The following is a 55,551-nucleotide window of genomic DNA, read 5'->3' as shown; positions in this document are numbered from 1 at the left end:
CAGCTGGTGCGCGCCCTGCATCGAGGAAATGCCCGAGCTGGGCCGCTTCGCCGGAACCCAGGGCGACAGCGGCGTGCAGGTGCTGGGCCTGGCGCTGGACACCCCGGACGACGTGCGTGGTTTCCTGCAGCGGGTGCCGGTGGACTACCCGATCGTGATCGAGACCCCGGGCCCGCGCGATGCCAGCGTACAGCTGGGCAATGCGCAGGGCCTGCTGCCCTACAGCGTGCTGTTCGATGCACAGGGGCGGATGGTCAAGGCGAAGCTGGGGCCGTTCGCCCGCGGCGAGATCGACGGCTGGGTGAAGTGAGGGTTCAGCAGGGTTGCACCCTGCACCCGCGGTAGTGCCGGCCGCTGGCCGGCAACCTCAACAGCAAGAGCGGGCTTTCCGTGGGATGGCGGGGCGGTGTCGGAGTGCGGGGACGCTGCAAGTACGTCTCTGTAAGCTTGGCAGCCGCATCCATGCGGCTGACACCCCGCACTCCGACACCGCCCCACCTCTAACAGATTCCGGCGGCTGTTGGGGATGAATCTCCATCGAAATCAAATATTTCGACAATTGAACGAACAGCATCCACGCATGGCGTGGATCTACGGCAGGTCGCGAGAATCTGTCGAAGGCGGGGTGGGTCCGGTTGCGGGGGCGTGAGCGCCATGGATGGCGCGACCGAGCCTACAGGGACGTATTTACGGCGTCCCCCGCAACCGGACCCACCCCGCCATCCCACGGATAGCCCGCTTTTGACGTTGACGTTGACGTTGCCTCGGCAGGTGCCGGGCGCAGCCCGGCCGATACCCCCCGCTTGACCGCAGCCAGGGGGCCACGGAAAATTCCGCGACTAATTCTCATTTGCTGTTACGCAGGATGCGGGCGGCAGCCTTCCAGGCCCTCCTCCTTCGATGTTCAAGAACATCCTGTTCCAAGTGCACTGGCTGCTGGGCATTACCGCCGGTGCCATCCTGGCCGTGATGGGCCTCAGTGGTGCCGTGCTGTCCTTCGAGGACGAACTGCTGCGTGCGGCCAACCCCGGTTTTGCGGCCATCGCCGAACACCACGCCGACAGCCAGCTTCCGCTCGCGCTCAGCGAGCTGGTGCCGCGGCTGCAGGCCGGCAGCGAACGCCCGTTGCAACGCCTGCGCGTCGACGCCACCGGGCAGCGGCCATCGGTCGCGCGCTTTGCCGGCGGCAAGCAGCACTGGGTGTATTTCGGCCCGTACAGCGGTGAGCGCTTCAGTGCCCTGCGCGGCCAGGCGTTCTTCGATTTCGTCGAAGACCTGCATCGCCATCTCGCTGCCGGCGAACGCGGCAAGTGGATCACCGGCAGCTGTGCGATCGCGCTGCTGTTCTTCACCCTGTCCGGGCTCTACCTGCGCTGGCCACGGCGCTGGTGGCACTGGCGCAGCTGGCTGGCGGTGGAGTGGAAACGCAGCGGCCGCGGTTTCCTGTGGAGCCTGCATTCGGTGGTCGGCACCTGGGTGCTGTTGATCTACCTGATGAGCGCATTGACTGGGCTGTGGTGGTCGTTCGACTGGTACCGCAGCGCTGCCAACAGCGTGTTGGGCGTCGCGCCGGCGGCCAAGCACACGGTGGCCATCGATGCGCCGCTGGACCTGCAACGCGTCGAAGCCACGTTGTATGCGTTGCCTGGCGTGCGCAGCGGTTTCATCGACCTGCGCTTGCCGGAAAAACCGGGCCAGGCGCTGAACGTGCGGGTGATGGCCGGTGATCCAGCGCAGCGTGGTGGTCACCACGATCGCGCCCACGATCTGCTGCAGCTGGACCCGGCCAGTGGCGCGGTGCTCGATTCCCGCCCCTACGATCGCCAGGGCGCTGGCGGCCAGCTGGCCACCAGCGTGTTCGCGCTGCACTCGGGCAGCTACTTCGGCCTGCCCGGGCGCGTGGTGGTGATGCTCAGCAGCCTGGGCATGAGCCTGTTCTTCATCACCGGCTGGATGCTGTACCTGGATCGCCGACGCAGCCAACGCGCGGCACGCGGGCTGCGCCAGTCGCTGCCGATGCCGGCCGCCACCGAAGGCCATGGCGCACCGTGGCTGGTAGTGCATGCCAGCCAGAGCGGCCTGGCCGAACAGCTCGCATGGCGTGCGGCCGCGCAGCTGCAGGCGGCCGGTTACGCGGTACAGGTGCTGCCGTTGTCGCGCATCGATGCCGCGAAGCTGCAGGCCACCTCGCAGGCCCTGCTCGTGTTGAGCACCTTCGGCGACGGTGAACCGCCGGATGCGGCCCGGCGCGCAGCACGCCTGTTGCTCGCGCAGGCACCGGACCTGTCGGGACTGCAGTTCGGCCTGCTCGCGCTGGGGGATCGCCAGTATCCGCACTACTGCGGCTTCGGCCGCCAGGTCGATGGCTGGCTGACCGGCAACGGTGCACGCGCACTGTTCGCGCGTATCGACGTCGATGCCGCCTCGGTGCCGGCCCTGCGCCAGTGGCAGCTGCAGCTGGGCGCACTGACCGGCATCGCCACCGATGACAGTGTGCTGCCGCCGGCGACGCGGATGCACGACTGGCGCCTGCTCGGCCGCGACCGCCTCAACCCGGGCAGCGTCGGCGGCGCGATCTGGCGTATCCGTCTTGCCGCCCCGGCCGATGTGCAGTGGCAGGCCGGTGACATCCTGCATATCGCGCCCCGCCACAATGCGCGGCATGCGGGTGCAGTGCTGAAAGCGCATGGACTGGATCCGCTGCAGCCGCTGCTGGTTGACGGCGCGCCACGCACGCTGCTGGCGCTGGCCAGCGAACGCGAGCTGCCGGAGGCCGATGCCGCGTTGCCCGTGCAGGATGCCTGCCTGTGGCTGTCCGGGCTGCCGATGCTGCCCGGCCGCGAGTACTCGATCGCCTCCGCCGCGAACGACGGCGAGGTGGAGCTGGTGGTCAGGCTGGTGCATGATGCCGCCGGTCGCGTCGGGCTGGGCTCGGGCTGGTTGTCGCTGCATGCGCCGATCGGCGCCAGCGTCGTGGCCCGCGTGCATCGCAATCCCGGTTTCCATCGCGTGCCTGCCGCGCCGATGGTGCTGGTCGGCAACGGCACCGGCATCGCCGGCCTGCGCAGCCTGCTGCGCGAGTCCGCGCATGCAGGCGAGCACGGGCACTGGCTGCTGTTTGGCGAGCGCCAGCGCGCGCACGACCTGCTGTTTGCCGACGAGATCGAGGCCTGGCAGGCGCAGGGCCATCTGGCGCGGGTGGACCTGGCGTTCTCGCGCGATGGCGGAGGTGGCTATGTGCAGGATCGCCTGCACGCCGCCGCCGATGTGCTGCGCGACTGGATGCAGCGTGGCGCGGTGATCCACGTCTGCGGCTCGCTGCAGGGCATGGCCGAAGGCGTGGACCAGGTGCTGCGCGCCGCACTGGGCGATGACGCGGTGGAAACGCTGCTGGAGAACGGGCGCTACCGCCGCGACGTGTACTGAGTCACAGGAGGAGTGCCGGCCCAGCGGCCGGCACTACCGGGGCAGGATCAGGCCGCGGCGCGGGCCTGCCGCGCCGGCTGCAGGCGGAAGGCTCCCACCGCTTCGGCCAGGGCATGCACCTGCGCCTGCATCTGCGCAGTCGAGGCACCGGCCTCTTCCACCAGGCTGGCATTGCGCTGGGTACTGGCTTCCATCTGCACGATGGTCTGGTTCACCTGTGCGATGCCGGCATGCTGCTCCTGCGATGCGCTGCGGATGCCCGCCAGCAGGTCCGCCAGCTGCTGCACGCTGCCGACGATCTCGCCCATCGTGGTGCCGGCCTGCTCGGCCTGCTGGTTGCCCTGCTCGACACGCGCCACCGAATCCTCGATCAATCCCTTGATCTGCTTGGCCGCCTCGGCACTGCGCTGGGCCAGCAGGCGCACTTCCGCAGCCACCACCGCAAAGCTGCGGCCCTGTTCGCCGGCACGTGCCGCTTCCACCGCTGCGTTCAGTGCAAGGATGTTGGTCTGGAAGGCGATGCCATCGATCAGCTGGGTGATGTCACCGATCCGCCGCGAGGCTTCGCTGATGCCGTGCATGGTCGCCACCACCTGGCCCACGGCGTCGCCGCCGCGCTGGGCCACCGCTGCCGCACCCTTGACCAGCGCATCGGCGCGACCGGCTGCGTCGGCATTGCGGCCCACGGTGTCGGTCAGCTCATGCATCGACGCTGCGGTTTCTTCCAGGTTGGCCGCCTGCTGCTCGGTACGCTGCGACAGGTCGTGGTGGCCAGCGACGATCTCGCCAACGCCGGTATCCAGGCTGGAGGTGGCCTGCTGGATGCGGGTGACGATGCGGCACAGCTGCGCGACGGTGGCGTTGGCATCGTCGCGCATGCGCGCGAACACGCCCTGCAGGTCGCCGTCCATGCGCACGCTGAGGTCGCCGCGTGCCAGCGCGGCCAACAGCGCCTGCAGGTCGCCGAGATTGGTTTCAAAGGTCGCCAGCAGGCGGTTGATGCTGGTCGACAGCGTGCGCACGAAGCCCTGCTTGCCGTCCAGTACGATGCGACCGTGCAGGTCACCGTGTGCGGCGGCGTCGACCAGTGCGGCCACTTCGGTTTCGAGCAGGGTTTCCAGTGCGCGGCTGCGCCATTCCACCGCCACACCGAGGAACTGTCCCTCGTCGGTGATGGGGTTGGCGATCAGCTGGTAGCGAACACCGTCGTGGCCGATCTCGCGTTCTTCGCGCTGGCGCACGCCGGCCAGGCTGGCCAGCGCCGGATGCAGGCGCACCGCATCGCTGCCCACGAGCGCGTCAACCTGCAGGTCCAGCTGCAGCAGCAGCGCCGGGTTGGCGTAGGCCACCAGACCTTCCGCATCGATCACCATCAGGCCGGTCTGTGCGCTGTCCAGCGCCTGGCGCACGCGGGTATTGCCGCGCGCCACCGCGCGCTCGGTCTCGATGCGCGCACGCAGGCGCTGCTGCATGTCGACCAGGCGCTGGGCGAGCTGGCCGATCTCATCATTGGCGTTGTATACGCGCAGCGTGGTGTCCAGGCGGTCGTCGGCGATATCGCTGGCGAAGCGCAGGGTGTCCTGGATCGGCTGGCGCACCGCGCGCAGGACCAGCACCAGGCTGGTGATCAGCACGCCCGCGACCAGCAGCAGGGTCAGCGCGAACAGCACGCTCATGGTGCGCGTGCCGGTCTGCTGGCGCGCCTGGGCCTCGGCCAGCGCCGCCACCTGGGCCTGCTGGAAGGCGGCCAGTGCCGGTGCCACGCCGGCGGCGGTGTCCAGCAGCGACTGCGCCTCCACATCCAGGCCGACGCGGGCGGCGGTGTAACCCAGCAAGGCGACCTGATAGGCCTCCATGCCGCTGCGCAGGGCATCCTGCACATCGGTGGACAGGCCGGCCAGCGCGAGGTCGAACGGCAGCTTCTCTTCGCTGGCGCGGTCGGCATGGGCAGAGTCACCGTCGAGCAGCAGCAATGCTTCCTGCCGCCGCATCTTCTGCAGGGACAGCGCCAGCAAGGGGCGCTGCAGCGCATCGACCTGCGCCTGCAGGGTGTCGGCGGCCTGCTGCAGCTGCGCGGCAAGGCCGGCATCACCCCGGCCCATCTCGTCGACCCGTTCGAACAGGGCCGCAACGCCCTGGGAGAATGCGTCCGCGGCTTCGGTCAGCACCTGCAGGGCCTTGCGCCGGCCGGCATCCATCGGTATCGCGCGCAGCGCCTGCAGGTCGGCCTGCAGTGCTTTCTGCGTGGACAGCAACTGGTTGCGGTCAGCATCGTCGAAACTGCGCGCATACTGGGTCTGCAGGCGCCGGGCTTCGGCCACACGCGTGGCCAGGCTGGCCGCCAGGTCGCTGCCGCGCTGGTAACTGGCCTGATTGCGTGCGGCCTGTGCACTGGCGTGGCCGGTCCAGGCGTAGACCGCGGCGATCGCCACCAGGCCCAGGCCACAAACCCAGAGGGTTGCCTTGAGCTTGTTGGCTACGCTGAGCCGGTGCGGCTGCAGCCACAGCAGCAGGCTCGACGACAGCACGCTCGACGACAGCACGCCGGGCGACGACGCGCGCAGGCGGGCCAGATGCGTGCGCAGGGACCGGAGGTGGGGAACGACGGCCGACATGACAGACTCCAGGCGGAAGGACGCACCTGTATCGGCTGGATTCCCGGCAACTTTAGGCCCGTTTTCGTGCCACTGCGACGCTCGCGGGCGGACGCGGCCTTTGTACCGGGCACAGGCGACGGGGGCATGACACCGGCGCTGCGCTTGACCTCAACCCCGGTTGGGGGCGCACAGTGGATGTCCCTCCCGTGCCCGGTGCGCGCATGACGACGCTCGATATCCCCCGCTACCTGCAGCGCCTGCAGCTGGATGCACCTCCCCCGCTGACCCTGGCCGGCCTGACCCTGCTGCAGCAACGGCATAACGCGCTGCTGCCGTTCGAGACCCTGAGCTGCCTGCTGCGTGACGCGGTACCGATCGACCTGGACAGCGTGCAGCGCAAGCTGCTCGACGAGCGCCGGGGCGGTTACTGCTTCGAACTCAATGGCGGCCTGCTGGCGCTGCTGCAGGCGCTGGGCTTCGATGCCCAGCCGCTGAGCGCGCGCGTGCTGCTGGCGGCACAGGATGGCGAGCTGACCGCACGGACCCATCTGCTGCTGCGCGTGCATGTGGAGGGCGAGGACTGGCTGGTCGATGCTGGCTTCGGCAGCCTGACCCCGACCGTGCCGCTGCGCCTGCACGACACCGCACCGCAGGCCACGCCGCACGAGCGCTACCTGCTGCAGCGGCTGGGCGATGACGGCAATTTCGTGCTGTCAGCCGAATCCAGCGATGGCTGGCGGGCGATGTACCGCTTCGACCTGCAGGCGCCTGCGCCGATCGACAACGTGGTGGGCAACTGGTACGTGTGCACCCACCCCGACTCCGGTTTCCCGGGCCAGCTGCGCGCGTCGCTGACCGGGCCGGACTGGCGCCGCACCATCGGCAGTGGCAACTACACCGAGTACCGCCCGGGGCAGGCGCCTGACAAGCGTCCGCTGCATGACGTAGGCGACGTGCGCGAAGTGCTGCAGCAGCGCTTCGGCGTGCAGCTGCCGGACGACCCGCGGCTGGACCCGGCGATCAATGACTGGCTGCAGCGCTCGCGCGCCACGATCTTGTAGGGCCGAGCCCATGCTCGGCTGGCGCCTTTGTAGAGTCGAGCCATGCTCGACTGGCGCGTTCCCAGCACCCAAAGCAGTCGAGCATGGCTCGACGCTACAGAATCGCACGCGCCTGCAGCGCGATGCGGTTGCCTTCGCTGTCGCGGATTTCGGCCACGCGCCAGTCGCCGGCATCGGCCGGGCCGAAGCGCAGTTCGGCGCCGGCCTGCAGCGCACGGTCGAGGCTGGCCTCAAGATCATCGACACCGATATAGAGGCGCGCGCCCTGTTCGGAGGGCTGATAGTCCGCCCCGTGCACCAGCGACAGGCTGGCACCCGTCGCGTCATCCGAGAACGGCAGGTAGGCCATGTGGCAGTCATGCAGCAGGATCGGTTCGTCCACCACCACCTGCAGCCATTGCTGATAGAAGGCGATGGCACGGGCCAGGTCACTGGCGGGGATCTCGACATGCAGGATCGGGTTCACGGGCTTTCCTCGCGCGGCGCAGTCAGATGATGCGCAGGGTAATCGCCTTCAGTACCGCGCGGGTACGATCGCGGGTGCCAAGCTTGTCGAGAATGGCGGAAACATAGTTCTTCACCGTGCCTTCGGCCAGGAACAGGCTGCGCGCGATCTCCTTGTTGCTGTAGCCGCCGGCCAGCAAGCGCAGGATCGCCACTTCGCGTTCACCGAAGGTGTCAGTCGGCGGCGCTTCATCGTGGAAGCGGTAGCGCGCGCGCACAGGCTCGGTGCTGACCGGCATCAGCAGCGTCTCGCCGGCGGCGACGCGCCCGATCGCCTCATACAGGTCGGCCGGCGCGGCGTCCTTCAGCAGGAAGCCCTGTGCTCCCGTTTCGCTTGCCCGCAGCAGCAGGTCGCTCTCGTCGAAGGTAGTCAGCAGCAGCAGCGGCGTGGTATCGCCACGTGCGCGCAGCTGGCGAAGCGCTTCGATGCCATCCAGGCCCGGCATGCGGATATCACTGAGCACCACGTCCACCGGCTGCGCGAGCAGCGCATCGAGTAGTGCCTGACCGTCTTCGGCCTCCAGCACCACCTCCACGCCCAAGCCCTGCAGCAGCGCACGCAGGCCGGCGCGGACCAGCGCCTGGTCGTCGGCCAGGGCAACGCGGATCGCGGCGACACTCATGCCGGCACCCATGCGGTCAGCAGCATGCCGCCCTGTGCGGTACGCGCCAGTTCCAGTCGGCCATGCACCGTGGCCAGGCGCTCACGCATGCCGGCAATGCCGTTGCCTTCGCGGATGCGTTCAGCACGCTGGCCGTCATCATGGATATCGATGCGCAACCGGGAATCTTCTTCGTTGATCGTCAGCCATACGGTGTCTGCGTTGCCATGCCGGGCCGCATTGGTCAGCGCTTCCTGCACCAGCCGCAGCACGGTCTCGGCCATCAGCGGATCGGTCACGCGCACGCCCTCGCCGATCCGCAGTTGCAGCTTCGGCCGTGGGAAGGGCGCGGCCAGCGCGTGCAGCGCGGTGGCCAGATCGAGGCCACGATCATCGCGCATCGACTGCACCACCTGGCGGATGTCGGCCAGCAGTTCGCCCGACAGCTGCTCGGCCAGGACCAGGCCGTCGCGCCCGGCCAGCGCCGGGTCTACAGCCAGCGCGCGCAGGTTCAACCGCATCGCGGTGAGCTTGTGGCCCGCCACGTCGTGCAGCTCGCGCGCCAGGCGCAGGCGCTCGGCATCGCGGGCGCTGTCGGCCAGCAATGCACGTGTGGCCAGAAGATCCGCATTGACCCGGGCCAGGTCATCGCGGGCCAGTGCCGTGCTGCGTGCGTAGTGTGCGGTCAGTGCAGCGAACGCCTGGAAACCGCCGTACAGCAGCACCACCAGCGCCGGCTGGCTGAAACCACTCTGGCGTAGGACCCCATACATCGCCAGGTTGGCCAGCAATGCGACACCCAGCACGAAGCGCGGCGGCCAGTGCTCGGCCAGCTGCGCGACCAGCACCACCAGCAGCACGGGGGCAGTGCCGGTACGCGGCTGCAACGCAACCAGGGCAACCGCCAGCAGCGCCTGCAGCACGGCAGCGACGGCGCGCACGCGCGACGGCATCGACGCCCAGCCGTGCAGCACGAACAGCAACAGGAACCCAGCAAGCAACAGCAGGCTGGGGCCGGCCTCGCTGCGCTGCACGGCGAATGACAGGCCGACCGCCAGCACGGTCACCAGACCGGCAAGGCTGAGCGGACGCAACAGGTGGCGGAGCAGGCTGGGCATGGCCAGATGCTGACGGCCGCGCCTGCCGTCGGCAATGGGTCCAGCGCAGAAAGTGACTTCTGGCACGTCGAATCGATGACCACTGGCCCTGAAACCGGCCCCACGCCCCGCGCAGACTGGCCCCACACCGCAGCACACCGCCCACTTCCGGAGCCACTGCCATGATCCGTACCGCCCTGCTCAGCACCGCCCTGACCGCCCTGGCCCTGGCCGGCGGCGCCCACGCCGCCGATCTGGCCGTGACCGTACACGATGTCCGCGTGCAGACCGGCACGCTGCGCGTTGCCCTGGTCGACAACGCCACCGCCTGGGACGGCAAGGCTGCGCCCGTGCAGGCGCAGCAGGCCAGGCCCAGCGGCGACAGTGCCCACTTCGTGTTCAAGAACGTGGCGGCCGGCAGCTACGCGGTGCTGCTCACCCACGACGAGAACGACAACGGCAAGCTCGACACCAACCTGGTCGGCATGCCGGTGGAAGGCTACGGCTTCAGCAACAACCCGCAGGTGATGCGCAAGCCGACCTTCGACGAAGCGCGCGTCGACGTGCCGGCCGCCGGTGCCGCCATCGACATCACCCTGCGCTGATTCCCGCATCCAGACCCGAGGCCATCATGGACCGTCGCCGCTTCCTTCGTACCCTGCTCAGCAGCAGTGCCTGCCTGACGCTTGGCGCCACCGCCCTGCGCAGCGCCCCCGCCTTCGCCGGCGACCCCGCGCACTTCGCGCAGGGCCTGCAGGAGCACCCGTGGCTGCTCGGCTGGCGCAGCGTCAGCAGCGAAAGCCTCGGCCCGGCCACCGTGCAGCTGCAGGGCCGGCTGCCGGCCGGGCTGGCCGGTACGCTGTACCGCAATGGCCCGGCCTGGACCGAGCGCGATGGCTTCCGCTATGACCACTGGTTCGACGGCGACGGCATGGTGCATGGCTGGCGTTTCAACGGCGATGGCAGCCTGACCCATCACGGGCGCATGGTGGCCACGCCGAAGTTCAGCCGTGAGCAGAAGGCCGGCCGTTTCCAGTACCCCGCTGCGGGCACCAGCGTCCCCGGTGCACTGGCGGTGCGCAACAACGACGATGCCAACGTCGCCAACACCTCGGTGACGATGATCAACGGCCGCCTGTTCGCGCTGTGCGAATCCGGTTCGGCGTTCGAGGTGGACCCCGATTCGCTGCAGACCCTTGGCCCGGTCACCTGGCGCCCGGACCTGGCCGCGCTGCCGTTCTCCGCCCATCCCCTGCCCGACCGCGATGGCAGCGTGTGGAACTTCGGCTCGATCAGCCTGATGGGGGGCCACGGCCTGCTGGTCTGGCACATCGGCAAGGACGGCCAGCTGCGCAGCGCCAACGTGATCGAAACGCCCGAGCATGGCTATCTGCATGCCTTCGCCATGACCGAACAGCATCTGGTTTTCGTGCTGATGCCGTTCGACTTCACCGGAACCGGCGGCAGCTTCTTCGAACGCATGCAGTTCGCACCGCAGCGCGCGGCGCGCATCGCGGTGGTGACCAAGGATGCGCCGGACAAGGCGCAATGGTTCGAGGCGCCGTTCGCGGCGATCTACCACTTCGGCGATGCCTTCACCCGCGATGGGAGCATCGTGCTGCGCGCAGTGCGCCATGACGACATCAACGAGGCGCGCTCACCGATGAAGGAGGCGATGGCCGGTGATGGCGCACATGCGGCCAACAGTGGTGCCAGCCTGGTCGAGCTGCACCTGGACCTGCGCCGTGGCCAGGCGCGCTGGGAATCACTGGGCATCAGCGCAGTGGAGTTTCCGCTGTTCGATCCGCGCTCGGCCAGCACCCGTGGCGCACGACTTTACGCACCCACCATCGATGGCCCGGCCAACGCGCCCTACTTCAACGCCGTGGCCGCATTCGACATCGAACGGGGAAGCCGCCAGCTATGGCACTACGGGCCGGACATCATGGCCGAGGAACACGTATTCGTGCCGCGGCCGGGCAGCCGCAACGCCGACGACGGCTGGCTGATCGGCACGCTGCTCGATCCGGTGAGCACGCGCAGTGGCCTGGCCGTACTCGATGCGCGCCACCTGGACGATGGCCCGATCGCACAGGCGTGGCTGCCCTACGCGGTGCCACTGGGCTTCCATGGCACGTTCGCCGCGCGCGGCTGAGTGCACGCCGCGCGGACACCGGCGCTGGCATGCTGGGGTTCCCCTTGCTGCGGAGCCCGGCATGTCCCTGGCAGACCATCGAAACGCGCTGGCACCGCAGGGATTCCTGCGCGTGGCGATCAACCTGGGCAATCCGGTGCTGGCACAGGGAGACGCGCGTTCGCCGCGTGGCCCCTCGCTGGAACTGGCCACCGCATTGGCGCAACGGATGGGGGTGCAGGCCCGCTTCACCTGTCACGATGCGGCAGCCTCGGTGGTTGCTGCGGCTGCCGAAGACGCTTGGGATCTGGCCTTCCTGGCGATCGATCCGGCGCGGGCGGACCGCATCGCCTTCAGCGCGTCGTACGTGGAAATCGAAGGCACCTACCTGGTGCGTGCGGACAGCCCGGCGCAGCAGGTGGCCGACCTCGACCGCGACGGCCTGCGCATCGCGGTCGGCCAGGGCGCGGCCTACGACCTGTTCCTCAGCCGCGAGCTGCGCCACGCCAGGATCGAACGCGCCGACACCTCTGCGGCCGCCATTGACCTGTTCGACCAACAGCAGCTGGATGCTGTCGCCGGCGTGCGCCAGCCACTGGAAGCCTGGGCGCGGTCGCATCCCGGCCACCGCGTGCTGGCCGATCGCTTCACCGCGATCCAGCAGGCGGTCGCGGCGCCGGCGTCGCGCCCGGCCGATGCGTTGCGGGCGCTCTTCAACGAGGTGGAAGCGATCAAAGCCGGGCCGCTGCTGGTTGAAGCGTTCGCGCGCGCCGGGCAGGCGGTCACGCTGGTGCGGTGACTGTAGAGTCGAGCCTGCTCGACTGCCTGTACGCGAAGACAGTCGAGCAAGCTCGACTCTACAGCTGCGGGTTCAAGCACGGCTCGACGCCACAGATGCGGTGGTCGAGCGGCCACGACGTTACAGATGTGCGTCTGCCATGTGCCGCACGTGTTCGGCGGCCTGCGCGTGCAGCCAGTCGCGGAAGGCGAGGAAGCCGCGATGGCGGGCCGAGCGCTGCGGGTACACCAGCCAATGCGGCCACGCCGTCTTCAGGCGCTGGCTGGACAGCGCGACCAGCTGGCCGGATTCCAGCAACAGGCGCGCCCGCGTCACCCGTCCCAGCGCCACGCCCACCCCGTCCAGCGCCGCACGGTGGTGGGCCTCCGAATCATCCAGTACCGCCACGAAGCGCGGCGGCGGGCTCTGCCCGCTCAACGCGAACCACGCGCCCCACGCGCCATCGGGATCACCGAGCAGCGGCCACTGCGTCAGCGGCACGCGGTCGATGCCACCCATGCGTTCGATCAGCGCCGGGCTGGCCATCGGCAGCAGCCACTCGTCGAACAGCGGTTCCACCACCAGCCCCGGCCATTGCCCGCTGCCCAACCGCAACGCGGCGTCGAACTGCCGCTGCCGCTCGAAATCGACCAGGCGTTCGCTCGACTGCAGGTTGATCTCGATCTGCGGGTGCGCGGCCACGAAGTGGCCCAGGCGTGGCACCAGCCACGCCGAGGCCATCGACGGCACCGCGCTGATGGTCAGCACATGCTCGGCACGCGCCGCATAGGGCTGGAAGGCCTCGTTGATCGCATCCAGATGCGGGCCGACCTGCTCAAGCAGGCGCTGCCCTTCCAGCGTCAGGGTGACACCTCGCGCCTGGCGGATCAGCAGCGGCTGGCCAAGGCGCTCTTCCAGCTGGCGCATCTGATGGCTGAGTGCGCTGACAGTCAGGTTCATCGACGCGGCGGCACGCGACAGGTTGCCGAGCCGGGCGGCGGCCACGAAGCCCTGCAGGGCATGGAGAGGCGGACGGGACATAAGGCTTGAATTCCTCTCAAGGCCTGCTTGCGGAAATGTCGCTTTTTGCCCGTCCATGCTGCCCGTATCGTGCATTCCACTCAAGTGGAGGCACGCTCATGAACATCTTCGGCAGCCTGTTGTTCCTGCACGGCCACGTGGCCAACGCCGAGCTGGCCCGGCAGCTGGCCAGCCCGGTCCCGCCGCCCAGCAGCACTCCCGGTGGTACCGGCTGCTGGCCGGCGACCTCGCCGACCGGGCATCCCGCAACTGCTGGCCAGCGGCCGGCACACCCCTAGCGCTGCAGCGCCTCCTGCACGGCCGCAGCCACATCGGTGTTGTCGATGTAGCGGCCGTCGTTCCAGCCCACGTGCTGGCGGTAGCCGGCATCGACGCCACGCACGCGCTTTGCAAGCAGCTCCGCGCCCGCGCCCTTGGCCCACAGCGGAACCAGCGCATTGGAGTGGTTGCCGGTGGGGCGGAAGCTCATCCCCGGCATGCGACCGCGGCCGTTGTTGCGCACCGGCTGGAAGGCGACGTTCTGTGCATCGGGGCCCATCGGCATGCTGTTGTCGTGGTCGGTGGTGACGATCAGCAGGTTGCGCTCCCAACCACCGTTGCGCTCGATCCAGTCCACCACCGCCGCCACCGCGTCGTTGAACTCCACGGTCTCCTCGATCAGGCGGCCGTACTGCGGCTGGTCGCTGCATTGGCCGTAGTGCCATTCGGTGCCGCAGGCACTGGTGTGCGCGGCCCAGTCGGTGGCGCCGCCTTCCACCATCAGGAACAGGCCGTTCGAAGAGCGCTGCTGCAGGACCCGCAGCGCACCGCGGGTCATGGTCGCAAGATCCGGCACGCTGTCGATCTTCCTTACGCCCGAGGGCATGGCCGCATCCTTGCCCAGCACCTGCAGCTGGCGTGCCTGCTGCAGCGTGTTGGCCACGCGTGGCACGCCGATCAGCGGCCGGTCGGCCGGTAGCTGGCCCTGCGCCAGCGCGGCGAATTCCTCCTTGCCGCGGATCAGGCGCCACGGCCCCAACGGGTTGCCGCCAATGGTGCGGCCCGCTTCCAGCTGCAGCCAATCCTGCTGCGACACCCATTCCCACGGAGTCGCGCAGCCTTCGGCCGGCGCTGCATCATCCGTGGTCGGCCCACAGGCCAGGCCATCCACGCTGTAGCCGGGGCCACCGGTGCCCATCACCAGGTCCATGTGGCCCTGTGCCAGCATCTGGTGAGCGATGGCGTGGTAGTTGTTGCGCGATGCGTTCTGCGCCGCGAACGCTGCCGGCGTGGCATGCGCGAACGGCACCGAGGTGACCACGCCGGTGGCCATGCCCAGGCGCTTGGCGCGCAGCGTGTTGAACTCGACCGGATTGCCGTCGTTGTTGTAGTTGATGGCGTTGTTGTAGGTCTTGATGCCCGAGGACAACGCGGTGCCCGCGGCCGCGCTATCGGTAGCCACCGCCGCCAGGTACTGGTAGCCCACGAACGGCAGGTCCGACGCGGGCACCGGTTCGGTATCCCAGGCCTTGCCCACGTCATAGCCGAGGGTCTGCGCGTTGTCGCGGGTCGGCTGGCTGCTGGAATTCAACGGGAACGTGGTCACCGCCAGGCGCTGCAGGAAATCCGCATAGGGGGCACCTTCTCGGCTGCCGTACTGCCAGTAGGCGGCGGCATCCCAGGTGCCCCAACCGGCGCCGTCGTTGATCATCACGATCACGTTGTGCGGTCGCGCTTCGGCGGAAGGCACAGCCTCGGCGCGCAGGTTGGGCTGGCAGCCCGCCAGCGCTGCCAGCGTGATCAGCAACGAGGAATGGAGCCAGCGGCATGGCGCGTGTGCAGTCATCGGATATCTCGTCGGGCCAGCGGCGGCCCACAATGACGATACGTTATATCGTTTCAATGTTGCAGCTTCATGCAGCCGCCGCGCACTATCCTGCGGCTCTCCATTGCCACCGCATCCTCCATGTCCCTCCCCGTTCCAGAACGCGCGCCGCTGTCCTTGATCACCCTGGATGCGGCCACCTTCGCGGTGATCCACCAGCACAACGCAGAAACCGCGCGGCAACCGGCATCACTGACCAAGTTGATGACCGCCTACGCCGCGTATGCATGCGTCGAAGAACGCGGGCGCGCATGGGACGAAGTGGTCACCATTACCGACGACGATGTGCATGCGGTGGCCGATGACGAAACGCGCATGGGCCTGGTGCCTGGCGAAACAATTACTCTGGCACGCCTGCTGGAAGGCTTGATGATCGTCTCCGGCAATGACGCTGCATTGGCGATCGCGCGCCACCTGGACGGATCGCAGACCGCATTCCTCGATCGCATGAACCGGCATGCACGCCAGCTTGGCCTGCGCAGCACCTGGTTTGCCAGCGTCTCCGGCATCACCACCGCGCACCATGCCTCCAGCGCGCGCGACATGGCGGTGCTCGCCGCCTGCCTGTTGAATGACCATCCGCAGATACTGGCAATCACCGCGCAGCGCGCGTTCGCGCATGGCCGCTTCAGCCGCAACAACCAGAACGCCCTGCTTGGCGAGCACGGCGTGGATGGATTGAAGACCGGCTACACCCGGGCCGCAGGCTTCTGCCTGGCCGCCACCGCGTGCCGCACGGTGCCCGGGCGGGCGCAGCCGGTACGCCTGATCACCGTGGTGCTGGGTTCTGAAAGCCGCGACGCTCGCGATGCTCTTGTGCGCGAGCATCTGGCCGCGGGGTTCGCGGCGCTGGCCGGCAACACCGCCGACGCCTGAGCGGCTCAGCTTCGCTTGACCGTCGCCACGATCAAGCGCTGCAGCTCGGCCTCGGCGTCGCCCTTGTCCAGCGCGCCGGCAGCCACGGCTTCCGACAGCGCTTCAGCCGCACCCAGAATCGCCCAGCGCCGCGCCAGGGGCAGGCCCCCTTCGGCGGCGAACGGGCCCAGCCAGACCTGGCAGTTGTCGATGAAATCCTGCTGGTAGCGCCGCCGCACCTGGTACAACTCCGGCGCACCAACCAGAGCCGCGAGGATGCCCTGCACTTCACTGCCCTGGCTGAGGATGCAGTCGATGTAGCCGGAGGCGATGGCCGCCGCGCGATCGGCCAGCTGCGCCCTGGCGCGGCCGATGCGCTCGTGGAAGACCACGGTCTGCCGGCCGTCATAGTCATCGTAGAGCGCCGCCAGCAGTCCATTGCGGGTCACGAAGTGATCGTAGGCCACCGGCTTGGTCACGCCCGCCGCCTCGGCCAGGCGTCCCAGCGTCAGTGCATCGGTGCCTTCCTCGCCGACCAGCGCCCAGGCCACGTCCAGCAACTGGCGGGCGCGTTGCTCGCGGGTCAGTCGGCGGCGCGGGGGAGCGGGCGTGGCAGGCATCGGCAGGGCACGGCGGTCAGCGCATCGGAGTACCGATTTTACGGCCGATCTCCGCTGCCGACTGCAGATGCGCCCCGGCTGCGCCGGAATCGGCGTCCAGCAGCAGCTCGGACGACAGCACGCGCGCACCGCAGTAGTCGAAGATGCCCATGTCGATCTGGGTTTTCATCGCCGCCCCATAGCCGCGCCGCTCGATCATCTCCGCGCCGGCCCCGCCCACCCCGACCAGGTGCACGCGCAGCCGCTGCAGCTTCTTCTGCACCTTGCCGTCGGCGCCCTCCTGGTAGGCCCAGCCCTGGGTGAACACACGGTCGATCCAGCCCTTCAGCAGCGCCGGGAACGACCACCAGTACAGCGGGTAGACCAGCACCAGCGTGTCGGCCGCATCCAGCCGCGCCTGCTCGGCGGCGACATCGGCCGGCGCAGCGCCGGTGCCGCGGAACAGGGCCTGGTCCTGCAGGCTGAAGCGCGGATCGAAGCCCTCGGCCATCAGATCGGCGTGGGCCACGCTGTTGCCGGCACCGGCTGCGCCGATGGCCCCGCCGATGCGCCCGGCGATGGCGTGGGTCAACGAGGAAGGATCAGGATGGGCGATGACGATGAGACTGTGCATGGGAGAGCTCCGGGATTCACTAACTACCAATGGTAAGTAATGAAATCCGGCGCACCAGCCCCATCGATGGGATGCTGTTTCCGCATCCACCGTATAGTGCGGCGCTCGCCCGTGAGATGCCCGCCGATGCACCGACACCTGCTTGCCCCGCTGCTGGCCCTGCTGATGACGATGGCCGTTCCATCCGCCGTGGCCGGTGAACTCGGTCCGGAAGATTCCGCCGCCCTGCGCAGGGAGGTGCAGGCGATGATGGACGCCTTCGCCCGCGGCGATACCGACCTGATCATCGCGCGCACCCATCCCAGCCTGAAGCTGGCTGCCGGTGGCGATGAGGCCTATGCGCGGATGACGCGCGACACCCTGAAGCAACTGCACAAGGCGGGCGTCACCATCTTCAGCGACGAGGCGGGCGTGCCTGGGCGCACCTACGCCGCCGGTGACGAGGAAGTCTGCTTCGTGCCACGCCAGTCACTGCTGCGCGTGCGCGACGCGCCGATGCGCAGCACCTCGTTCATGGTCGCCGTACGTCGGGTAGGCACGACGCAGTGGAGCTATCTGGACGGTGCCGCGCTGCTGGACAACCCCGCGCTGCTGCGGCAGTTGCTGCCGGCCCTGGAACCGGGGGTGCTAGTGCCGAAGGGCGGGATGGAAGCGCTGTAGTCGCTGGCGCGTCCCTCCAGGCACGGTGTGGATCCACGGACCGCTCCGCAGGACCGCGCCCACACCGGATTTCCGTCATCGGAACAGCGCGTTCAACGCCGCGCCCGAGGCCGCCTGCTGCAGGCCATCGAAACACCCGTCCTGCACGATCGGTTGGGTCGCCTGCATCAAGCCACCCCACGCCGCGCGGGCCAGTGCGCCACCGAGGCTGACCCGGCGCACGCCGAGTGCGGCGATGTCCTGCAGGCGCATGGGCGTCGGTCCACCCACCAGCAGGTTCACCGGCTTCGCTCCTGCCGCGGCCACCACCGCGCTGATCTGCTCAGGCGTGCTGATGCCCGGCGCGTACAGTACGTCGGCACCGGCCTCGGCATAGGCGCGCAGGCGCTGCAGGGTGTCCTGCAGGTCCGGCACCCCCACGAAGAAGTTCTCGGCGCGGCCCACCAGCAGCACATCGCCGCCGGCGTGGTCGATCGCCGCACGGGCCGCACGCAGGCGCTCGACCGCCTGTTCGATCGGGCGCAGCGGTGCATCGGCCACACCGCTGGCATCCTCGATCGACAATGCCGCGACGCCGGTATCGATCGCCGCGGCCACCGACTCTCCCACCGCCGTTGGCGTGGCACCGAAGCCATCCCCGAAGTCGGCGTTCACCGGCAGTGGCGTCGCCCCCACCATCAGGCGCAGATGCTCCAGCGTGGCCTGCAGCGAAACCGCACCATCCGGCCGCCCCTCGCTCCAGGCGCAGCCGGCACTGGTGGTCGCCAGGGCCAGGAATCCCTGCCGCTGCAGGTAGCGCGCACTGCCCACGTCCCACGGATTGGGCAGCACGAAGCAGCCCTGCGCATGCAGCTGGCGGAAGGCCGCGCGCCTGCGCGGGAAGTCGGCGTCGATCGAGGTCATGGCGGGCTCCGGTACGGTACAGCGGCACCCTAGCCCGGCCATCGCCTGCGCTCAATGGCGGCATGCGCAGGCGCATGAGGTGATGCCGCCTGCTTATTGGACGCGGCCGAGGGCCGTGCCGGAGCGTGCTTGCCTGCCCCTCATGCTGCCACGGAGCCGTTCATGCACCCGGACCTGGATTCCCCCGCTGACACCTACGTCGACGCAGGCGACGATGACGCGCAGTGGGCCGACCTGCTGTCGCCCGCCCGCCGGCGCCTGATCGCTTCGGCCGGGCTGGCCGCCGGCGGCCTGGCCAGCGCGTCGACGGCAGCGGCAGCCACGCGCGACGACCGTGCCGTGAACACCACCGAGCCCGGGAAGCCCGGCTTTCGCGCCATCGTCCCGCCGGCGGCGAAGGGCAGCAGCCCTTGGGGCCAGGCCACGGCCAGCGAACCCACCCCGCGTCCGGCCAGCGTGCGTCCCGGCGAGGCCACGCTGCCCGCCACCCCACGCGCGTATACCGACATCAAGAGCTATCACGCACACATCTACTTCGATGAAGACAGCTTCGAGAAGGCCGCCCTGCTGCGGCGCTGGGCCGCCGAACGCTTCCCGGTGGAACTGGGCAACTGGAACCTGGAGCCGCGCGGGCCGCACGTCACGCCTTCGTTCTACTTCGGCTTCACCAACGACCTGCTGCCGGTGCTGGTGCCCTGGCTGCAGCTCAACAGCCTGGGCCTGACCATCCTGATCCACCCCAATACCGGCGACGGCCGCGCCGACCATCTGCATTACGCGCTGTGGGTGAACCGCGCGCAGCCGGTGAATGCCTACAACTGGCCGGCACCGAAGCCCGGCGAACGGGAGCCGCTGGAGGAAGTCTTCCCGAACGTGGTGCCGACAGTACCGCTGGAGACCTGAGCGGGTGCGTGGCGGGGGCGGTGGGTGGCGTGCAGCGCACCTTGGGCTGCCCCTCGGTGGGTGCGTAGCTTGCTGCGCACCGAACTTCCTTCATCCACGCATGGCGTGGATCTACCGATCCGTGGGCGTGTAGCCATCGTCGGCCTACGTGCGCGTATCCCCCGGAAGCCGGGCGTTCAGCGTGCCTTGATCCGGCTCCCGCCGTACAGCCGCAAGCACTCCGGCGAATTTCAAACAATCGATTGAAACACGGCAAACTTCGCCGAACTGGACAGCATCCGCCGCTTCCGCCAGACTGCCGCCCTTTCCCGTCTTCCGGATCCCATGGCGAAGCTGCTGGTCCTGCACGGCCCCAACCTCAACCTGCTCGGCACCCGCGAGCCGGAGGTCTACGGCCACACCACGCTGGCCGACATCGACCAGGCGCTGGCCGCGCAGGCGTCCGCCGCCGGGCACGCCATGGAAAGTCTGCAGTCCAATGCCGAGCATGTGCTGGTGGACCGCGTGCAGGCCGCACGCAGCGACGGAACCGCCTTCATCCTGATCAACCCGGCCGCCTTCACCCACACCTCGGTCGCTCTGCGCGATGCGCTGGCGGCGGTGGCGGTGCCGTTCATCGAGATCCACCTGTCCAACCCGCATACCCGCGAACCGTTCCGCCAGCACAGCTACTTCAGTGACAAGGCGGTGGGCGTGGTGTGCGGCTTCGGTGCCGACAGCTACCGCTACGCGATGGACGCGGCGCTGGCGCGCGTGCAGGCGGTCGGCGCGTGAAGATGCTGCCGCGCGTGCTCGCCAGCCTTGCGCTGTGCGCCGGCCTGTGTGGCGTTGTCCATGCGGGCGACCGCAGTGCCGAAGGCATTGACTGCGTGCATCCCGCCACCACGATGGAGAGCGACCTGTGCGCTTCGGACGTGGCCGCTGCTGCCGACGCCGAACTCAATGCCGTCTACGCCCTGGCGCGCCAACAGCTGCGCACGCCGGCCAAAGGCGGTAGTTGCAGCTACTGCGGCGATGCCGAGCAGCAGCTGGTGCTGGCCCAACGCGCCTGGATGCAGCTGCGCGACCATGACTGCAACGCGGTCTATGCCCTCAATTCCGATGGCACGGCACGCAACGGCGCACAGATGCGCTGCCTGATCACCCTCGCGCGCGACCGTACGCGGCAGCTGCGCGGGCTCTACGAATTGCTTTGACCCGAGCGCGACGCGCTCCCCACCACACTGACATCAAGAGCAAAGAGGCCACCATGGATCTCCGCAAAATCAAGAAGCTGATCGACCTGCTGGAAGAGTCGAACCTGGCTGAAATCGAAATCAAGGAAGGCGAAGAGTCGGTGCGCCTGTCGCGTGCCCCGGTGGCCGGCTACGCCGCACCGATGCCGGCACCGGTGTATGCCGCCCCGGCTGCCCCGGCTGCCCCGGCCGCGCAGGCGATGCCGATGCAGTCGCCGACCGAAGCCTCCACCGGCGGCACCGCCAAGCCGGGCCCGGCGCTGCCGGAAGGCCACGTGCTGCGCTCGCCGATGGTTGGCACCTTCTACGCCTCGTCCGCCCCGGACAAGCCGGCCTTCGTCAGCGTCGGCCAGCAGGTCAAGGAAGGCGAGACCCTGGCCATCATCGAAGCGATGAAGATGTTCAACCCGATCGAAGCCGACAAGTCCGGCACCATCGTCGCCATCCTCGGCGAGAACGGCCAGCCGGTGGAGTTCGACCAGCCGCTGTTCGTGATCGGCTGAGGGGCACGCCATGCTCGACAAAGTCGTCATTGCCAACCGAGGGGAGATCGCGCTGCGCATCCTGCGCGCGTGCCATACCCTGGGCATCCGCACGGTGGCCGTGCATTCCACGGTCGACCGCAACCTCAAGCACGTGGCCATGGCCGACGAGTCGGTCTGCATCGGCCCGGCGCCGTCGCCGCAGAGCTACCTCAACATCCCGGCGCTGATCGCCGCCGCTGAAGTCACCGATGCCCAGGCCATCCACCCGGGCTATGGCTTCCTGTCGGAGAACGCCGACTTCGCCGAGCGCGTGGAAGAGTCGGGCTTCATCTTCATCGGCCCCAAGGCCGACACCATCCGCATGATGGGCGACAAGGTCGAAGCCATCCGCGCGATGAAGTCGGCCGGCGTGCCGTGCGTGCCCGGCTCGGGCGGCCCGCTGGGCGAAGACATCGTTGCCAACACCAAGATCGCCCGTGAGATCGGCTACCCGGTCATCATCAAGGCGGCTGGCGGCGGCGGTGGCCGTGGCATGCGCGTGGTGCACGCCGAAGCGTCGCTGAAGACCTCGATCGAAACCACCAAGAGCGAGGCCAAGGCCGCGTTCGGCAATGGCGAGGTCTACATGGAGAAGTTCCTGGAGAATCCGCGCCACGTGGAGATCCAGGTGCTGGCCGACGGCCAGGGCAACGCCATCCACCTGGGTGAGCGCGACTGCTCGATGCAGCGTCGCCACCAGAAGGTGGTGGAAGAAGCGCCGGCACCGGGCATCAGCGCCGAACAGCGCGAGCAGATCGGCAAGGTGTGTACCGAAGCGTGCGTGCGCATCGGCTACCGCGGCGCCGGCACGTTCGAGTTCCTGTACGAGGACGGCCGCTTCTACTTCATCGAAATGAACACCCGCATCCAGGTGGAGCATCCGGTCACCGAAATGGTCACCGGCATCGACCTGGTGGCCGAGCAGCTGAAGATCGCCGCCGGCCAGAAGCTGTCGATCAAGCAGAGCGACGTGGTGCTCACCGGCCACGCCATCGAGTGCCGCATCAACGCCGAAGACGCCGAAACCTTCGTGCCGAGCCCGGGCACCATCACCGGCTTCCATCCGCCGGGCGGCCCGGGCGTGCGCGTGGACACCCACATCTACAGTGGCTACCGCGTGCCGTCGAACTACGACTCGATGATCGGCAAGCTGATCGTGCACGGCCCGGACCGCGAAACCGCCATCGCCCGCATGCGGGTGGCGCTGAGCGAGATGGTGGTCGACGGCATCAAGACCAACATCGCCCTGCAGCAGCGGATCATGCGTGACAAGGGCTTCCAGGCCGGTGGCCAGAACATCCATTACCTGGAAAAGCGACTGGCCGAGCGCAAGAACAAGCCGATCGCGCTGACCTGATCGGCAGCCGGCGCTGGACATGAAAAGGGCGGGGATTTCCCCGCCCTTTTTTGTTGTCTGCAGTGCCGAACCCGCGCTCGGCCTGCCGAAGAGCGGCCCAGCAGGGCTCGGCTCTACACAAACGGGCTCAGCGCTTGTCAGCCACTGCGGCCGGAATCTGCGTGTTCGCCAGTGGGCGAACGCCATTGGGTGAACTCGGATCGACGATCACCATGGTTTCGGTGGAACCATCGGGCCAGACCACCTGGAAGGTGCTGCCGGCCGGCAATGAGGCGAACGGCATCCCGCTCTGCGCGCGATAGACCGCGGCGACCTGGCTGGCACCGGCGCGGCGAACGTCTTCCTGCGCCTTTACCGTGGTCAGTTCCACTTTTGACAGATGCCGGTAGCGATCCTCGTAGGTATCGATCATCAACAGACCGACCGCACCCGCCGAGTAAGCCACGAACAACGCCACCCAGAACCAGAATTTGGCCCCATGCAGGAGTCGACGATAGTTCATTGCCCGCCTCTCTTCTTGCCAACCAATCGCTTGATCCACTGCTTCATCTTCCCCGAACCTTGCCGCGAAACCGCAGCGTCATACACGAAATCCCGGAAATCCTGCGCTCCATCCTGCGAACAGATCCCTCCGTTCGCACAAAAACTGTTCACCAGTACGCTGTCCGCACCACACGGTAGACCGAGTTCACAGGCCGCAACCCGCCATGCAAGTTCACTGAGCGGCTCACCGGCCACCTGGTCGGCCATCGCGCGATCCCCCGCCGCCCTTGTGCCCATCCCCGGCGCAATGGCCATGAAGGCCTCCGGGTCGCGCGACGCACGCACCCGCTCGACCAGGTCACGGCGGTATTCGGGGCTGTCATGCAGCGGCTCCCCTTCGGCGAACAACGATGCCTCTGCGGCCAGGTTGCCCTGTGCAGCCGCCTTGCGCCGCTCGGCCAGCACCCGCGCGGCGCCCAGCTTGTCGCCCGGCACGAAACCACCGCAGCGCTGCGCGACACGTTCGCGTGCCTGCACCATCGCCGGCGCAGCGGTCAGCCCCAGCCCGGCCAGCACATTGTTGTCCAAGCGATAGCCACCCGGATCAAGTGCGTACTGCGCGCAGTAGTCGTAGACCCGGCTCAGCATCCAGCGCGCTTCATGATTGCCGTCATCGGCCTGCACGCGCAGACGCTGCGCGTAGGCGTACAGATCGGTGGCCTCCTCGAAGTCGGCGCGCAGATCCAGCGGCAGCCCCGACGGCAGCGCGTTGCCTCGTTCAATGGTCGACAGGCGGCGCGCAAGTGCCTCGGGCACCACCGGCATCGCCGTGCTGGGGGTGTCCGTCGACACCGCCGACGGCAGCTCCGGCGGCATCGGCACCGCGGAAACATGGCCGCTGGCCCGATACCCGACCACGCCCAGCACGGCCACCGCCGGCAGCACGAGCAACCAGGTTTTCAGGGTCGGAGCGAAGGCCATCGGCGGCGTTGAGGCGTCAGGGCGCACAGGAAAGCACACAGTTTAGCAAGGCCCGACAGCCCTGTCTGAACCGGCTTCGTTCATCTCAAGGCATACGGAGACGCCTTGATGGTCTAGCATGGCGCTCTTTCCCGCGATTGCCCCCACCGCCATGCCGTTCCTGGAACTGACTCTGCGCTGCACCGAAGCCACACAGCCCCGCTATGAAAACGCGCTTGAAGATGTCGGCGCACTGGCTGTCACCCTGCTCGATGCCGAAGCCGATACCAGCAACGAGCAGGCCATCCTCGAACCGGGCGTGGGCGAGACCCCGCTGTGGGACACCCTGGTACTGAGCGCACTGTTCCCCGCCGACAGCAACGCGCTGATGCTGCTGGCCGCACTGGAAGCCTTCGATCCGGAGCTGGACTGGAGCGGCGGCAGCTTCCGCGCGGTGGAGGATGAAGACTGGGAACGCGCCTGGCTGGACCAGTTCCAGCCGATGGATTTCGGCAACCGTACCTGGATCGTGCCGTGGAACCATGAGCTGCCGGACGCCGCACAGGCCGCCGACGCCGCCGTGGTGCGGCTGGACCCGGGCCTTGCGTTCGGCTCGGGCACCCACCCGACCACCGCGCTGTGCCTGCGCTGGCTGGACCAGCTGGCTGTGGACGGCCAGCTGCAGGGCCAGCGCGTGCTCGACTTCGGTTGTGGCTCGGGCATCCTCGCGCTGGCTGCGCTGAAGCTGGGCGCTGCTGAGGCCATCGGCGTGGACAACGACCCGCAGGCACTGGTCGCCACCGCCGACAATGCCGAGCGCAACGGCGAGCAGGCACGCATGCAGGTCTACCTGCCGCAGGACGAACCGGTCGCGACCTATCCGATCGTGGTCGCCAACATCCTCGCCTCGGCACTGGATGCACTGGCCGAACTGCTGGCCACGCGCGTCGCCGCCGGCGGCCGGATCGCGCTGTCCGGCATCCTGCATGGGCAGGAAGGCGAGCTGCTGCAGCGCTACGCCGCGTGGTTCGACGACCTGCAGGCCACCCAGGATGGCGACTGGATGCGCATCACCGGCGTGCGCCGCGCCTGATCGTGGTTGAATGACTGCTGGATCCGAGCCCGCGCCCTGAGCATGTCCGAGCCGAACCCGCCGCGCCGCCCCCTGGCGACCTTCCTGCGCACTGCGCCGGAGGGTGAAGCCGCACCTGCGACCGATGCGCGCATGCAGGACGACGCCATGCCTGCAGCGCCCACGGTACAACCTCCGGCCGAGCCCATCGCACCGGCGCAACCGCCGGCGGCAGAGAGGCGGCACGATGATGACAGTGTCATCGTGCAGGACCCAACGCCCTTCGAACCGGCGCCGGTTGCGGTGCCGGCAACACCGCTTGCCGGTGATGCCCCCGGTTTCCTCGGCAACTCCCGACCGCGCGCCCTGCCGGCACCGCGCTGGCACTGGCTGCTGGTGGCCGGGCTGGCACTGCTGCTGGTGCTGCAGAGCGTGCTGGCCGACCGCGCGCGCCTGGCCGCCGACGCCGGCAACCGCGCATGGCTGGGCCCCCTGTGCGGCGTTCTCCACTGCAGCCTGCCGCTCTGGCATGAACCCACCGCGTTCACCATGACCAGCCGCGAGATCCGCCCGCTGCCCGGACAGGCCGGCGTGCTGCAGGTACAGGCCAGCATCCGCAACGATGCGCGTTGGGCGCAGGCCTGGCCGGACCTTCGCCTGTCGCTGTCCGATGCCGATGGCCGGGTGATCGGCAGCGGTGTGTTCACCCCCGCGCAGTACCTGGGCGAGGCCCCCGGAACGGCACCGCTGGAGCCGGGCCAGAGCGCACGCATCGCGTTCCGTGTACAGGAGCCCGCCGCATCCACTGTCGCATTCACCTTCGACTTCCTCTGACCAGGCTGAAGACGCCCAGCCGTGGCAGGTCGAGCACGCTCGCGCTAGACTGACCGCCACCACCTCGTCCGGCCGCGCGCTCCGCGCGCACGGGCCAACCGAATCGGGAACCCCCTTGAACGCTGTCCTTTCTCGTCCTGACAACAGTCGTGGCGCTCCCCGGCCACCGCTGCGTGAACACGTCGCCCAGTCCGTGCGCCGCTACCTGCGTGATCTCGATGGCTGCGACGCGGACGATGTCTACGAGATCGTGCTGCGCGAGATGGAGATCCCGTTGTTCGTGGAAGTGCTCAACCACTGCGAAGGCAACCAGAGCCGCGCTGCAGCGATGCTGGGCATCCACCGCGCCACCCTGCGCAAGAAGCTGAAGGAATACGGCATCAGCGCGTAAGCGCCACAGGGGTAGTGCCGGCCGCCGGCCGGCAACCCCATGGACGATGGCAGGATGTTGCAGTTGCCGGCCAGCGGCCGGCACTACCGGTAGATCCACGCCATGCGTGGATGGCGCCCTCCCGAAATCAACCGCCGCCGCCCGCCTTCCAGTAGTACCGCACCACATGGAAGAACACCGGCGCGGCGAAGCACACCGAATCCAGCCGGTCGAGCATGCCCCCGTGGCCCTCGATCATGTGGCCCCAGTCCTTGATGCCGCGGTCGCGCTTGATCGCCGACATCACCAGGCCACCCCAGAACCCCATCAGGTTGATCAGCAGCGACAGGCCGAAGGCCTGCAGTGGCGTGAACGGGGTAATCCACCACAGCGCCGCGCCCAGCGCACTGGCACTCAGCACGCCCCCCACGAAGCCCTCCACCGTCTTCGACGGCGACAGCTTCGGCGCGATCAGGTGCCTGCCCAGCAGCTTGCCCCAGATGTACTGCAGCACGTCCGAGGACTGCACCACGATCACCAGGAAGGCAAACAACAGCACGTTGCGCGACGGGTCATGCCCCGGCACCTGCAGGTTCAGCAGCAGCGGAACGTGCGAAATGCAGAACACGCAGATCATCAACCCCCACTGTACCTTCGCCGTGCGCTCCAGGTAGTGGGTGGTGTCGCCGCCGATGGTCGACAGGATCGGCAGGAACAGGAACGCGTAGACCGGAATCAGCAGCGTGTACATGCCGTACCAGTCGATCCACACCAGGTAGTACTGCCAGGGCAGCACGATGTAGAACGCGGCCAGCAGCGCGTAGTAGTCGCCCGAGCGGGTCGGCGCCAGGGTGATGAACTCGCGCAGCGCGAACAGCGAGATGATCGCGAACAGCACGATCACCCCGGCACGGCCGAAGAACAGCGCCAACCCCACCACGATCGCCATCACCCACCACGCGCGGATGCGCGAGACCAGGTTGGCGATCACCGCGCTGGGCTGCCCGCGCTGGCGCCAGCGCAGGGTTTCGGCCACCAGTGTGGCCAGCACCAGCACCGCGCCGACGCCGGCGAACAGCAGGCCGGTCTGCTGGCCTACGCTCTGCGTTGCCAGATCGCCGGAGACATCCAGCACGAAACTCATGCTCGGCCTCCATTGGGTGCCAGGTCCAGCAGCGCCTGCCGGCTGCGCGCCAGGAACGCCGCCTTGTCCTCATCGGCCTGCAGCCGCAGCGGCGCACCGAAGGTGGCCGTACACAGCAGCGGCAACGGCAGGAACCGGCCCTTGGGCATCACCCGCTTCAGGTTGTCGATCCACACCGGTACGAACTCCAGTTCCGGCCGCTGCCGCGCCAGGTGGTAGATACCGCTCTTGAACGGCAGCAGCGGTTCGTCGCCGACATTGCGCGTGCCTTCCGGGAACAGGATCAGCGAACACCCTTCATCGACCGCTTCGCGCAGTACCTGCAACGGGTCCTGCTGGCGATGCCCGGCCTCGCGCTCGACCAGCACGCCGTTGAACACCGCATCGATCAGGTAGCGGCGCAGGGCATCGCCCTGCCAGTACTCGGCCGCCGCCACCGGGCGCACCTGGCGGCGCAGGGCCGGTGGCATCGACGACCAGATCAGCACGAAATCACCGTGGCTGGCGTGGTTGCCGTAATAGACGCGGTGCTCACTGGATGGTGCACAGCCGATCCACAGCGCACGTGCGCCGGTTACCACATGGATCGCGCCACTGCAGGCGCGGGCAATCAGTTCGGCGAACATCGGTTCCTCCCGTTCACGTCTGCGGCCACAGCACCGCCAGCAGCAGCACCGAAAACTGCAGCAGGGTGGCCACGTACTGGCGCACCAGCAGGCGCCGCATGCCGATCCAGCGCGCGTCCCAGCCACGCACCGGCGCCTGCGCATCGCGGCGACGCAGGCCAGCGGTGTGGAGGGCGGCATCCACCCGTTCGGCGGCCGCATCCCCCTGCAGGTGTTCGCGCAGCAGCAGCTGCAGCAGGCTGGCATCAAGCTGCACGCGCACCGCGTAGTACGCCTGCGCCACGCCCATCGCCACGCTCAGCAACAGCAGGCCGGCGGCGATCATCGCCAGCCCCGGCTCAATCCCCAGCAACAACAGCGCCACCAGCAGCAGGCCCAGTGACAGCACGGCAGGCAGGCGGCCCTGGCGCAGCAGCAGGTGCATCATCGGCAGATCGGCAGCGTTGCTCATGCAGTGCTCTCCGGTGCGGCAGCGGCCGCGATGGCCTGTAGATGACTGTCATGCAGGACGATCGACGGCCGTGCGGTGCGCACGATCGCCACCGCAGCGTCGGCATTGGGGGCACGACCACTGCGCAGCAGCCAGGTCGCGACGCTGGCGGCACTACGCGAATAGCCCAGCGCACAGCACACGAGCAATGGCCCCTGCGCACGCAGCCGCTCGATCGCCTCCGCCGCCTCGCGCAGCTGGACCGGCGTGGGCACCACCAGGTCCAGCATCGGCACGCGGGTGTATGCGGCACCCGGCGCACGGCAGGATAGTTCGGCACAGACGTCCACCACGCCCTGCATCGGCGGCGGCAACGCGGCGCTGGGAATGCGGCCCAGCCATACGCCGTCCATCACAAGGACCGGCTGCGGCGCACGGCGCGTCCACACCCGTGAGTTGATCCAGGCCGCCCCCTGATACGGCGCCAGCAACCAGCGCGCCGCCATCGTCAGGCGTCCATCGGCGCGCTTCTGGAACACGGCCGTGCCCAGCCCGGCGTAGGCCAGTGCCACCAGCAGCAGCGACACCACCGGCCACAGCAGCCACAGCACTGCACCGCGCAGCAGCACCACCGGCACCAGCAGGGCCGCCGCCCCCAGCAGGTACAGCGCCGCCAATCGCCAGCGTTTCCGGTCGCGTGCGGAGCACCAGGCACGCAGCGGCGGCGTGCCCTGCTCCGGCCACAGCCAGACGCACAGCCAGCCCGCCAGTGCGCCGGTAGGGATGTCGATGAAATGGTGCTGGAACGTGGTCAGCACCGAAACGCCGATCAGCAGCGCCCACCCATGCAGCACCCAGCGCCAGGCACCGTGCAGGTACTGCGCGAACTTCACCCACAGCACGATCAGCAGCACGATGTGCAGCGACGGTGCCTGGTTGAAGGGCTTGTCGAAGCCCAGCAGCACATCGAACAGCCAGCCGAACACACCGCCGATCTCCGGCCGTTCAAAGCTGAAGCGCAACGGCCACAGCAGGAAACACGCGACCGCGATGACCTGCGCACTGAACAGCCGCAGCGCGTGCCGGTCCAGTTCCAGCCGACGCCGGCACAGGAAGAACGAGATCGCATAGAACAGATCGATCGACCAGTACGGCACGATCGTCCATGGCACGAACGGAATCTGCGTTTCCCATCCGAACGCCATCACCGGCAGTTCGGCATGGCGGCCAGCCATCCAGTTGGCGAAGCCGTAGCTGGCGAAGAAGAACGGCCCCAGCAAGGCCAGCCACAGCAGGGCGCGCCGCCAGGGGCGCCCCTCCGCAACCAGCGGGCTGGCGGCAAGCGTCGCCATCATGCAGTCCGGCGTGCCAGCGACACGGTGAAGATGCCGAAGTCATCAATGCGCTGCGCCACCTTCTCGAACCCGGCCAGGCGTACCAGCTCGTCCATCTCCTGCTGGGTACGACGCCGCATCACCCACGCTGCGCCACCGCGGTGGCTGGTCAGCGCGCGGGCGATGAACTCCAGCTGCGGGTGCCAGGGCTGGCCGGTGTAGGCCAGGTAGCCGCCCACCGGCACCGTCGCGGCGATGCCCTGCAGCGAGCGCAGTACCGCATCGTTGTCGGGGAACAGTTCGTACAGGCCCGACACCACCGCCAGCGTCGGCGCCGGGTCCACCCTGGCCAGCTGCGCCGGATCGAACGCATCGCCCTGCTCGAAGCGCGCGATGTCGGCCGCCCCCAAGCGGTCGATCAGTGCCTGGCCCTGGGTGACATTCAGGTCGCTGAAATCACGCAGCACGATGCGATCGGCGCGCTGTTCGCCCTGGCCCAGCGCTTCCAGCACATAGCGGCCGTGGCCGGCGGCCACGTCCAGCACACGTACCGGCACCCCCTGCCCGCGCAGGCGCTGCGCAGCATCGCGCAGCAGTTCCTGCAGGTGCTGGCCACGCACGCGGATGCCGCGCCAGCCGATCGCATCCAGATAGTTGCGATCGACCATGCGCCCCAGCGGGCCCTTGCCACGGGCTTCGTCGCGGTAGATGTAGTCGAGCGTGCTGCCCGAATCGAAACCGGTCTGCAGGCCCAGCGCGATGCCTTCGGACAGCGTGCCGCCGAAACGCAGGCCACCGCGCACCACGCGCCAGCGCAGGTCGGCCAGGCTGTTGCGCTCTGGCGGCCACGCCAGGATTTCCGATTCCTCGAAGGTCGGCCCATGGCGGTGCGCATCGCGTCGCGACAGCTCGCGCAGTGGCTCGGCGAAACGCGCCTGGATGAAGCTGCGGATGCGTGCCAGCGCAGGCGCCCGATCGCGCTCGCCCAGCGTGTCGTGGAAGAAGCCCGGCAGGTGCACGCGCTCCTTGACCGGGCTGGACAGCCGCTCGTAGAAGCGATCCTGCGGGCCGCGATGAACGACGAAATCCGAACCGGACACCAGCAGCTGCACCGGCACGCTGATCGCCTGTGCATCGGCCACGATGCGGTCGGCCGCCTCGTACAGGCCCAGCAGCACGCGCACCGAGATCGGCCGGGTGATCAGCGGATCGGTGCGGTAGCTCTGCACCCGCGCCGGGTCGTGGGTCAGCCACTGCGGCTTGACGTAGCTGTTGACGAAGAAGTTGCCGCGCAGCTTCTGCATCAACGCCAGGCCCGGGCGTGCGAACGGCACGTACAGCTTCACCTTGAACGCCGGCGAGGCCATCACCAGCGCACGCAGGCGCGGCGCATAGTCATGCACCCAGGTGGCGGCGACCACGGCGCCCACGCTCTGCGCGATCACCACGATGTCTTCCACCGCGATGCCGTGCTCGGCACCGATGTGGGCGATGAAGCTGTCCAGGTCGCGTACCAGTGCCGGGAAGCCGGGTGCATCGCCACGCGCGCCCGGCGAGCGGCCGTTACCGCGCGCGTCCCAGGCGAAGAAAGCGGTATCGGGCAGGTCCAGCTCGTCGACCAGGTGGGTGACCCGGCCGGAGTGCTCGTGGCCGCGGTGCAGCAGCACGATGGCCTTGCTGGCCGGCGTTGCGGTGGTGGCCGCCCAGTACCGGTAGAACAGCGGTACCTGGTCGAAGCTGTGGAATTCCCGTTCCTGCGCCTGACGCATGCAATCTCCTGATTGTCTTTTTGTATCTGCTTGATTAATTCGGCGAAACCGCCGCTTCCCGCAGTCCGCGACGGACGCGGTTGATCATGGTCAGCATGCACAGCGCCGCCATGGCCGCAGCCACGCCAGTGACCGTCATCGCGCCAACCCACTCAAACGCCAGCAGCAGGCCCAGCACGCCGATCACGAACGCGCGGTCGCTCTTGCCCATCGGCCCGTCATAGCGGCGGCTGGCGCCGGCCATCAGCCCCAGCACGCCGGCGTACTCGCTCAGCGCCGCCGTCCAGGCCAGCAGCCACAGCGCTTCCGGGCGCACGCCCGGCACGCTGAGCAGGCCCAGGTACAGCGCGGCATCGGCAATCACGTCGCACAACTCATTCAGATAGGCGCCCAGCCGCGACTGCTGGCCGAACTCGCGGGCCAGCATGCCGTCCACCGCGTTGAGCGCCATGCGCAGCAGCATCCACAGCGGCAGCAGCAGGTACAGCAGCGGCTGGGCCGGGGCGCAGCACCACACCGCGGCGGCCACCAGCAGCGAGACCACGGCGGCGGCCACGGTCACCGCGTTGGCAGTGACCCCCATGCGGTACAGGCCGCGTACGGCTGGACGCAACAGGTCCTGGAAACGTCCCTTCAATGCATAGATCGACACGATCCGAACCCGCTGATCCTTGGCAGTTCCGGCACAGCCTACCCGATTGCGGCAGCGCCCCCCATCGAAATGCTTACGGACCGCCCCGGCCAGGCTGTGCTGAAGGCGGCCGCAGGGCCGTCGGCGCCAGCCGATTTTGCCCGCCAGCGCCCGCCACCGGCCCCCACCGCCTACAATATCGGCCCCGCTCCGCTGCCGATTCTGTCCCATGACTGCTGATCTGTTGCCCGTCCGTCGGGCCCTCCTCTCCGTTTCCGACAAGACCGGCCTGGCCGAGCTGGCCACTGCGCTGGCTGCACGCGGCGTGGAGCTGCTGTCCACCGGCGGCACCGCCAAGGCCATTCGCGACATGGGCCTGGCCGTCAAGGACGTGGCCGACGTTACTGGCTTCCCGGAGATGATGGACGGCCGGGTCAAGACCCTGCACCCGATGGTGCACGGCGGCCTGCTCGGCCGTTCCGGCCTGGATGATGCGGTGATGGCCGAGCACGGCATCGGCGCCATCGACCTGCTGGTGCTGAACCTCTATCCGTTCGAGTCGGTCACCGCCAAGGGCGACTGCACCCTGGCCGACGCGGTCGAGAACATCGACATCGGCGGCCCGGCGATGCTGCGTTCGGCCGCCAAGAACTTCGCCCGCGTGGCGGTGGCCACCGACCCGTCGCAGTACGCCGAACTGCTGGCCTCGCTGGAGGCCAACGACGGCCAGCTGAGCGCCGCCACCCGCTTCGCGTTCTCGGTGGCCGCCTTCAACCGCGTCGCCCAGTACGACGCGGCAATCAGCAACTACCTGTCGGCGGTCACCGCCACCGACGCCGCGGTACCGGCGCGTGCCGAGTACCCGGCGCAGATGAACTCCACTTTCGTGAAGGTGATGGACCTGCGCTACGGCGAAAACCCGCACCAGAGCGGCGCGTTCTACCGCGACCTGTACCCGGTACCGGGCACGCTGGCCACGTTCCAGCAGCTGCAGGGCAAGGAACTGAGCTACAACAACCTGGCCGATGCCGATGCGGCGTGGGAATGCGTGCGCCAGTTCGACGCGCCGGCCTGTGTCATCGTCAAGCACGCCAACCCGTGCGGCGTGGCCGTCGGTGCCGGCAACGGCGATGCCTACGAGCTGGCCTACGCCACCGACCCGACCAGCGCCTTCGGCGGCATCATCGCCTTCAACAAGCCACTGGACGCCGCCACCGCCAAGGTGATCCTGGACCGCCAGTTCGTCGAAGTGCTGATTGCCCCGGACTACGAGCCGGCCGCGCTGGAATACGCGCAGAAGAAGGCCAACGTGCGCGTGCTGCGCATCCCGCACGGCGATGGCCTGAACAACTTCGACAGCAAGCGCGTCGGCTCGGGCCTGTTGCTGCAGTCCTCGGACAACCGCGGCATGACCCGTGACGAACTGAAGGTGGTCAGCAAACTGGCGCCGACCGACAAGCAGTTCACCGACCTGCTGTTCGCCTGGAAGGTGGCCAAGTTCGTGAAGTCCAACGCGATCGTCTATGCCAAGGACAACCGCACCATCGGCGTGGGTGCCGGCCAGATGAGCCGTGTGTACTCGGCGCGCATCGCCGGCATCAAGGCCGCCGATGCGAACCTGGTGGTCGAGGGCTCGGTGATGGCCTCCGACGCGTTCTTCCCGTTCCGCGACGGCATCGACGCCGCCGCTGCCGCTGGCATCAAGGCGGTCATCCAGCCGGGCGGTTCGATGCGCGATGCCGAAGTGATCGCCGCCGCCGACGAACATGGCCTGGCCATGGTGTTCACCGGCGTGCGCCACTTCCGTCATTGATACTGGAGCGACACGGATGTCCGCAGTTTCGATGACATCGCTGGCCGCCCTCGCCCTCGCGGGTGCGGCCGTACTGGCGGGCTGCAAGCCTGCGGGCGAGCCCAGCGTGGCGCCGAAGGTGGATGCGCCTTCGGTGGCCCCCGCCCCACCGGCACAGCAGGTCAGCCGCACCGCACGACTGCAGGCTTTCCTGGTCCAGCGTTACGGCAGCAACGCCAAGCTCTCCGGTGAATGGCGCGGCAGCTGGACCGACGATGGCGACACCCATACGATGGACTGGCAGGTCTGTGCCGAGCAGCCGGTGGTCAGCGGTGACCACTGGCAGCAGCTGCTGGCGGTCTGTGGCGCACTGGCCGACGGTGCGCACATCGACCCGGGCACCATCGACTTCTTCGTTCTGCGCCCGAAGGATGATGGCTTCGAAGTGGCCAGCGAACTGACCGGCGGGCGCTTCGGCAGCGGCGGTCAACCCGGCACCGCCAGCGTCATCCGCGCCGGCAGTGATTTCTATGGCTTCCGCGTCGAGGACGGCTGGTTCGGCCAGGGCTTCTCGCTGCTCTCGCAATCGCTGGTCCTGCCGGGCCCGAACGGCCTGGTCGCCAGTGGCAGCCTACGCAGCCATATCGACAATGACGCCCAGTACGAGTGCGACACCGTCGACGCCAATGCCGATGCTGAAACCGCGGAAGACTGCCGCAGCCGCCGCTTCAGCATCGATTTCGCACTGCGTTTCGACGACAGTGACCGCAGCGCGCGCACCTGGCCGCTGCTGATCGAGGAGGCCGGCACCACCTGTGGCGGCAAACCGGTCCGGCAGCAGCACCGCTTCAGCCTGGACAGCAAGACCTGGACCTATTCCTTCCCCGAAGCGCTTCGACGCGAAGGCTGCGAGTGAACCACGCGCACCGCCGGGGATACCGATCTTCCCTTCCCACGCAATCTGGAATCTCGTGATGAACGTACTTGTCATCGGCTCTGGCGGCCGCGAACACGCCCTGGCATGGAAGCTGGCCCAGTCCTCCCGTGTCACCGAAGTGATCGTGGCGCCCGGCAACGCCGGCACCGCCAGCGAAGACAAGTGCCGCAACGTCGCGGTGAAGGTCACCGATATTGATGGCCTGCTGGCGCTGGCCCAGGCTGAAGGCGTGGCGCTGACCGTGGTCGGCCCGGAAGTGCCGCTGGTGGCCGGCGTGGTTGACCGCTTCCGTGCCGCCGGCCTGCGCATCTTCGGGCCGACCGCTGCCGCCGCGCAGTTGGAAGGCAGCAAGGCCTACGCCAAGGATTTCCTGGCCCGCCACAACATCCCCACCGCGTTCTATGCCGTGCACACCGAGGTGGACGCGGCGCTGGCCTACATCCGTGAGAAGGGCGCACCGATCGTGGTCAAGGCCGATGGCCTGGCCGCCGGCAAGGGCGTGATCGTGGCAATGACGCTGGCCGAAGCCGAAGACGCGGTGCGTGACATGCTGTCGGGCAATGCGTTCGGCGATGCCGGTGCACGTGTGGTCATCGAGGAATTCCTCGATGGCGAGGAGGCCAGCTTCATTTCGATGGTGGACGGCGTGCATGCGCTGCCGATGGCCACCTCGCAGGACCACAAGCGCGTCGGCGACGGCGACACCGGCCCGAACACCGGCGGCATGGGCGCCTATTCGCCGGCCCCGGTGGTCACGCCGGAGGTACACGCACGCGTGATGCGCGAGGTGGTGAACCCGACCGTGCAGGGCATGATTGCCGACGGCATCCCGTTCACCGGCTTCCTCTATGCCGGCCTGATGATCGACGCCGGCGGCGCGCCGAAGGTGATCGAATTCAACGTGCGCTTCGGCGACCCGGAAACCCAGCCGGTGATGCTGCGCCTGCAGTCGGACCTGGTGGAGCTGGTGGAAGCGGCCATCGATGGCCGCCTGGACCAGATCGAAGCACAGTGGGATGCGCGCCCGTCGCTGGGCGTTGTGATGGCCGCCAGGCCGTACCCGGAATCGCCGATCACCGGTGATGTGATTTCCGGCCTGGACGACGTGCCGGCCAGTGCCAAGGTGTTCCATGCCGGCACCACGCTGGACGCGCAGGGCCAGGTGCTCAGTGCCGGCGGTCGCGTGCTGTGCGTGGCGGCGCTGGGCGACAGCGTGCGCGACGCACAGGCCAACGCCTATGCCGGCGTGGCCAAGGTGACGTGGGCAAACGAGTTCCACCGCAACGACATCGGCTGGCGCGCGATCGCACGCGAGGGCTGAGGCAGTCACGGCATCGGGACATCCACGCATGGCCTGGATTGAATAGCGCCGAAACGAACGGGCCCGGCAATGCCGGGCCCTTGCTTTACAGGACTGCTTCGAGTCCCTTCCGATCAATCAGGTTCAACAATTTCAGTGAGGGCCCGCTGGGCTTCTTCTCGCCTTGCTCCCAACTGCGCACCGTGGAGACGCTTGTGTTCAGCACCCCGGCAAACACTGGCTGGCTGAGCTGCAACGATGTACGCAGCGCGCGGATCTGGGCACTGCTGTATTCGGGAACAGGCTCAAGGCACAGCGCCTCGTAGCTGCTCAACCGACGTTTGTCGATGAAGCCGTGCGCATGCAGACTCACGGCCGCATCGTGCACCGCCTCAAGCAGTAAACTTTTTGCGCGCCTTCGCTCAGGGGCCTTTGCCATGGCAGATCTCCTGTAGATCCCCGTACTCCACGGCACGCTTCAGCTGTGCCGGACTCATTTTCAGGAACTCCGATGCATACAACTGCAGTGCATCTCGTTCCGCATTCGTGATTGCGGCGCGTTCGTTCTTTTCATACCCGAAAAGAAAGAACCAATGCCCGCCTCGCTGTGTTGCGACGATGGTTCGAGCGCTTCCGCGCTTTCCTCGTCCCGGCAACGCGACGCGCTTCTTGAAGAGGCCTCCGCCAAGATCTGCATCCACCAGACCCGCTTCCATTTCCCTTATCGACTGACACAAGGCAGCGTCAGGCAGCACGGTCCTGCGCATGCTGCGGTTGAAACTTCGGGTGCGGAAAACGCGTGGCATGATCATACCGTGCCACCTGGTGGTACGGCGTGAACATCAGGATCCAGCGCAGGACCCGGTCGGCGCAATCACCGTCCTGGCGTCGGGCATCCACGCATGGCGTGGATGAGCCCCACAAACGTGAAAGGCCCGGCAGTGCCGGGCCTTTCTCCATTCCAACGCCACCCGCGCTTTACGCGGTGAACAGCGCCTTCATCTTCTTCAGCGCGTTCGCTTCAACCTGGCGGATGCGCTCGGCCGACACGCCGTACTCGTCGGCCAGTTCCTGCAGCGTCACCTTGCTGTCGGCATCCAGCCAGCGGCGGCGGATGATGTCGCGCGAGCGGGCATCCAGCTCGGCCAGCCCTTCGCGCAGCAGCTGCATCTGGTTGTCTTCGCTGTCGGCACGTTCGTAGGCCATCGACGGGTCTTCGTCGTTGGCAACCAGGAACGCGGCCGGCGACGGCGGCGCGTGCTCGTTGTCCTCGTCGGTCGGTGCATCGAAACCGATATCGCGACCGGACAGGCGCGATTCCATTTCCATGACCTCACGCTCGGACACGTTCAGGTCCTTGGCCACGGCGCTGACTTCAGCCGCGTTCATCCAGCCCAGGCGCGTCTTCGACTTGCGCAGGTTGAAGAACAGTTTGCGCTGCGCCTTGGTCGTGGCGACCTTCACGATGCGCCAGTTCTTCAGGATGAACTCGTGCATCTCGGCACGGATCCAGTGCACGGCGAAGGACACCAGGCGCACGCCCATGTCCGGGTCGAAGCGCTTGACCGCCTTCATCAGGCCGATGTTGCCTTCCTGGATCAGGTCGCCCAACGCAAGGCCGTAGCCGTTGTAACCGCGGGCCACGTGCACCACGAAGCGCAGGTGCGAATGCACCAGCTCGCGGGCGGCGTCCAGATCGTTGCCGTCGCGGAAGCGACGGGCCAGGTCCTGTTCGTCATCGACCGACAGCACCGGGATCTGGTGCACGGCACCGATGTAGGCGTCCAGCGAACCGAGCGCACTGGGAATCGGGAGATTGTTTGCCACAAGGGCAGTAGAGGTGTTCTGGCTCATAGGCACCCATCTTAGCAGTCCGGGATTTGGACTGCTAAAGGAGGAAAAAGTTCCAGCATCCTATTGATGCAACACTGGTCCCAAACAGAGCCCTACCGTAGCGCGATTTGATTACAGTGGCGAGCGCGCTTTTCGGGATTCACAATCCCTTGGAATTCAAGTAATTACCTACCGGAAGCCGGCCGATTCCGGTCAAGCGGAGCTGAACGGGCCGTCCCGGAGCCCCATTCAGGACCGGGCACGTTGCCCGGTGTTCAGGCCCAGCCGCCCGCGGGCGCTCAAAGCGCCGAACGGGGCGGCAGCGACCAGTCGATCGGGGCCTGGCCACGGCGCTGCAGGTACTCGTTGGCCATCGAGAAGTGCCGGCAACCGAGGAAGCCGCGGTGGGCCGACAACGGCGACGGATGCGGCGACTTCAGCACGCGATGGCGGCGAGTGTCGATGACCTTGCCCTTCTGCTGCGCATAGGCGCCCCAGAGCATGAACACCAGGCCTTCGCGTTCGAGGTTGAGCACGTCCACCACATGATCGGTGAAGCCTTCCCAGCCCCGCCCCTGGTGCGCGCCGGCCTTGCCCTCTTCCACCGTCAGCACCGCATTGAGCAGCAGCACGCCGCGCTGCGCCCACGGGATCAGGCAGCCGTGGTCCGGACGCGGGATACCGAGATCGCTCTCGATCTCCTTATAGATGTTCAGCAGCGACGGCGGCACCGGCACGCCCGGCGGCACCGAGAAGCTCAGGCCATGGGCCTGGCCGCGGCCGTGATACGGGTCCTGGCCGAGGATGACCACCTTCACCTGCTCGAACGGCGTGGCGTCGAACGCGGCGAAGATCTGCGGGCCGGGCGGGAATACCGCGGCACCACTCGCCTTGCGCTGGCGCAGGAAACTGGACAGCTCGCGCATCTGCGGTTGCAGCAGGTAATCACCGACGTGCTGCTTCCAGCTCGGTTCCAGCTGGATCGTCGGGGTGTCGGCTACTTCATCCATCATCGAATCAGGGGTCCATCGTTCAATCGGGCCAGGCGCAGCTGGAACAGCACCTTGGTGACCAGCAGCCGTTCTTCGATCGGCTTGAGCACCAGGTCGTTGGCGCCGGACTGCAGCAGCCCGGTCTGGTTGTGCGGATTGCCGTCACCGGTCATCACCAGCACCGGCAGGCGGCGCTTGCCGTAGCCGAAGTCCACGCGCACGCGCTGCACCACGTCGCGGCCACTCAGTTCACCCTTGAGGGTGACGTCGGTCAGCACCAGGTCGATGCGGTGGCGGCTGCGGCCCAGCGACTCGGCGGTGAGCAGGGTGAACGCCTCTTCGGCGCTGACCACGTGCAGCACGTTCAACTGCTGGCGTTCGAGCATGCGCTTGGTGGCCTCGGCCACCACGCGGCTGTCCTCGATGTAGAGGATGGTCGCACCGGGAATCGTCTGCGGCTGCACGTAGCCGCGGATGAAGGTCGCCAGTGCCTCGTGGCCCAGCGCCTTGTCGAAATAGTCGGTGACGTATTCGGTGAAGCGGCGCTGCTCCAGGTGCTGCTGGGCGTCGCCGGACACCACGATCACCGGCACATAGGCCTGGCCCACGGCATCGCGGACCATCCGCGCCAGCGCCAGGCCATCTCCATCGCGGAGGGTCAGCGACGTGGTCACCAGGTCCACCGGGCCCTGCGCCAGCGCCTGCTGCGCATCCTCGATGCTGTCGCAGCCGATCACCTCCACGCCCGGCAGCTCACGGGTCAGGACGTCGGCAATCAGCTTGCGCACCAGCTTCGAGCCATCGACCACCATCACCCGCGTCGCGGGCCCATCAAGGTGCTTCAGCGCTTGCGGTTGCATGCCGGTCTCAGGTGTCGGTCGGACGGGTCTGGCGGAGGAAGTGGCCCGTCACCAGCCAGGCCCCCAGCCAGCCCAGCAGCAGCGTGCCGAGCAGGACCAAGCCCCCATGCAGCAGGTCCAGGCCGTGCAGCACGAACGGGCTGCCGTAGCTGCGCGAGAGTTCGGCCAGCGGCACGCGCAGCGCGGCACCGGCGGCGGCGATCAGGGCCAGCGCCACCGCGCCGGCACCGAGGCCGTACCAGGCGCCCAGGTACAGGAACGGGCGGCGGATGAAGCCGTCGCTGGCGCCAAGCAGCTGCAGCACGCCGATCTCTTCGCGGCGGGCCTGGATATCCAGGCGCACGGTGTTGCCGACCACCAGCGCGGCGCCGGCGCCGAGCAGCACCGACAGCACCTGTACCAGCCGTGCGCCGAACGCCAGCCAGGCATCCAGGCGCTGGCGCCACAGCGCATCGTGCTGCACCAGGTCGGCCTCAGGCAGGCTTTCCAGCGCACGTGCCAGGCGCGCATCGTCCTTGCCCTGGCCCGGGGTGATCACCAGCAGCGAGGGCAGCGGGTTGTCGTTGAGCGCGTCGATCGCCTCGCCCAGGCCGGCATCGCGCAGTTCCTGCAGGCCCTGTTCGGGCGTGCGCACGTTCACTTCGGCGACGTCGTCGCGGTCGCGCAGCTGGCCGGCCAGGCGCAGCGCGCCGGGGCCATCGACATTGCCCTTCAGGAACACATTGATATCGCGCGACTGCTGCACGCTGCCGGCGAACTGCTTGAGGTTGTCCAGTGCGATCGACAGGCCCAGTGGCAGGGCCAGCGCCAGCGCCATGACCATCACCGTCAGCAGCGTCGCCCACGGCTTGCGGCAGGCGCGGCCCAGGCTGAACACCACGCTGTGCACGTGGTGCTGGAACCAGACGCCCACCCGCGAGGGGGCGGCGGCTTCGCTGTTTTCGTTCTTCGCCATGCGTTACTCCGCCAGGTCCTGCGGCGAGATGTCGTCCGCCAGCCGGCCGTGGTCGAGGATCAGCACGCGCTTGCGCATGCGGCGCAGCAGCGGCAGGTCATGGCTGACCACCAGCACGCTGGTGCCGCGCGACGGCAGCTCGGCGAACAGGGCCATGATCTCCGCCGCCAGGGTCGGGTCGAGGTTGCCGGTGGGCTCGTCGGCCACCAGCAGCTTGGGCTCGCCGACGATGGCGCGGGCGATGCCGACGCGCTGCTGCTCGCCGGCCGACAGCTGCGAGGGCAGCGCCTTCTCGCGATGGCCCAGGCCCATCCGTTCGAGCACCGAGCGCACGCGCTTGCTGATGTCGCCGCGGCGGGTACCGCGCAGGATCAGCGGCAGCGCCACGTTCTCGGCGATCGAGCGGTCCATCAGCAGGCGATGGTCCTGGTAGACCGCCCCCACCGCGCGTCGGTGGCGCGGCACATCGCCGCCACGCACCTTCAGCAGGTTGCGCTCGTCGAACACCACCGCGCCGCGGCTGGGCCGCTCGTCGAGGTGGATCAACTTGAGCAGGGTGCTCTTGCCCGCACCGGAATGGCCGGTGACGAACAGCATCTCGCCCGGCGCGACCTCGAAGCTGACATCGATCAGCGCCTCGTGGCCACCGGCGTACTGTTTGCTGACATTGTCGAAGCGCAGGACACTCATGCCCCGATTATGCAGGAGCGGCGCGACGACGTGGAGATGGCCACATGATCGGTCGTGCCGGCCGCTGGCCGGCACCTGTGTGGATTGCCGGCCAGCGGCCGGCGCTACCCACCCCATGGGGCAGTGCGGACCAAGGTCCGCACCCACCATCAGCGGCTTAGCTGCCCGACAGCATCCGGCGGATCTTGCGGCCGATGCGGGTCAGGAACGAATCGCCGGTGTCGGCGGCGGTGCGCACCGGCTTGGCCACCACCTGTACCGGGGTGACCGGGCTGGCGCCATTGCCGGCCGTGTTCTGCACGCCCTCGGCGCCTTCGACCGGACGGCCGTGGCGACGACGACGGCGCTTGCGCGGCTTGCGCTCGCCCTCCACCGCCCCTTCCGGTGCGCCTTCGGCACGCGGCGGGCGCGGCGGACGCGGAGCCTGGGCAACCGCGGCCTCGGCACCGTCAACCGGCGCGGCTGCCGTCTGCTCGCCTTCCACGCGCGGCTTGCGCGGGCCACGCGAACGGCGCTCGCCGCTGCGCTCACCGTCGCGACGCTCGCCACGACCACCGCCGGAGCGGCCGCCACTGCGGCCACCACCACGACGCTCTTCCTCGGCGGCGCGGGCTTCGCGCGCTTCACGGAAGATCTGGCCGACGCTCTCGTTCTCCTCGCCTTCCTCGCCAGCGGCCGGGGCCGGGCGTTCCGGACGCGGCAGCGGGGTCAACAGTTCCTTGGTCACCGGCTCGGACGGAATCTTCTGCTCGATGTAGGCCTCGATGTCCGGCAGGCCCATGGCGTAGCGCTCACAGGCGAAGCTGATCGCATCACCCTCTTCGCCCAGGCGCGCGGTACGGCCGATGCGGTGCACGTAGTCCTCGGCATCGAACGGCAGGTCGTAGTTGTAGACGTACTTGATGCCGTCGATATGCAGGCCGCGGGCGGCCACGTCGGTGGCCACCAGGATTTCCAGCTGGCCCTTCTGGAAGCGGTTGAGCAGGCTCTCGCGCTTCTTCTGCGGCACGTCACCGGACAGCACGCCGACACGGTAGCCGGCCTTCTCCAGCGAACGCGCCACGCGCTCGACGAACACCTTGGTATTGACGAACACCATGGTGCGCGCGCCTTCGCTGCGCGACAGCAGGCCCAGCAGCAGCGGGATCTTCTCGTCGTCGGCCGGGAAGTAGATGCGCTGGCGCACGCGCGCGGCGGTGATGGTCTCGGCTTCGACCACCAGCTTCTGCGGCTCGTTCATGTGCTCGTAGGCCAGCTCCAGCACGCGGTGGCTGAGGGTGGCGCTGAACAGCAGGGTCTGCCGGATGGTGCGCTCGGGCATGCGGCGCAGCAGGAAGCGGATGTCCTTGATGAAGCCCAGGTCGAACATGCGGTCGGCTTCGTCCAGCACGCAGATCTCGCAGGCGTGCAGCGAAACCACCTTGTGCTGCTTGACGTAATCGATCAGGCGGCCCGGGGTGGCGATGATCACGTCCACGCCCTGCTGCAGCAGTTCGCGCTGCTTGTCGTAATCCACGCCGCCGTAGACCAGCGCGAAGCGCAGGCCCAGGTCGGAACCGAACTTCACCGCATCCTTGTGGATCTGGATGGCCAGTTCACGGGTCGGGGCGAGGATCAGCGCGCGCGGATCTTCCGGCTTGCGGTCGGCCAGGGCCGGGCGGGTCAGCAGGCGGTTCACGACAGCGACCAGGAAGGCCAGCGTCTTGCCGGTGCCGGTCTGGGCCTGGCCAGCGACATCACCACCGGGCAGCGCGACGGGCAGGGTCAGCGCCTGGATCGGCGTGCAGCGGGTGAATCCGGCTCCTTCAAGACCGGCCTGCAGGGCCGGATGCAGCTCGAAGGAGGAGAAGGTCAAATCGGTCAGCGGTTTGTCGCTCATGTGTCCGTCTTGGTATGGCCGCCGGCCCGTGGGGCGGCTGGCACTTCAGCGTCTAGGGGCACCGTCGCAAACTGCGGCCCCTGCGGCGGGTTGGCAGGCTGGGACCACCCGGTCCGCACGCCGCACAATGCCCCAGTTTAACGCACTCGGGCGGGCAAACCGGAATGAACAGTCTCAATAGGCCGAGAGACGGAGAACCTTCACCCAGCCACACCGGACTTGAACGGCCTGGCCAGGGTCGCTGGTGTCGCCCACTGCCAGCCCCATGTACAGGAAGACAGTGAAATCCGACACATACCAGGCATCGAAGCGATCACGATACGCTGGGTTCCAGCCGGCGCCTGTCCCTGCCCTGCGATAGGGGTACACTGCCGGCCGTGAGCGTCCAGGCATTCCGCCGAACGCACCGCGGCAGTGCGCCGCGAGGCAACGACGAGGGTCGCGCCACCGGGCATGGCCCAGTTCACCCACCTCCGGCATGGCCGGGTGCAATCCAAGACGAGAAACCAAGATGAGCGACAAGGTTGTACATGTCGGCGACGCCGACTTTGATAGCGCAGTGCTGAATTCCAAGGAACCGGTGCTGGTCGATTTCTGGGCCGAGTGGTGTGGCCCGTGCAAGATGATCGCCCCGGCGCTGGACGAGCTGGCCGATGCCTACCAGGGCCGCGCCAAGATCGCCAAGGTCAACGTCGACCACAACCGTGCGCTGGCCGCCAAGTACCACGTGCGTTCGATTCCGTACCTGGTCGTGTTCAAGGACGGCGAGAAGGTCGGTGAGCAGATCGGTGCGGTCGGCAAGGCCCAGCTGGCCGGCCTGCTGGACAAGGCCCTGGCCTGATCCTGCGGTTCCCCGGCAGCCGCCGCCCGCGGCTGCCGGCGGGCGCCACGCGCCCATGATGAATGCTGTTCCCGGCGACCCTTGCACGGCGCCGCTGGCCGATGATAGTGTCGGCATATCCGGCCGCGTTCGCGTGCCGCACCTTCTGGACGCAGTGTCTTCCAGACCCATTCCCAACGTTCGCCGCCCCAGCCGGGCGCTCGCACCTTCAAGCGAGGAATAACGCTCTTGTCCGATAACACTTCCGAAACCGGCAGCGCCGATGCGCCCGCCGAAAAGCGCGTGCGCAAGCCCCGCGTAGCCAAGGCTGCCGCTCCGGCCGCCGCCGAAACCAGCGCCGCTCCGGCGCAGCCGACCCTGCCGCTGGCCGCCGCGCCGGAAGCGCCAGCGCCGACGCCGGCAGCCCCTGCGCCGAGCGCGCCCGCCGCCGAGGCCCCCGCCAGCAGTGGCGGCGGCGAAGGTGGTGAGGGCCGCGAATCCGGCCAGCCGCGCCAGCAGAATCACCAGGGGGGTGGCCAGAACCAGGGCCAGAACCCGTACAACCAGAACGGCCAGCAGGGCCAGGGACAGGGTCAGGGCAACCGCCGCGATCGCTTCCGCAACCGCCGCGACCGTGACCGCAACAACCGCTTCCGCGACGATGGCATGCCCAACGACGGCGGCGAGCAGCAGCCCTTCGTGCCGCGCCCGCATGCCAACGTGCCCGAGGGCTTCCCGGTCTACTCGCTGAGCGACCTCAAGCGCATGCCGGCGCAGAAGCTGCTGGAAATCGCCGAGCAGCTGCAGATCTCCGAAGGCGTCGCCCGCGCCCGCAAGCAGGACGTCATCTTTGCCCTGCTGAAGGTGCTGACCCGCCACGGTGACGGCGTCGCCGCCGACGGCGTGCTGGAAATCCTGCCGGACGGCTTCGGCTTCCTGCGCGCGGCCGAAGCCAGCTACCTGGCCGGCCCGGACGACACCTACATCTCGCCCAGCCAGATCCGCCGCTTCAACCTGCGTACCGGCGACCATATCTCCGGCCGCATCCGCTTCCCGAAGGATGGCGAGCGCTACTTCGCGCTGAACATCGTCGACACCATCAACGGTGAGCCGATCGAAGCGTCGAAGAACAAGGTGCTGTTCGAGAACCTGACCGCGCTGTTCCCGCGCCGTCGCTTCACCCTGGAGCGTGGCAACGGTTCGTCGGAAGACATCACCGGCCGCATCCTCGACCTGATGGCACCGCAGGGCAAGGGCCAGCGCTCGCTCATCGTGTCCCAGCCGAAGGCGGGCAAGACGATGATGATGCAGCAGGTCGCCACCGCGATCACCACCAACCACCCGGACGTGCACCTGATCGTGCTGCTGATCGACGAGCGCCCGGAAGAAGTGACCGAAATGCAGCGCACCGTGCGCGGCGAAGTCATCAGTTCGACCTTCGACGAGCCGGCCGCGCGCCACGTGCAGGTGGCCGAAATGGTCATCGAGCGTGCCAAGCGCCTGGTCGAGCACAAGAAGGACGTGGTGATCCTGCTCGACTCGATCACCCGCCTGGCCCGCGCCTACAACAACGTGGTGCCGAGCTCGGGCAAGGTGCTGACCGGTGGTGTCGACGCCAACGCCCTGCACCGCCCGAAGCGCTTCTTCGGTGCCGCGCGCAACGTGGAAGAAGGCGGCAGCCTGACCATCATCGCCACCGCGCTGGTCGACACCGGCTCGAAGATGGACGAGGTGATCTACGAAGAGTTCAAGGGCACCGGCAACAGCGAAGTGCACCTGAGCCGTCGCATTGCTGAAAAGCGCGTGTTCCCGGCCATCGACATCAACCGTTCGGGCACCCGCCGCGAAGACCTGCTGATCGAGCCGGAACTGCTGCAGAAGATCTGGATCCTGCGCAAGCTGCTGCATCCGATGGATGAAATGGCCGCGATGGAATTCCTGCTGGACAAGATGAAGAACACCAAGTCCAACGACGAATTCTTCGGTTCCATGAAGCGCTAAGAGAAAAGCCCCGCATTGCGGGGCTTTTTTTTGCCGTCGGGAACGGCACATCCACGCATGGCGTGGATCTGCTGGCCGCACCGGGCATGGCCCGGCGCAACCGCGTGGCTTACGGGCAGGCCACCGCACCTTCGGCATTGGCCGTGTTGGCGGTCAGCTTGACCTGGGTGAACGCTGCTGCGAACGGTGTGTCGGCAGCCACCACGAACGGGGCTTCCACCGCGCCCAATGCCACGCCCTGCTTGGCGAAGCACGCCAGCGGTACGGTCACCGTCTGCTTCTGGCCGGGCGAGAGCTTGGCCAGCAGCGGGGCGATATCCACCCCGCCCTCGCAGCCGCTGCCGCACTGCATCGTCACCTTCACCGGCGATGCCGGGCGCTTCACCAGCTGCACGTCGAACTGCAGCGCGCCGTTGCTGCGCGCCAAGGCGCCCAGGTTGTGGCGCGAGGTGCTGCGCGCGATCAGCTGCGCGGGGGCCAGCCAGGTCACTTCCCTGGCATCCTGCTGGGTGTTCACCTGCACGGTGCGCACCTGCACCACCGGCTTGGCAGCCGGCCAGCGCAGCGTGGCATTCAGATCATTGCCCAGCGGTTGCGTTGCGCCAGCGGCGGCCACGTGCAGGGCGAACGGCGGCGTGTCGGCGCGGTTGAAGATCGGCAGCACGGTCACTTCACCGCAGCTGTCCGGGTTGGCCTCGTCCAGCCGCGCCAGCGTGCCGCCCTTGGCGTAGCTCAGCCCATAACCCCGCGCAAACAGGGCCGGCTTCTTCGCATCGGGCTGGTCGATCGGCGCCGGGCATGGCACGCCCGGCCACGGGAAGCTGAGGCGGCCGCGGAAGTCGTGCGCGGGCTTGCCACCCTTGCCGGCCACCAGCACATCGGTGACGCCCTTGCCTTCGGTGCCCGGCAGCCAGGCCGCAACGAACGCGCTGGACAGGTTGAGCAGGTCGTTGGTGTACATCGGCCGACCGGACAGGTAGACCGTCACCACCGGCTTGCCACTCGCTGCGGCGGCCTTCAGCACGGCCAGGTCCTGCGGGTAGGCGCGGCTGTGGCTGACCGTGTCCGAAGCAAGGATGTCACCGTTGGTCTCCGCATACGGCGTTTCCCCGATCACCGCCAGCACCACATCGAAGGTGTTCGGGTCGATTCGCTGGCCATCTGCGCTGAAGCTGATCTTGTCCGTACCCAGTTCGGCCCGCAACGCGCCCAGCACCGAGTCGGCGTTGGGGAAGTCGGCATTGCTGTTCTCGGTGCCCTGCCAGGTCAGCGACCAACCGCCGGACTGGTCGCCGATGTTGTCGGCGCTCTTGCCGACCACCAGCACGCGCGCGTCGCGGCGCAGCGGCAGTACCTTGCCTTCGTTCTTCAGCAGCACCAGTGATTCGCGCACCGCACGGCGCGCAAGCTCGCGGTGTTGTACGGCGCTGGCATCACCTGCGTAGCGGCTGTCGGACGGCTTGTGTTCGAACAGCCCGGCGCGCAGCTTCACCCGCAGGATGCGCGTCACCGCATCGTCGATGCGCGCCATCGGGATCTCGCCCTTCTGCACCTGCGTGGTGGTGTTGTCGATGAAGGCCTTCCAGTCATCAGGCACCATCACCATGTCGATGCCGGCGTTGATGGCCTGCGCACAGCTGTCGTTGCGGCAGCCTGGCACCTGGGCGATGCCGTTCCAGTCGGAGACGACGAAGCCGTCGAAACCCATCCTGTCTTTCAGCGCATCGGTCAGCAGTGCCTTGCTGCCGTGCATCTTGCCGTAGTCGACACCACCCGCGCGGTCGTTCCAGCTGTTGAACGAGGCCATCACCGTCTGCGCACCTTCGGCCAGCGCGCCGTAATAGCCCTGCGCGTGGACGTTGATCATGGTGGCCTTGTCGACCAGCGCCTCACCCTGGTCCCGGCCGTTGTCGGTAGCGCCATCGCCCAGGTAGTGCTTGGCGGTGGTGACCACGTTGCCGTCATCCTTGAACGCCCCCTGCGCGCCCTTGACGTAGGCGTGGGCGAAGCTGCGGATCACCGCCGGGTCGGACGAATAGCTTTCGTAGGTGCGGCCCCAGCGCGGGTCGTGGGCCACGGCCAGGGTGGGCGCGAACACCCAGCCGATGCCGGTGGCACGCACCGAGCGTGCGGTCGCCTCGCCGATGCGCTCGATCAGTTCGGCATCACCGGCCGCGCCCAGGCCGATGTTGTGCGGGAACAGCGTGGCGCCCAGCACATTGTTGTGGCCATGCACCGCGTCGGTACCCCAGATCACCGGCACCGGCGTCTTCGCATCGGTGGCCAATGAAGCCGCGTGGTAGGCATCGGCCAGCTTCAGCCAGGCCTGCACGCTGGCGTGCTTGTCCATGCCCGGCCAGGAGCCGCCGCCGTTGAGCACCGAGCCGATGTAGTACTGGCGTACCTGTTCCGGCGTGATCGTCTTGATCTCGGCCTGGGTCATCTGCCCGATCTTCTGCGCCAGCGTCATCTGCGAAAGGATCTGCTGCACGCGGCGTTCGATGCCAGCGTCGGTGGCGATCGCGCTGTGCACGCGCGGCCAGTCCTGCAGGCGTTCGCCCTCGGCCTGTGCGGCACCGGCCGCTGCGGCCAGCGCGGCCAGCAGGCAGCTGGCAAGAAGGGTCTGGGTGGGGCGATTCACTGGGCTCTACCTCCGTGGATGAAGTTCCTGGCATGCGCGGCGGCGATGGCACGCCGGCATGGGTGCCTGCGCACCGCTCCTGACAGCGCTGTCATATAAGGCCGCTCACGTGCTGTCAATCGTCGTTCGTGCGCAATGTGGTGATGGCCGCGCAACGACGGGCTCCGCCGCGCTTGTGGCGCACCGCAGCCACGCCCGGGTGCTGCATCGCGACAAGGAATCCGGACGTGCCAGCGGGCCTCCGGTCGTGGCAACATCCGCCTGCTTCGGCAACATCGACCCGGCCAGCACGCTCTACCATCGCCGCGTGCCCGCCGCCTTCCAGGAGGATCCATCGCACCATGCGCAGTCGAATCGAGGATGTCGCCGCCGTCGCCGGGGTTTCGATCAAGACCGTGTCCCGCGTACTCAACCACGAGCCGAACGTGCGCGAGCAGACGCGCGAACGCGTGCTGGCGGCAGTGGCGCGGCTGGGCTACAAGCCCAACCTGTCGGCGCGCAGCCTGGCCGGCCAGCGCTCGTATGCACTGGCGCTGGTCTACAACAATCCTTCGCGCAACTACCTGATGGAAATCCAGAGCGGCATGCTGGAAGCCTGCCATGCGCAGCACTACAACCTGATCCTGGGGCCGGTCGGCACCGGCCGCCGCACCCTGCCCGACCTGGCCGCGCTGTTCGAGAACTCGCGCCCGGACGGCGTCGTGCTGATTCCACCACTGACCGACGATGATGTGGTGCTGTCCTACCTGGAAGAGCAGGACATTCCTTTCGCCTGCATCGCGCCACGCCACCCGGAAGGCCGCATCGGCGTGCGCATGGACGAGACCACCGCGGTGGTCGAACTGATCGGCCACCTGGTCGCGCAGGGCCATCGCCGCATCGGCCACATCAAGGGTCCCCGCGCACACGGTGCCTGCCAGTGGCGCCACGCCGGATATCGCCAGGCGCTGCGCGGGGCCGGTATCGCCTACGACCCGCAGCTGGTGGTCAACGGCCAGTTCTCGTTCGAATCGGGCGTGGATGCCGCAAACATCCTGCTGGACCTGGACGATCCGCCGACGGCGATCTTCGCGGCCAACGATGACATGGCCGCAGCGGTATACCGCGTGGCCGGCGAACGTGGCCTGCGTGTCCCGCGCGATCTGTCGGTGTGCGGCTTCGACGATACCCCGATCGCCGGGCACATCTATCCGGCGCTGACCACGGTGCGCCAGCCGACCGCGCACATGGGCCGGCTGGCGACCGAGCAGTTGATCAAGCACATCCGCACCGAGACCGCAGGACGCATGATCACGGTCGAGCATGCGGTGCTGGATCGCGAGTCGACCGCCGCGCCCCGGCGGCGCTGACGACGGCGGAACCGGTCTCATGGCGCCGGCAGCCGTGAGCCCTTCCACGCATAGAAGGCGATGTAGACGTAGCACAGCACCGGCAGCAGGAAGGACAGCTGCAGGCCATGGCGGTCGGCCAGCCAGCCCATTGCCAGCGGAATCACCGCGCCACCGACGATGGCCATCACCAGCAGGCTGGACGCCTTTCCGGTGAGTGCACCAAGGCGGGCGATGGCCAGGGCGAAGATGGTCGGGAACATGATGGAGTTGAACAGGCCGATGCTGACCACGGCCCACTTGGCCAGGCCGCCGCTGGCGGTGACCGTGATGCCCAGCAGGATCATCACCGCCACCGCGAACAGGCCCAGCAGATGGCGTGCGTCCAGCCGCGCCAGCAGCGCCGCCCCCACCAGGCGGCCGGCCAGCGCGCCGCCCCAGTACAGCGAAACATAGCCGGTGGCCTCCTGCTCGGTCAGGCCCTGGCCGATGCCGGGCGAGGACAGGAAATTGACCAGCACGCTGCCGATGGACACCTCGGCCCCGACGTAGCAGAAGATGGCCAGCACGCCCAGGCGCACGTGGCGATGGCGCAGCACGTCCCATACGCGGCCTTCGCTGCTGGCGCGCCCCTCCACGCCCGGAATGGTGGGCAGGCGGAACATCCAGATCGCGACGGCCAGCAGGAACAGCGCGACTGCCAGGCCGAAGTACGGCAGCTGCACCGACTGCGCTTCGGCCGCGCGATAGGCCAGTGCTTCGGCCTGCGGCAGCAGGGCCAGCTCATCCTCGCTGCGTGGCTTCGCCGAGAGGATCAGCAGGCCGCCAAACAGCGGCGCCAGCGTGGTGCCCAGCGAGTTCATCGCCTGCGCCAGGGTCAGCCGGCTGGAGCTGGTGCGCTCGTCACCGAGCAGCGCGACATAGGGATTGGCCGCCACCTGCAGCACGGTGATGCCGGTGGCCAGCACGAACAGCGCCGCCAGGAACAGGCCGTACACATGCGCGGCAGCGGCCGGCCAGAACATCAGCGCACCCACGCAGGCGATGGCCAGGCCGGCGACGATGCCACGCTTGTAGCCGAGCGCCGCGACCAGCCTTCCGGCCGGCAGTGACATCAGGAAATAGGCGCCGAAGAAGGTGAACTGGATCAGCATCGCCTGCACCCAGCTGAGCGCGAAGGCGGCCTTCAGGTGGGGAATGAGGATGTCGTTGAGGCAGGTGAGAAAACCCCACATGAAGAAGATCGCGGTCACCACGGCCAACGCGCGGGTATTGCCCTGCACGTGTTGTCCGCTGACGGTCGTTGCTGTGTCCAAAGCCTGTCCTCCCGGTCAGTGTTTCAAGCCATCCATCGGTCATGCGGGGCACGCGAAGGCCAACTGCATTGTCCAGCGCTGTCAACGCGTCGCACAGCCTCCCCGGCACGCCCCCGCACCGTCATCCGCGCAGTTTCGTTCTGCACCGCACAACGCTTTTCCGCATCCGGATTGGCAGCGCTGTCATCCCTGAAAAACCGCTGCAAGGGCCTTCAATAAAGGCAATTCGCCGATGCGAGCGGCTTCCTGGCAACGGTTACATCCCGACCTGCACGGCCGCTGGTCAGGCGCACTTGATGGCAGTTTGTTGACAACGCTGTCAACCGTCGCTCCAATCCGGCCACGTGCAGTAACCGCGATCAGAACAACGCAACGACACCACCGGATTCCCTGGGGAGGGAGCTTGCATGAAGACGTACAGGGCAGTACCTCGCAAGACGATGCTCACTTCCGCGCTGCTGGCAGCGCTGGCTGCACCGGCCTGGGCACAGGACGCACCCGCCGCCGGCCCGGCCGATCCGGCCACGCTGGATACCGTGCAGGTCACCGGTATCCGCGGCAGCCTGCAGTCTTCAATGAACCTCAAGCGCGACAGCCAGGGCGTGGTCGATGGCATCGTCGCCGAGGACATCGGCAAATTCCCGGATACCAACCTGGCCGAATCGCTGCAGCGCATCAGCGGCGTGTCGATCGACCGTACCTCCAGCGGCGAAGGCTCCAAGGTGACCGTGCGCGGCATCGGCCCGGACTACAACCTGGTGTTGTTGAACGGTCGCCAGATGCCCGCCTCCAACCTTGGCAACGGTGGCGGCGGCCTGAACGGCTCGCGCTCGTTCGACTTCGCCAACCTGGCCTCCGAATCGGTTTCGGCGGTGGAGGTGTACAAGACCAGCCGTGCCGACAACCCGGCGGGCGGCATCGGCGCCACCATCAACATCAGGACGATGCGCCCGCTGGAATCGGAGCCGGTGATCAGCCTGGGCCTGAAGGCGGTCAATGATTCGTCCAACGACAACCTGCCGCGCACGCTGCAGGGTTCGAACATCACCGGCGAGCTGTCGGGCATCTTCAGCCAGCGCTACGCCGATGACCGCTTCGGCGTGACCCTCAGTGCCAGCCATCAGGAACGCGATTCGGGCTTCAACCAGGCCACGGTGGCCGAAGGCTGGGCAACGCTGTACGGCAACAACACCACCGATTGGCGCGCGCTGCCGCAGCCGGGCCAGGGCTATGCCGATCGCATCACCAACCGGCCCGGGCCGAACGATGTGTACGCACGCCCGCAGAACACTGCCTACAACGTCAACGGCGTGCAGCGCCAGCGCACCAATGCGCAGGCCACGTTCCAGTGGAAGCCAGCCGACAACGTGACGACCACGCTGGACTACACCTATGTCGAGAACAAGGTGCAGCAGCAACGCAGTGAACTGTCCGTGTGGTTCAACTACGGACCGGGCGACAGCACCTGGACCAACGGGCCGGTGGCCGCGCCGATCATCTACAGCGAGGACATGACCAATTCGGACGTGTCGATGGGCGGCGCCAAGCTGGCCACCAAGACCGGCATGCACTCGCTGGGCTTCAACGTGGACTGGGAAGTGAACGACGCGCTGGACCTCTCGTTCGATGCCCACAACTCCACCGCCGAATCGAAGCCGGACAGTCCGTATGGTTCGGCCGGCGTGCTGGGCGTGGCCGCCTTCGTGCGCGGCAAGACCACGGTGGACTACAGCGGCGACCTGCCGATCATCAACATCGCGCTGCCGCCCGGCGGCGTGCAGGCGTCCGATGCGCTGGTGACCGGTTCGGTGTTCCAGAACAGCTACAACAAGTCGAAAGTGCAGCAATACCAGGGTCGCGGTACGTTCCGCTTTGCCGACTATTCGGCGCTGGACTTCGGCATTGGCCATGCCCAGGTGGAGAACCGTTCGGCGTCGGCGATCATGCAGCGCAATACCTGGGGTGGCCTGGGAACACCGTCCGACTACGCCGATGACATCTGGTATGCGGACAACATGGCCAAGTACTTCAAGGCATTCTCCGGCCACAGCGATCCGCGCCTGACCGGCCAGTTCCTGGTCTTCGACTTCGACCGCCTGATCGATCGCGCTGCGCAGGTCGGCAGCGCCTCCGATCCGGCCTGCCCCAGCTGCTACTACGCGCCCAGCCAGTACTCAGAGGATATCCGCACCACCGAGAAGACCCGCAGCGCCTACCTGCAGTACCGCACCAGCTTCGACTGGTCGATGCCGCTGCACGTGGCCGCCGGCGTGCGCTACGAGCGCACCGAAGTGGAATCCAACGCGATGGTGCGCGTACCCACCGGCATCAGCTGGGGCTCGGCCAACGAGCTGAACATCGTCTACGCGGCCGACAGCAGTTTCATCGGTGGCCGTGGCAAGTACGACTACATGCTGCCCAACGTCGACCTGAAGCTGGACCTGAGCGAATCGCTGGCGCTGCGCGGCAGCTACAGCCGCACGCTGGGCCGCCCCAGCTGGACCCAGATCCAGAGCGGCCAGTCGCTGGCCGACATCGTGCGCACCCAGGGCGGCACCGCCAGTCGTGGCAACCCGGGGCTGGAGCCGCTGATCTCGGACAACTTCGACCTGTCGCTGGAGTGGTACTACGGCGAGGCCAGCTATGCCTCGGTCGGCTTCTTCCGCAAGAACATCAAGAACTTCATCAGCGACACGATCGTGCGCGAGAACACCGGCACGCTGCACACCCCGGTGGGCGGCGCGTACTGGAACGAGGCACTGGCTTCCGGCTGCGGCACCACCGACATGCCCTGCATCCGCGACTACATCTTCACCAACCATGCCGGCGATCCGGGCGTGACCTACACCGGCACCAATTCGGCGGGGCAGAAGACCGGCACCATCACCGGCCTGCCGGGTGATCCAATCGCCGGCTTCGACGTCACCGTGCCCGCCAACCAGCACTCGGACCATCTCGATGGCTGGGAAGTGGCGGTACAGCACCTGTTCGGCCAGTCCGGCTTCGGCGTCGCGGCCAACTACACCAAGGTGAAGTCGGGGCTGACCTTCAACAACCTGAGCCTGGGTGACCAGTACCCGATGATCGGCCTGAGCGACTCGGCCAACGTTGTCGCCTTCTATGACAAGAACGCCTGGCAGATCCGTGCGGCGTACAACTGGCGCGACAAGTTCCTCAACGGCATCGGCGGCCAGGGTCCCAACCCGAACTACACCGCCGCCTACGGCCAGCTCGATCTGAACATCAGCTACGCGGTGAGCGAACAGCTGACCCTGAGCCTGGAAGCGATCAACCTCACCGACGAGACCATGCGCACCTACTCGCGCCATACCAACATGCTGCGCTACGCCACCCAGACCGGCCCACGCTACATGTTCGGCGTACGCTACAAGTTCTGACCGGCCACGGTATCGTGGAGCCGGGCGCAGGCCCGGCTCCACACACCCCACCGGACATCCGCGCATGCTGCCGCCTCCCCGCCCGATCGATGAAATACATGGCCTGGACCCAGCGCAACTGCACCAGCAGCTGCCGGGATGGACCACGCCGAAGGTGATCCGCGGGCTGGTCTCGCATTGGCCGCTGGTGGCCGCCGCACGCACCTCCGATGCCGCTGCAGTCGCCCATCTGGCCAGCTTCGATCCTGGCCGGATGCCGGTGACCGCGACCACCGCAGCGCCCGAAACGCAGGGGCGGTTGTTCTACAACGAGGATATGAGCGGCTTCAACTTCCGCCGCGAACAGGTGCCGCTGAACGTCGTGCTGGCTACGCTGCTGAAG

52 protein-coding genes (2 of these 52 only partly in view) are annotated in these 55,551 nt (G+C 67.9%); 25 read left to right on the top strand and 27 right to left on the bottom strand.

What is annotated here, in order from left to right:
- Both AC5P7U_RS05090 and AC5P7U_RS05085 read left to right on the top strand, forming a co-directional pair.
- Window positions 1-310, top strand: partial view of a TlpA family protein disulfide reductase gene (locus AC5P7U_RS05090; RefSeq protein ID WP_006473095.1) — the 3' portion only. The gene continues 242 nt to the left of window position 1, outside the view; only the last 310 of its 552 coding nucleotides appear in the window; the start codon falls outside the window, past its left edge; its stop codon occupies window positions 308-310.
- Between the two features lie 590 nt (window positions 311-900).
- Window positions 901-3,426, top strand: a complete 2,526-nt coding sequence (locus AC5P7U_RS05085; RefSeq protein ID WP_495220848.1) for a PepSY domain-containing protein — start codon at window positions 901-903, stop codon at window positions 3,424-3,426.
- A 47-nt stretch (window positions 3,427-3,473) separates the two neighbouring features.
- On the opposite strand, the gene AC5P7U_RS05080 is transcribed toward AC5P7U_RS05085, so the two are convergent.
- Window positions 3,474-6,041 carry a methyl-accepting chemotaxis protein gene (locus AC5P7U_RS05080; protein ID WP_495220847.1) on the bottom strand — a complete coding sequence of 856 codons (2,568 nt, stop codon included), beginning with the start codon at window positions 6,039-6,041 and terminating at the stop codon, window positions 3,474-3,476.
- Between the two features lie 203 nt (window positions 6,042-6,244).
- Between AC5P7U_RS05080 and AC5P7U_RS05075 the strand changes: the two genes are divergently transcribed.
- Window positions 6,245-7,084: an arylamine N-acetyltransferase family protein gene (locus AC5P7U_RS05075; protein ID WP_006473140.1), complete on the top strand. Its 840-nt coding sequence runs from the start codon at window positions 6,245-6,247 to the stop codon at window positions 7,082-7,084.
- A gap of 94 nt (window positions 7,085-7,178) precedes the next feature.
- Here AC5P7U_RS05075 and AC5P7U_RS05070 read toward each other — a convergent pair whose 3' ends face one another.
- Genes AC5P7U_RS05070 through AC5P7U_RS05060 form a run of 3 tightly spaced genes read right to left on the bottom strand, consistent with a single transcriptional unit; the run spans window position 7,179 to window position 9,308 of the window.
- The gene (locus tag AC5P7U_RS05070) at window positions 7,179-7,550 is read right to left on the bottom strand and encodes a VOC family protein (protein WP_495220846.1); all 372 of its coding nucleotides are present in this window, start codon (window positions 7,548-7,550) and stop codon (window positions 7,179-7,181) included.
- Between the two features lie 22 nt (window positions 7,551-7,572).
- Entirely contained in the window at window positions 7,573-8,211 is a 639-nt protein-coding gene (locus AC5P7U_RS05065; RefSeq protein WP_495220845.1) for a response regulator transcription factor, read from the bottom strand.
- Entirely contained in the window at window positions 8,208-9,308 is a 1,101-nt protein-coding gene (locus tag AC5P7U_RS05060) for a sensor histidine kinase (protein WP_495220844.1), read from the bottom strand. The genes AC5P7U_RS05065 and AC5P7U_RS05060 overlap by 4 nt, the downstream gene beginning before the upstream one ends.
- Window positions 9,309-9,469: 161 nt before the next feature.
- Between AC5P7U_RS05060 and AC5P7U_RS05055 the strand changes: the two genes are divergently transcribed.
- From AC5P7U_RS05055 to AC5P7U_RS05045, 3 genes are all read left to right on the top strand, one after another.
- A complete protein-coding gene (locus AC5P7U_RS05055) occupies window positions 9,470-9,892 on the top strand; it encodes a DUF2141 domain-containing protein (RefSeq protein ID WP_197564255.1) in 423 nt (140 codons plus the stop codon).
- A gap of 26 nt (window positions 9,893-9,918) precedes the next feature.
- Entirely contained in the window at window positions 9,919-11,442 is a 1,524-nt protein-coding gene (locus AC5P7U_RS05050; RefSeq protein WP_495220843.1) for a carotenoid oxygenase family protein, read from the top strand.
- 61 nt (window positions 11,443-11,503) lie between these two features.
- A complete protein-coding gene (locus AC5P7U_RS05045; RefSeq protein ID WP_495220842.1) occupies window positions 11,504-12,220 on the top strand; it encodes a transporter substrate-binding domain-containing protein in 717 nt (238 codons plus the stop codon).
- Window positions 12,221-12,340: 120 nt separating this feature from the next.
- Here AC5P7U_RS05045 and AC5P7U_RS05040 read toward each other — a convergent pair whose 3' ends face one another.
- The gene (locus AC5P7U_RS05040; RefSeq protein WP_006473215.1) at window positions 12,341-13,240 is read right to left on the bottom strand and encodes a LysR substrate-binding domain-containing protein; all 900 of its coding nucleotides are present in this window, start codon (window positions 13,238-13,240) and stop codon (window positions 12,341-12,343) included.
- A gap of 98 nt (window positions 13,241-13,338) precedes the next feature.
- Between AC5P7U_RS05040 and AC5P7U_RS05035 the strand changes: the two genes are divergently transcribed.
- Window positions 13,339-13,518: a hypothetical protein gene (locus AC5P7U_RS05035; RefSeq protein ID WP_197564261.1), complete on the top strand. Its 180-nt coding sequence runs from the start codon at window positions 13,339-13,341 to the stop codon at window positions 13,516-13,518.
- On the opposite strand, the gene AC5P7U_RS05030 is transcribed toward AC5P7U_RS05035, so the two are convergent.
- A complete protein-coding gene (locus AC5P7U_RS05030) occupies window positions 13,515-15,065 on the bottom strand; it encodes an alkaline phosphatase (RefSeq protein WP_495220841.1) in 1,551 nt (516 codons plus the stop codon). The genes AC5P7U_RS05035 and AC5P7U_RS05030 overlap by 4 nt on opposite strands.
- A 120-nt stretch (window positions 15,066-15,185) precedes the next feature.
- Here AC5P7U_RS05030 and AC5P7U_RS05025 point away from each other — a divergent pair, with 120 nt between their 5' ends.
- Window positions 15,186-15,980 carry a D-alanyl-D-alanine carboxypeptidase family protein gene (locus tag AC5P7U_RS05025; RefSeq protein ID WP_312562995.1) on the top strand — a complete coding sequence of 265 codons (795 nt, stop codon included), beginning with the start codon at window positions 15,186-15,188 and terminating at the stop codon, window positions 15,978-15,980.
- Between the two features lie 5 nt (window positions 15,981-15,985).
- Here the strand turns inward: AC5P7U_RS05025 and AC5P7U_RS05020 are convergent, their stop codons facing one another.
- Both AC5P7U_RS05020 and AC5P7U_RS05015 read right to left on the bottom strand, forming a co-directional pair.
- The gene (locus tag AC5P7U_RS05020) at window positions 15,986-16,579 is read right to left on the bottom strand and encodes a TetR/AcrR family transcriptional regulator (RefSeq protein WP_495220840.1); all 594 of its coding nucleotides are present in this window, start codon (window positions 16,577-16,579) and stop codon (window positions 15,986-15,988) included.
- Between the two features lie 16 nt (window positions 16,580-16,595).
- The gene (locus AC5P7U_RS05015; protein WP_495220839.1) at window positions 16,596-17,192 is read right to left on the bottom strand and encodes an NAD(P)H-dependent oxidoreductase; all 597 of its coding nucleotides are present in this window, start codon (window positions 17,190-17,192) and stop codon (window positions 16,596-16,598) included.
- Between the two features lie 126 nt (window positions 17,193-17,318).
- Between AC5P7U_RS05015 and AC5P7U_RS05010 the strand changes: the two genes are divergently transcribed.
- Entirely contained in the window at window positions 17,319-17,852 is a 534-nt protein-coding gene (locus AC5P7U_RS05010; RefSeq protein WP_495220838.1) for a hypothetical protein, read from the top strand.
- A gap of 75 nt (window positions 17,853-17,927) precedes the next feature.
- On the opposite strand, the gene AC5P7U_RS05005 is transcribed toward AC5P7U_RS05010, so the two are convergent.
- Window positions 17,928-18,755 (bottom strand): isocitrate lyase/PEP mutase family protein, encoded by an 828-nt coding sequence (locus tag AC5P7U_RS05005; protein ID WP_006473254.1) that lies wholly within the window; start codon window positions 18,753-18,755, stop codon window positions 17,928-17,930.
- A 162-nt stretch (window positions 18,756-18,917) separates the two neighbouring features.
- Between AC5P7U_RS05005 and AC5P7U_RS05000 the strand changes: the two genes are divergently transcribed.
- The 5 genes from AC5P7U_RS05000 (at window position 18,918) to accC (ending at window position 22,774) form a co-directional block, all read left to right on the top strand.
- Window positions 18,918-19,658, top strand: coding sequence for a DOPA 4,5-dioxygenase family protein (locus tag AC5P7U_RS05000; protein WP_197564248.1), 741 nt, complete (start codon window positions 18,918-18,920; stop codon window positions 19,656-19,658).
- Between the two features lie 324 nt (window positions 19,659-19,982).
- On the top strand, window positions 19,983-20,432 hold the full coding sequence (gene aroQ / locus AC5P7U_RS04995) for a type II 3-dehydroquinate dehydratase (protein WP_006473257.1): 450 nt from the start codon (window positions 19,983-19,985) through the stop codon (window positions 20,430-20,432).
- A gap of 2 nt (window positions 20,433-20,434) precedes the next feature.
- The gene (locus AC5P7U_RS04990) at window positions 20,435-20,854 is read left to right on the top strand and encodes a lysozyme inhibitor LprI family protein (protein WP_414554640.1); all 420 of its coding nucleotides are present in this window, start codon (window positions 20,435-20,437) and stop codon (window positions 20,852-20,854) included.
- 53 nt (window positions 20,855-20,907) lie between these two features.
- A complete protein-coding gene (accB, locus tag AC5P7U_RS04985) occupies window positions 20,908-21,396 on the top strand; it encodes an acetyl-CoA carboxylase biotin carboxyl carrier protein (RefSeq protein WP_049458315.1) in 489 nt (162 codons plus the stop codon).
- Window positions 21,397-21,406: 10 nt separating this feature from the next.
- Window positions 21,407-22,774: an acetyl-CoA carboxylase biotin carboxylase subunit gene (gene accC, locus AC5P7U_RS04980; RefSeq protein ID WP_006473295.1), complete on the top strand. Its 1,368-nt coding sequence runs from the start codon at window positions 21,407-21,409 to the stop codon at window positions 22,772-22,774.
- A gap of 127 nt (window positions 22,775-22,901) precedes the next feature.
- Here accC and AC5P7U_RS04975 read toward each other — a convergent pair whose 3' ends face one another.
- Window positions 22,902-23,276 carry a hypothetical protein gene (locus AC5P7U_RS04975; protein ID WP_040006982.1) on the bottom strand — a complete coding sequence of 125 codons (375 nt, stop codon included), beginning with the start codon at window positions 23,274-23,276 and terminating at the stop codon, window positions 22,902-22,904.
- Window positions 23,273-24,238: a hypothetical protein gene (locus AC5P7U_RS04970; RefSeq protein WP_495220835.1), complete on the bottom strand. Its 966-nt coding sequence runs from the start codon at window positions 24,236-24,238 to the stop codon at window positions 23,273-23,275. The genes AC5P7U_RS04975 and AC5P7U_RS04970 overlap by 4 nt, the downstream gene beginning before the upstream one ends.
- A 151-nt stretch (window positions 24,239-24,389) precedes the next feature.
- On the opposite strand from AC5P7U_RS04970, the gene prmA reads away from it, so the two are divergent.
- The 3 genes from prmA (at window position 24,390) to fis (ending at window position 26,514) form a co-directional block, all read left to right on the top strand.
- Entirely contained in the window at window positions 24,390-25,310 is a 921-nt protein-coding gene (gene prmA, locus AC5P7U_RS04965; RefSeq protein ID WP_414554641.1) for a 50S ribosomal protein L11 methyltransferase, read from the top strand.
- Between the two features lie 42 nt (window positions 25,311-25,352).
- Window positions 25,353-26,123 carry a DUF3426 domain-containing protein gene (locus AC5P7U_RS04960; protein ID WP_006473319.1) on the top strand — a complete coding sequence of 257 codons (771 nt, stop codon included), beginning with the start codon at window positions 25,353-25,355 and terminating at the stop codon, window positions 26,121-26,123.
- 115 nt (window positions 26,124-26,238) lie between these two features.
- Entirely contained in the window at window positions 26,239-26,514 is a 276-nt protein-coding gene (fis, locus tag AC5P7U_RS04955; protein ID WP_005419706.1) for a DNA-binding transcriptional regulator Fis, read from the top strand.
- 127 nt (window positions 26,515-26,641) lie between these two features.
- Here fis and AC5P7U_RS04950 read toward each other — a convergent pair whose 3' ends face one another.
- From AC5P7U_RS04950 to AC5P7U_RS04925, 6 genes are read right to left on the bottom strand one after another with little or no spacing between them, the layout of a single operon-like run.
- On the bottom strand, window positions 26,642-27,637 hold the full coding sequence (locus AC5P7U_RS04950) for a phosphatidate cytidylyltransferase (protein ID WP_008268531.1): 996 nt from the start codon (window positions 27,635-27,637) through the stop codon (window positions 26,642-26,644).
- Complete coding sequence (locus tag AC5P7U_RS04945) at window positions 27,634-28,263, bottom strand: lysophospholipid acyltransferase family protein (RefSeq protein WP_495220834.1); 630 nt, start codon at window positions 28,261-28,263, stop codon at window positions 27,634-27,636. Before AC5P7U_RS04945 ends, AC5P7U_RS04950 begins: the two co-directional genes overlap by 4 nt.
- 13 nt (window positions 28,264-28,276) lie before the next feature.
- Window positions 28,277-28,714, bottom strand: coding sequence for a hypothetical protein (locus AC5P7U_RS04940; protein WP_006473382.1), 438 nt, complete (start codon window positions 28,712-28,714; stop codon window positions 28,277-28,279).
- Entirely contained in the window at window positions 28,711-30,045 is a 1,335-nt protein-coding gene (locus AC5P7U_RS04935) for a phosphatase PAP2/dual specificity phosphatase family protein (RefSeq protein WP_495220833.1), read from the bottom strand. Before AC5P7U_RS04935 ends, AC5P7U_RS04940 begins: the two co-directional genes overlap by 4 nt.
- The gene (locus tag AC5P7U_RS04930) at window positions 30,045-31,796 is read right to left on the bottom strand and encodes a bifunctional alpha/beta hydrolase/class I SAM-dependent methyltransferase (protein ID WP_006473388.1); all 1,752 of its coding nucleotides are present in this window, start codon (window positions 31,794-31,796) and stop codon (window positions 30,045-30,047) included. The genes AC5P7U_RS04935 and AC5P7U_RS04930 overlap by 1 nt, the downstream gene beginning before the upstream one ends.
- Before the next feature lie 34 nt (window positions 31,797-31,830).
- Window positions 31,831-32,448 carry a CDP-alcohol phosphatidyltransferase family protein gene (locus AC5P7U_RS04925; RefSeq protein ID WP_312562974.1) on the bottom strand — a complete coding sequence of 206 codons (618 nt, stop codon included), beginning with the start codon at window positions 32,446-32,448 and terminating at the stop codon, window positions 31,831-31,833.
- A 208-nt stretch (window positions 32,449-32,656) separates the two neighbouring features.
- Here AC5P7U_RS04925 and purH point away from each other — a divergent pair, with 208 nt between their 5' ends.
- Genes purH through purD form a run of 3 tightly spaced genes read left to right on the top strand, consistent with a single transcriptional unit; the run spans window position 32,657 to window position 36,477 of the window.
- Complete coding sequence (purH, locus tag AC5P7U_RS04920) at window positions 32,657-34,240, top strand: bifunctional phosphoribosylaminoimidazolecarboxamide formyltransferase/IMP cyclohydrolase (RefSeq protein WP_495220831.1); 1,584 nt, start codon at window positions 32,657-32,659, stop codon at window positions 34,238-34,240.
- Window positions 34,241-34,256: 16 nt separating this feature from the next.
- On the top strand, window positions 34,257-35,135 hold the full coding sequence (locus AC5P7U_RS04915; protein ID WP_495220830.1) for a hypothetical protein: 879 nt from the start codon (window positions 34,257-34,259) through the stop codon (window positions 35,133-35,135).
- A 58-nt stretch (window positions 35,136-35,193) separates the two neighbouring features.
- On the top strand, window positions 35,194-36,477 hold the full coding sequence (gene purD, locus AC5P7U_RS04910) for a phosphoribosylamine--glycine ligase (protein ID WP_495220829.1): 1,284 nt from the start codon (window positions 35,194-35,196) through the stop codon (window positions 36,475-36,477).
- An 85-nt stretch (window positions 36,478-36,562) separates the two neighbouring features.
- On the opposite strand, the gene AC5P7U_RS04905 is transcribed toward purD, so the two are convergent.
- The 8 genes from AC5P7U_RS04905 to rhlB all read right to left on the bottom strand — a co-directional run bounded on the left by AC5P7U_RS04905 (window position 36,563) and on the right by rhlB (window position 43,665).
- Window positions 36,563-36,895: a helix-turn-helix domain-containing protein gene (locus tag AC5P7U_RS04905; RefSeq protein ID WP_006473426.1), complete on the bottom strand. Its 333-nt coding sequence runs from the start codon at window positions 36,893-36,895 to the stop codon at window positions 36,563-36,565.
- Window positions 36,879-37,268, bottom strand: coding sequence for a type II toxin-antitoxin system RelE/ParE family toxin (locus tag AC5P7U_RS04900; protein ID WP_006473427.1), 390 nt, complete (start codon window positions 37,266-37,268; stop codon window positions 36,879-36,881). The genes AC5P7U_RS04905 and AC5P7U_RS04900 overlap by 17 nt, the downstream gene beginning before the upstream one ends.
- A 166-nt stretch (window positions 37,269-37,434) precedes the next feature.
- Window positions 37,435-38,310 (bottom strand): RNA polymerase sigma factor RpoH, encoded by an 876-nt coding sequence (rpoH, locus tag AC5P7U_RS04895; protein ID WP_006473441.1) that lies wholly within the window; start codon window positions 38,308-38,310, stop codon window positions 37,435-37,437.
- A 278-nt stretch (window positions 38,311-38,588) separates the two neighbouring features.
- On the bottom strand, window positions 38,589-39,302 hold the full coding sequence (gene ung / locus AC5P7U_RS04890; protein WP_495220828.1) for a uracil-DNA glycosylase: 714 nt from the start codon (window positions 39,300-39,302) through the stop codon (window positions 38,589-38,591).
- Window positions 39,299-40,141 (bottom strand): response regulator, encoded by an 843-nt coding sequence (locus AC5P7U_RS04885; RefSeq protein ID WP_006473442.1) that lies wholly within the window; start codon window positions 40,139-40,141, stop codon window positions 39,299-39,301. Before AC5P7U_RS04885 ends, ung begins: the two co-directional genes overlap by 4 nt.
- Window positions 40,142-40,148: 7 nt before the next feature.
- Window positions 40,149-41,096 (bottom strand): permease-like cell division protein FtsX, encoded by a 948-nt coding sequence (gene ftsX / locus AC5P7U_RS04880; protein WP_008266959.1) that lies wholly within the window; start codon window positions 41,094-41,096, stop codon window positions 40,149-40,151.
- A 3-nt stretch (window positions 41,097-41,099) separates the two neighbouring features.
- The gene (gene ftsE, locus AC5P7U_RS04875) at window positions 41,100-41,786 is read right to left on the bottom strand and encodes a cell division ATP-binding protein FtsE (protein WP_006473446.1); all 687 of its coding nucleotides are present in this window, start codon (window positions 41,784-41,786) and stop codon (window positions 41,100-41,102) included.
- 157 nt (window positions 41,787-41,943) lie between these two features.
- Window positions 41,944-43,665 (bottom strand): ATP-dependent RNA helicase RhlB, encoded by a 1,722-nt coding sequence (gene rhlB / locus AC5P7U_RS04870; protein WP_495220827.1) that lies wholly within the window; start codon window positions 43,663-43,665, stop codon window positions 41,944-41,946.
- 511 nt (window positions 43,666-44,176) lie between these two features.
- Between rhlB and trxA the strand changes: the two genes are divergently transcribed.
- The gene (gene trxA / locus AC5P7U_RS04865) at window positions 44,177-44,506 is read left to right on the top strand and encodes a thioredoxin (protein ID WP_005411275.1); all 330 of its coding nucleotides are present in this window, start codon (window positions 44,177-44,179) and stop codon (window positions 44,504-44,506) included.
- Window positions 44,507-44,734: 228 nt separating this feature from the next.
- A complete protein-coding gene (rho, locus tag AC5P7U_RS04860; protein ID WP_495220826.1) occupies window positions 44,735-46,486 on the top strand; it encodes a transcription termination factor Rho in 1,752 nt (583 codons plus the stop codon).
- Window positions 46,487-46,595: 109 nt separating this feature from the next.
- On the opposite strand, the gene AC5P7U_RS04855 is transcribed toward rho, so the two are convergent.
- Entirely contained in the window at window positions 46,596-49,127 is a 2,532-nt protein-coding gene (locus AC5P7U_RS04855; RefSeq protein WP_197563470.1) for a glycoside hydrolase family 3 N-terminal domain-containing protein, read from the bottom strand.
- A gap of 341 nt (window positions 49,128-49,468) precedes the next feature.
- On the opposite strand from AC5P7U_RS04855, the gene AC5P7U_RS04850 reads away from it, so the two are divergent.
- Entirely contained in the window at window positions 49,469-50,476 is a 1,008-nt protein-coding gene (locus AC5P7U_RS04850) for a LacI family DNA-binding transcriptional regulator (RefSeq protein WP_414554633.1), read from the top strand.
- Between the two features lie 17 nt (window positions 50,477-50,493).
- Here the strand turns inward: AC5P7U_RS04850 and AC5P7U_RS04845 are convergent, their stop codons facing one another.
- Window positions 50,494-51,690 (bottom strand): sugar MFS transporter, encoded by a 1,197-nt coding sequence (locus tag AC5P7U_RS04845; RefSeq protein ID WP_083797423.1) that lies wholly within the window; start codon window positions 51,688-51,690, stop codon window positions 50,494-50,496.
- A 488-nt stretch (window positions 51,691-52,178) separates the two neighbouring features.
- Here AC5P7U_RS04845 and AC5P7U_RS04840 point away from each other — a divergent pair, with 488 nt between their 5' ends.
- Together AC5P7U_RS04840 and AC5P7U_RS04835 are read left to right on the top strand one after the other, a co-directional pair.
- Window positions 52,179-55,169 carry a TonB-dependent receptor gene (locus AC5P7U_RS04840; RefSeq protein WP_006473486.1) on the top strand — a complete coding sequence of 997 codons (2,991 nt, stop codon included), beginning with the start codon at window positions 52,179-52,181 and terminating at the stop codon, window positions 55,167-55,169.
- Between the two features lie 64 nt (window positions 55,170-55,233).
- Window positions 55,234-55,551, top strand: partial view of a cupin-like domain-containing protein gene (locus AC5P7U_RS04835; RefSeq protein WP_197563472.1) — the 5' portion only. The gene runs 699 nt beyond the window's last position; the window shows 318 of its 1,017 coding nt (coding positions 1-318); its start codon is at window positions 55,234-55,236; the stop codon falls past the right edge of the window.

Source organism: Stenotrophomonas sp. YJH_SMC_57 (assembly GCF_059369755.1).
This window is presented reverse-complemented; position numbering and strand designations above follow the sequence as displayed.

Excerpts from the sequence above, each read along its gene's own strand:
- AC5P7U_RS05085 (WP_495220848.1), top strand. The coding sequence starts at position 901 with ATGTTCAAGAACATCCTGTTCCAAGTGCACTGGCTGCTGGGCATTACC.
- AC5P7U_RS05080 (WP_495220847.1), bottom strand. The coding sequence starts at position 6,041 with ATGTCGGCCGTCGTTCCCCACCTCCGGTCCCTGCGCACGCATCTGGCC.
- AC5P7U_RS05075 (WP_006473140.1), top strand. The coding sequence starts at position 6,245 with ATGACGACGCTCGATATCCCCCGCTACCTGCAGCGCCTGCAGCTGGAT.
- AC5P7U_RS05065 (WP_495220845.1), bottom strand. The coding sequence starts at position 8,211 with ATGAGTGTCGCCGCGATCCGCGTTGCCCTGGCCGACGACCAGGCGCTG.
- AC5P7U_RS05060 (WP_495220844.1), bottom strand. The coding sequence starts at position 9,308 with ATGCCCAGCCTGCTCCGCCACCTGTTGCGTCCGCTCAGCCTTGCCGGT.
- AC5P7U_RS05055 (WP_197564255.1), top strand. The coding sequence starts at position 9,470 with ATGATCCGTACCGCCCTGCTCAGCACCGCCCTGACCGCCCTGGCCCTG.
- AC5P7U_RS05050 (WP_495220843.1), top strand. The coding sequence starts at position 9,919 with ATGGACCGTCGCCGCTTCCTTCGTACCCTGCTCAGCAGCAGTGCCTGC.
- AC5P7U_RS05045 (WP_495220842.1), top strand. The coding sequence starts at position 11,504 with ATGTCCCTGGCAGACCATCGAAACGCGCTGGCACCGCAGGGATTCCTG.
- AC5P7U_RS05040 (WP_006473215.1), bottom strand. The coding sequence starts at position 13,240 with ATGTCCCGTCCGCCTCTCCATGCCCTGCAGGGCTTCGTGGCCGCCGCC.
- AC5P7U_RS05035 (WP_197564261.1), top strand. The coding sequence starts at position 13,339 with ATGAACATCTTCGGCAGCCTGTTGTTCCTGCACGGCCACGTGGCCAAC.
- AC5P7U_RS05030 (WP_495220841.1), bottom strand. The coding sequence starts at position 15,065 with ATGACTGCACACGCGCCATGCCGCTGGCTCCATTCCTCGTTGCTGATC.
- AC5P7U_RS05025 (WP_312562995.1), top strand. The coding sequence starts at position 15,186 with ATGTCCCTCCCCGTTCCAGAACGCGCGCCGCTGTCCTTGATCACCCTG.
- AC5P7U_RS05020 (WP_495220840.1), bottom strand. The coding sequence starts at position 16,579 with ATGCCTGCCACGCCCGCTCCCCCGCGCCGCCGACTGACCCGCGAGCAA.
- AC5P7U_RS05015 (WP_495220839.1), bottom strand. The coding sequence starts at position 17,192 with ATGCACAGTCTCATCGTCATCGCCCATCCTGATCCTTCCTCGTTGACC.
- AC5P7U_RS05010 (WP_495220838.1), top strand. The coding sequence starts at position 17,319 with ATGCACCGACACCTGCTTGCCCCGCTGCTGGCCCTGCTGATGACGATG.
- AC5P7U_RS05005 (WP_006473254.1), bottom strand. The coding sequence starts at position 18,755 with ATGACCTCGATCGACGCCGACTTCCCGCGCAGGCGCGCGGCCTTCCGC.
- AC5P7U_RS05000 (WP_197564248.1), top strand. The coding sequence starts at position 18,918 with ATGCACCCGGACCTGGATTCCCCCGCTGACACCTACGTCGACGCAGGC.
- aroQ (WP_006473257.1), top strand. The coding sequence starts at position 19,983 with ATGGCGAAGCTGCTGGTCCTGCACGGCCCCAACCTCAACCTGCTCGGC.
- AC5P7U_RS04990 (WP_414554640.1), top strand. The coding sequence starts at position 20,435 with ATGCTGCCGCGCGTGCTCGCCAGCCTTGCGCTGTGCGCCGGCCTGTGT.
- accB (WP_049458315.1), top strand. The coding sequence starts at position 20,908 with ATGGATCTCCGCAAAATCAAGAAGCTGATCGACCTGCTGGAAGAGTCG.
- accC (WP_006473295.1), top strand. The coding sequence starts at position 21,407 with ATGCTCGACAAAGTCGTCATTGCCAACCGAGGGGAGATCGCGCTGCGC.
- AC5P7U_RS04975 (WP_040006982.1), bottom strand. The coding sequence starts at position 23,276 with ATGAACTATCGTCGACTCCTGCATGGGGCCAAATTCTGGTTCTGGGTG.
- AC5P7U_RS04970 (WP_495220835.1), bottom strand. The coding sequence starts at position 24,238 with ATGGCCTTCGCTCCGACCCTGAAAACCTGGTTGCTCGTGCTGCCGGCG.
- prmA (WP_414554641.1), top strand. The coding sequence starts at position 24,390 with ATGCCGTTCCTGGAACTGACTCTGCGCTGCACCGAAGCCACACAGCCC.
- AC5P7U_RS04960 (WP_006473319.1), top strand. The coding sequence starts at position 25,353 with ATGTCCGAGCCGAACCCGCCGCGCCGCCCCCTGGCGACCTTCCTGCGC.
- AC5P7U_RS04950 (WP_008268531.1), bottom strand. The coding sequence starts at position 27,637 with ATGAGTTTCGTGCTGGATGTCTCCGGCGATCTGGCAACGCAGAGCGTA.
- AC5P7U_RS04945 (WP_495220834.1), bottom strand. The coding sequence starts at position 28,263 with ATGTTCGCCGAACTGATTGCCCGCGCCTGCAGTGGCGCGATCCATGTG.
- AC5P7U_RS04940 (WP_006473382.1), bottom strand. The coding sequence starts at position 28,714 with ATGAGCAACGCTGCCGATCTGCCGATGATGCACCTGCTGCTGCGCCAG.
- AC5P7U_RS04935 (WP_495220833.1), bottom strand. The coding sequence starts at position 30,045 with ATGGCGACGCTTGCCGCCAGCCCGCTGGTTGCGGAGGGGCGCCCCTGG.
- AC5P7U_RS04930 (WP_006473388.1), bottom strand. The coding sequence starts at position 31,796 with ATGCGTCAGGCGCAGGAACGGGAATTCCACAGCTTCGACCAGGTACCG.
- purH (WP_495220831.1), top strand. The coding sequence starts at position 32,657 with ATGACTGCTGATCTGTTGCCCGTCCGTCGGGCCCTCCTCTCCGTTTCC.
- AC5P7U_RS04915 (WP_495220830.1), top strand. The coding sequence starts at position 34,257 with ATGTCCGCAGTTTCGATGACATCGCTGGCCGCCCTCGCCCTCGCGGGT.
- purD (WP_495220829.1), top strand. The coding sequence starts at position 35,194 with ATGAACGTACTTGTCATCGGCTCTGGCGGCCGCGAACACGCCCTGGCA.
- AC5P7U_RS04905 (WP_006473426.1), bottom strand. The coding sequence starts at position 36,895 with ATGGCAAAGGCCCCTGAGCGAAGGCGCGCAAAAAGTTTACTGCTTGAG.
- AC5P7U_RS04900 (WP_006473427.1), bottom strand. The coding sequence starts at position 37,268 with ATGATCATGCCACGCGTTTTCCGCACCCGAAGTTTCAACCGCAGCATG.
- rpoH (WP_006473441.1), bottom strand. The coding sequence starts at position 38,310 with ATGAGCCAGAACACCTCTACTGCCCTTGTGGCAAACAATCTCCCGATT.
- ung (WP_495220828.1), bottom strand. The coding sequence starts at position 39,302 with ATGATGGATGAAGTAGCCGACACCCCGACGATCCAGCTGGAACCGAGC.
- AC5P7U_RS04885 (WP_006473442.1), bottom strand. The coding sequence starts at position 40,141 with ATGCAACCGCAAGCGCTGAAGCACCTTGATGGGCCCGCGACGCGGGTG.
- ftsX (WP_008266959.1), bottom strand. The coding sequence starts at position 41,096 with ATGGCGAAGAACGAAAACAGCGAAGCCGCCGCCCCCTCGCGGGTGGGC.
- ftsE (WP_006473446.1), bottom strand. The coding sequence starts at position 41,786 with ATGAGTGTCCTGCGCTTCGACAATGTCAGCAAACAGTACGCCGGTGGC.
- rhlB (WP_495220827.1), bottom strand. The coding sequence starts at position 43,665 with ATGAGCGACAAACCGCTGACCGATTTGACCTTCTCCTCCTTCGAGCTG.
- trxA (WP_005411275.1), top strand. The coding sequence starts at position 44,177 with ATGAGCGACAAGGTTGTACATGTCGGCGACGCCGACTTTGATAGCGCA.
- AC5P7U_RS04850 (WP_414554633.1), top strand. The coding sequence starts at position 49,469 with ATGCGCAGTCGAATCGAGGATGTCGCCGCCGTCGCCGGGGTTTCGATC.
- AC5P7U_RS04845 (WP_083797423.1), bottom strand. The coding sequence starts at position 51,690 with ATGTGGGGTTTTCTCACCTGCCTCAACGACATCCTCATTCCCCACCTG.
- AC5P7U_RS04840 (WP_006473486.1), top strand. The coding sequence starts at position 52,179 with ATGAAGACGTACAGGGCAGTACCTCGCAAGACGATGCTCACTTCCGCG.